This window comes from Phycicoccus sp. (assembly GCF_035325325.1).
Lineage (GTDB): Bacteria > Actinomycetota > Actinomycetes > Actinomycetales > Dermatophilaceae > Phycicoccus.
Genome location: NZ_DAOLAC010000030.1, coordinates 1 through 50812, shown reverse-complemented (window position 1 = coordinate 50812; position 50812 = coordinate 1). Strand labels below are relative to the sequence as shown.

Sequence of the window (50812 nt, the reverse complement as noted above, 5' to 3'; positions counted from 1 at the left end):
CGACGACGGGATCGCTCTACTCCGACCTGGTGATCGCCCTGCGCGACACCGATGGAGCGCCGATCCTCGAGAAGTACGTCGTTCCGGCCACCACCGAGACCGCCGAGAGCACCGAGTACTGCGTGCAACCGGTGTCGTACACAGCGGTCACCGGCGTCGCGGCGACGACCAACCCGGTCGACGGACGCACCGTCTGGCCGATCCCGCTGCAGGGGGCCTGGATCACGAGCGACCCCGGCAACGGCCGCGGCGGATGGCTGCCACGAGTGCGCGTCGGAACCGGCTGGAACGCCATGACCGCCCTCGCCGGACCGGGCGACCTCACCGGCGACGGCAAGGCCGACCTCCTGGCCCGCGACACCCTCGGCCAGCTCTGGCTCTACCCCGGCAACGGCCCCGGCGGATGGCTGCCACGAGTGCGCGTCGGAACCGGCTGGAACGCCATGACCGCCCTCGCCGGACCGGGCGACCTCACCGGCGACGGCAAGGCCGACCTCCTGGCCCGCGACACCCTCGGCCAGCTCTGGCTCTACCCCGGCAACGGCCGCGGCGGATGGCTGCCACGGGTGCGCGTCGGAACCGGCTGGAGCGCGATGACCGCACTGGTCTCCTGACCCGTCGCGACCGGCCAGGCCCTGCACCCCGTGGTGCAGGGCCTGGCCCCCGCCTGCTCACCCCACGAAGACGCGGGCGTTGCGGAACATCCGCAGCCAGGGGCTGTCGGCCTCGACCGGCCCACTGGTCCACGACATCTGGACGTTGCGGGAGACCCGCTCCGGGTGGGGCATCATCGCGGTGAACCGGCCGTCGGCCGTCGTCACCGCGGTCAGCCCTCCGGGCGACCCGTTCGGGTTGTGCGGGTGGGTGGTCGCCGGCCCGCCGCGGTGGTCGACGAAGCGCGCGACCTGGTGCACCGTGCCGAGGTCGCCCCGAGCCGAGAAGTTCGCGAAGCCCTCTCCGTGCGCCACCACGATGGGGATGCGGCTGCCGGCCATCCCGGCCATGAGCACCGACGGGGAGTCGAGCACCTCGACCTGGGTGAGTCGTGCCTCGTACTGCTCGGAGCGGTTACGGGTGAACCGCGGCCACGCCTCGGCGCCGGGGACGAGGTCGGCGAGGGCCGCGAACATCTGGCACCCGTTGCAGATGCCGAGCCCGAACGTGCCGTCGCGGTGGAAGAAGTCGTGGAACTGCTCGGTGAGGTCCTCGGAGAACAGGACCGAGCGGGCCCATCCCTCCCCGGCGCCGAGGGTGTCGCCGTACGAGAAGCCGCCGGCGGCCACCAGCCCGTGGAAGTCGGAGAGGTGCGCCCGGCCCGCCTGGAGGTCGGTCATGTGCACGTCGTAGGCGTCGAAGCCGGCCCGGTCGAGCATGAACGCCGTCTCGACGTGGCTGTTGACACCCTGCTCGCGCAGGACGGCGACCTTCGGCCGCACGCCGGTCGCGACGTACGGCGCGGCCACGTCGTCGGTGGGGTCGAAGGTGGGCGCGACGACGAGCCCACCGTCGTCGTCGGCGCCGACCGCGGCGTGCTCCTCGTCGGCGGCGCCGGGGTTGTCGCGCAGCACCGAGATGCGCCACGAGACCTCGTCCCAGGCCTGCGCGAGGTCGCGCACCGACTCGTCGACCAACACCCCGCCGGCCGCCCGCACCCGCACCCGTCGCTCGCTGACGGTGCGCCCGACGACCGAGGTGAGGTCCCCGAGGCCGTGGCCGGTGAGGACGTCGACGACCGTGTCGGCGTCGCCCTGGGCCACCCCCAGGACGACGCCCAGCTCCTCGGCGAACAGGGCTGCAACGGAACGGACCTCGAGGTCCAGGCCCATCCCGCCCGCGAACGCCATCTCGCAGGCCGCGGCCCAGAGGCCACCGTCGGAGCGGTCGTGGTAGGCCGTGACGAGGCCCTGCTCGCGCAGCTCACACAGAGCCGTCGCGAGCGCGACGACCCGCTGGGGGTCGTCGAGGTCGGGGACCTCGCGGCCGAAGGCGCCGGACACCTGGGCGAGCATCGAGCCGCCGAGCCGGTCGCGGCCGGCGCCGAGGTCGACCAGGACGAGGGCCGAGCCGTCGCGCAGCTGCGGGGTCCACGTGCCGCGGACGTCCGGGAGCGAGGCGAAGGCGGTGACGACGAGCGACACCGGCGAGGTGACCTGCTTCGCGTCCCCCATCGGGTCGGTCCACCGAGTGCGCATCGAGAGCGAGTCCTTGCCGACCGGCACGGAGATGCCGAGCGCCGGGCACAGCTCCATCCCGACGGCGCGGACGGTGTCGTAGAGCGCGGCGTCCTCACCCGGTTCGCCGCAGGCGGCCATCCAGTTGCAGGAGAGCTTGACCCGCCCGAGAGCGGCCACCGGCGCCGCGAGCAGGTTGGTCAGCGCCTCGCCCACCGCCATCCGGCCGGAGGCGGGCGCGTCGACCGCCGCCAGCGGCATCCGCTCCCCGCTCGCCATGGCCTCTCCCGCGAAGCCGACGTGGTCGGCAAGGGTCACCGCGACGTCGGCCACCGGCACCTGCCACGGCCCGACCATCTGGTCGCGGTGGGTCAGCCCGCCGACGGTGCGGTCCGCGATCGTCACGAGGAAGCGCTTGGACGCGACGGTCGGGTGCCGGAGGACCGCGTAGGCCGCCTCGCGGACGTCGAGGCCGGCCAGGTCGAGGTCGTCTCCGTGTCGCTCGACCCGGGTGACGTCGCGCGTCATCCGCGGCGGCTTGCCGAGGAGGGTCTCCATCGGCATGTCGATCGGCCGGTCCTCGCCGGGGACGTCCTCGGGACCGTCCGCGAGGACGAGCTGCCCGTCGTCTCGGGCCACCCCGACGACGGCGTGGGGGCACCGCTCGCGGTCGCAGAGCGCGGCGAACCGGGCGAGCGACTCCGGTGCGACGGCGACGACGTACCGCTCCTGGGACTCGTTGCACCACACCTCCTTCGGCGCGAGACCGGACTCCTCGAGCGGGACCGCGGAGAGGTCGAAGCGCGCACCGAGGAAGGCGCCGTCGACGAGCTCGGGGAAGGCGTTGGAGAGCCCACCGGCGCCCACGTCGTGGATCGCGAGGATCGGGTTCCCCTCGGGGCCGAGGCTCCAGCAGTGGTTGATGACCTCCTGGGCCCGCCGCTCCATCTCGGGGTTGCCGCGCTGGACGGAGTCGAAGTCGAGGTCTGCCGCGTTGGCCCCCGCGGCCATCGACGAGGCGGCGCCCCCGCCCATCCCGATGCGCATGCCGGGACCGCCGAGCTGCACGAGCAGCGTGCCCGCGGGGAAGGTGACCTTCTCGGTCAGGTCTGCGCTGATGGTGCCCAGGCCACCAGCGGACATGATCGGCTTGTGGTAGCCGCGGCGGACGCCGTCGACGGTCTGCTCGTAGACCCGGAAGAAGCCGCCGACGCCCGGCCGCCCGAACTCGTTGTTGAACGCCGCCGCGCCGATCGGGCCCTCGACCATGATGTCGAGGGGGCTGGCGATGTGGCTGGGGGCGCCGTACTCCGTTCCCTCCCAGGGCTCGTCGGTGCCGGGCAGATGCAGGTTGGAGACCGCGAAGCCGGTGAGCCCGGCCTTCGGCTGGGAGCCGCGGCCGGTCGCGCCCTCGTCGCGGATCTCACCGCCCGCGCCGGTGGCCGCTCCGGGAAAGGGACTGATGGCGGTCGGGTGGTTGTGCGTCTCGACCTTCATGAGGACGTGCACCTCGCCCTCGCGACCGCGGTACGGGCTCGGACCGTCGGTGGCCTCGGGCAGCCAGCGGGTGCGCGGCCCGCCCTCCATGACGGAGGCGTTGTCCTTGTACGCGACGACCGTGCCGGCGCCCGCGACCTCCTCGGTGTGGCGGATCATGCCGAACAGCGAACGAGCCTGCGGCTCACCGTCGATGACGAAGTCGGCGTTGAAGATCTTGTGCCGGCAGTGCTCCGAGTTCGCCTGGGCGAACATCATGAGCTCGACGTCGGTCGGGTTCCGGCGCAGGGCCGTGAACGCGTCGACGAGGTAGTCGACCTCGTCGTCGGAGAGGGCGAGCCCGAAGTCGCGGTCGGCCTCCTCGATCGCCGCGCGACCCCGGCCGAGCACGTCGACGTGCACCATCGGGTCGGCGTCCGCGATGTCGAACAGACCGGCCGCCGCGTCGCGCGACGGGAGGGCGGACTCGGTCATCCGGTCGTGGAGGACGTCGGCGCACCGGGCCCACTGCTCCTCGGTGAGCGGGGCGTCGCACCCGAGGTGGTACTCCGTCACCCGCTCGACCCGCCGGACCGCGACTCCGCAGCTGTGCGCGATGTCGGTGGCCTTCGAGGCCCACGGCGAGAGGGTGCCGAGGCGCGGAGCGACGACGACGAGGGCGGCGTGGGGTGCCTCCGGGACACCCCCGAACGGCTCGCCGTAGGTGAGCAGCCGCTCGACCGTCGACGTCGTGACCGGGTCGAGGGCCTCGTCGCTCGCGACCCAGTGGACGTACCGGGCGGCAACCGACGACACCTGCGGCGCGACGACGCGCAGCCGGGCGAGCACGCCGGTCGCGCGGAAGCTCGAGAGGGCGGCGCCCCCGGGGACGGTGGTCAGCACGAGGTCGTGCGACGAGGCCATGGCGGGTGTCTCCCGAGGGGGGTGCGGCGCGGGTGGCGATCTGCCGGTGCTCAGGCTACCGGCGGCGGCGCACCGCCCGGCCGCCGGACCAGGACCGGGCGAGCGCGGTGTACCATCTGGTACATGATCGACGTCTCGCGCCCCACCACCCTTCCTGCGCCGGCCCTCTGGCCGGTGATGTCCGGAGTCCGCGACTGGGCCTCGTGGCTGCCCACCGTCGAGTCCGTCACCCCCCTCGAGCCGGAGCGGCCGGACGAGGTCGGCGCCGCGTACGCCGTCGAGCAGCCCGGACTGCCGCGCGCGACGTGGACCATCACCGAGTGGGTCCCCGGGCGCTCGTTCACCTGGGAGTCGCGCGCAGTCGGGATCCGCACCACCGGGACGCACGAGCTCCAGGAGGGTCCCGACGGGACGACGATCCGGCTGGGGATCCGCTGGGAGGGTCCGCTCGCCGGGATCGTCCGGGCGTTCGTCGGGCGCAAGAGCCTCGACTACGTCACCCGCGAGGCGGCGGCCCTGGAGGCGACCGCCGCCGCCCGCACCACCGGCGCGTGACGCCGCCGCGGCCCGGCGGCCGGGACGAGCTGCTGGCGCGAGCCGTGGCCTGGTTCGCCGAGCACGGCGTCGGCGACACCAGCCTGCGCACGCTCGCCGCCGGCATCGGCACGAGCCACCGGATGCTCAACTACCACTTCGGCTCTCGCAGCGGCCTGCTCGGAGCGGTCGTCGAGGCGGTGGAGCGCTCCGAGCAGGAGGCGCTCCTCGGACTGTCGGCGACGACCGAGGACCCCTTCGAGGCCGGCGCCCTGTTCTGGGCCCGCGTCGCCGACCGGGCTGCCGTCTTCGCTCCGCTCTTCTTCGAGCTGTCCACCCACGCGATGCGCGGCGAGCCGCACGCCGAACCGCTGCGTCGCTGGTTCGGCGAGGGATGGCTGCCGGTGCTGGCGCGGGCCTACCGGGACCTCGGTGTCGGCGACGGCGCCGCCGAGACGCTCGCCCTGCAGTCCCTCGCGATGGCCCGCGGCCTGCTCTTCGAGGTGGCCGTCACCGGCGACCGTGCCGCGGCGGACCGGGCGATGGCAGGCTGGACCACGATGGTCCGGCGCGAGCTCGAGGAGGGGCGATGAGGGTCGTGGTGCTGGGGGGCAGCGGCGCGATGGGGGCCCGGGTGGCCGACCGGCTCGAGGCGCGCGGGCACGACGTCGTGCGCGCGTCCCGGGCGACGGGGGTCGACGTCACCGTGCCGGACCGCCTGCTCCGCACCTGTGAGGGCGCCGACTGCCTCGTCGACTGCCTCAACCTCACCACCCTCTCCCGCCGCCGGGCGGTGGCCTTCTTCGGCCGGGCCGCCCGGACGGTCGCGGAGACGACCGCCGCCGCGCGCGTCCCGCACGTCGTGGCGGTGTCCATCGTCAACGTCACCGAGCCGGCGGTCTCCCGGGCGACGGGGTACTACGCCGGCAAGGCGGCCCAGGAGGCGGGGTACGCCACCGCGCGGGTTCCCGTCACCGTCGTGCGGACCACCGCCTGGTTCACCCTCGCCGAGACCTTCCTCCACCAGATCCGGGTGGGCCGGTTCGCCCTCGTGCCGCGGATGGGCCTGCAGCCGGTGCACCCGGACGCCGTCGCCGACCTCGTCTCCGACGTCGTCGAGGCCGGTCCGACCTCGGGACCGGCCACCTCCGACGGGCCGGTCGTCCGGCAGCTGGCCGGACCCGAGCGCACGGACGCGACGACGATGGCCCGCGCCCTCGCCGCCCGCGAGGGAAGCGGGGTCCGGGTCGTCGGGCTGCCCGCGCCGACGGCCGGGCTGCGCACCGGCCTGCTGCCGGCCGCGGACGTGCCGCGCGACGGCCGCCGCTTCGAGGACTGGGTCAGAACCGGCGGCCGGTGAGCCGCTCGTAGGCCTCGACGTACTTCGCGCGGGTGCGCTCGAGCACGTCGAGCGGGAGCGGCGGCGGCGCCTCGCCGGACGCCTTGTCCCACCCGCTCGCCGGCGAGAGGAGCCACTCGCGGACGAACTCCTTGTCGAAGCTCGGCTGGGGGTGGCCGGGCTCCCACTGGTCGGCCGGCCAGAAGCGGGAGGAGTCGGGGGTCAGCACCTCGTCGGCGAGGACCAGCGCGCCGTCGTCGACGCCGAACTCGACCTTGGTGTCGGCGATGAGGATGCCGCGTTCGCCGGCGATCTCGTTGCCGCGGGCCAGGATCCGGGTCGTCAGGTCGCGGGCGCGGGCCGCGAGGTCGGGACCGACGGCCGCCTCGACCTCCGCGAACGACATCGGCTCGTCGTGCTGGCCGGACGGCGCCTTGGTCGAGGGGGTGAACAGGGGCTCGGGCAGGCGCGATCCGTCGGTCAGCCCCTCGGGGAGGGTCAGCCCGCTCACCGTGCCGTCGGCCCGGTACTCGCGCAGGCCCCCGCCGGTGAGGTAGGCCCGGGCGACGCACTCGACCGGGAGCATCTCGAGGCGGCGGACGAGGACGGCCCGGCCGCGGACGGCGTCCGGCACGTCGGTGGAGACGACGTGGTTCGGGACGAGGCCGGCGAGCTGCTCGAACCACCAGAGCGACATCCGGGTCAGCACCTCGCCCTTGCCGGGCACCGGGGTGTCGAGGACGAAGTCGAAGGCCGAGATGCGGTCGGACGCCACGAGGAGCAGGAGGTCCTCGCGGGGGGCGCCGGCGTCGTCGAGCGGCGCGTAGAGGTCACGCACCTTGCCCGAGTAGACGTGGGCGTACCCGTCGAGGACCGGCGCGGCGTCGGGCGTGGGCGTCGAGGCGTCGACCATGGGCCCATCCTTCCAGCCCCCCGAGCGCGCCGCGCCCTCCTCCGCCGCCCGAACCCCACGCGCTCCACGCGTATCGGGTCACCCGATACGGCCGCGCTTCACCCGAGGACCGTCCCGGGGCGAGGCGCACCGTTCCCGGGGGAGGCCGGCTCGCCAGACGCCCGGGCGTGACGGCCGACTTGATTTGAATAGGTTGCCTATGTAATCTGGGGAGGTGCAGACGGACGACCTCGCCAATGCGCTGCTGCGCTCGGCCGCCGGGCTCTCCCGGTGGGCCAGCCGGCACGCCGACCTCGAGATCCCGTGGGCCCAGGCCCGCGTGCTGTCGCTGCTCGAGGAGCTCGGGCCGGCCCGGGTCACCACCCTCGCCGCCGCCGACGACACGAGCCAGCCGACGATGACCACCCAGGTCCAGCGCCTCGAGGCCGAGGGCTGGGCCACCCGCACCACCGACCCGGTCGACGGCCGGGCGAGCCTCGTGTCCCTCACCGCCGCGGGGCACGAGGCGCTCGCCGGGGCCCGCCGCGCCCGTGCGGCGGCCCTGCGCCCGGTGCTCGAAGGCCTCGACCCCGAGCGGCTGCGGGCCGCTACGAGCCTGCTCAGCGAGCTCGTCGAGGCGACCCGCTCCGCCGCCGGGCACGAGCCCGCGCGCACGACCTCCTGACCACCACCACCCGAGAGGACCACCAGCCCATGTGGCGTCAACCGAAGACCGTCTGGAGCGTCGCGTTCGCCTGCGTCGTCGCCTTCATGGGGATCGGCCTCGTCGACCCCATCCTCAAGCCGATCGCCGACCAGCTCGGTGCGAGCCCGTCGCAGGTCTCCCTGCTCTTCACGAGCTACATGGCGGTCATGGGCGTCGCGATGCTCGTCACCGGATGGGTCTCGAGCCGGATCGGCGCCAAGCGCACCCTGCTCGTCGGGCTGGCCATCATCATCGTCGGCGCCGGCCTCGCCGGGATGCAGGACAGCGTGGGCGGCATCGTCGGCTTCCGGGCCGTCTGGGGCCTGGGCAACGCACTCTTCATCGCCACGGCGCTCGCGACGATCGTCAACGCCGCCCGCGGCTCGGTCGCGCAGGCGATCATCCTCTACGAGGCCGCCCTCGGCCTCGGCATCGCCGCCGGCCCGCTGGTGGGAGGCGTCCTGGGCGGGATCTCCTGGCGCGGACCGTTCTTCGGCGTCAGCGCCCTGATGTTCGTCGCGCTCGTCGCGACGTGGAGCACCCTCCCGGCCGGTGACCAGCGGCCGCAGCCCACCCCGCTGAGCGCGCCGCTCAAGGCGCTGCGCCACCGGGGGCTGCTCACCGTCGGGCTCACCGCGCTGCTCTACAACTTCGGCTTCTTCACGCTGCTGGCCTTCACGCCGTTCCCGCTCGACATGTCGGCGCACGGCACCGGCCTCGTGTTCTTCGGCTGGGGCCTGCTGCTCGCGCTGGCCAGCGTCGTCGTCGCCCCGTGGGTCCAGCGGCACGTCGGCACCTTCACCGGGATGGTGGCCGCGCTCCTGGGCTTCGCCGCCATTCTCGCCGTGATGGCCCTGTTCACCGACCAGAAGGCCGTCCTCGTCACGGGCGTCGTCCTGGCCGGCGGCTTCCTCGGCATCAACAACACGCTCATCACCGAGACGGTCATGAAGGTGGCCCCGATCGAGCGCGGCGTCGCGTCGGCGGCGTACAGCTTCGTCCGGTTCAGCGGCGGCGCCGTCGCCCCCTGGCTCGCCGGGAGGCTCGGTGAGCGCTCGGTGCACCTCCCGTTCTGGGTCGGCGCCGGAGCGGTGCTCCTCGCGGTCGCGGTCCTCTCGACCGGACACCGGTTCGTCCGGACCATCGACGACCAGCCGGGACACGGGGCCGAGCCGATCGAGTCCGAGGACGAGGCGGAGGCCGTGACGCTCGGGACCGCCTGAGCCGCACCGGCGGCCTGCGCCGCGGACCCGCGTGGGTCAGTCGCCCCGGGCCGCCGCCGGCCAGCGCCGGGCGCCCGGACCCTCGACGGCCAGCTCGTCGTCGTGGTTGTAGACCGGGCAGGAGCGCAGGGACAGGCAGCCGCAGCCGATGCACGACGACAAGCCGTCGCGCACCCGTTCCATCGCCTCGATGCGCGCGGTGAGGGCGTCGTGCCATGTGCGGGACAGGCGCTCCCAGTCGCGCTTGGTCGGCGGGTGGTCGACGGGCAGGCCGGCGAGCGCGTCACCGATCTCGGCGAGGCTGAGGCCGAACCGCTGGCCGGCCCGGACCACGGCGATGCGTCGCAGCACGTGCCGCTCGAACCGGCGCTGGTTGCCGCCGTTGCGCACCGAGCGGATGAGTCCCTTCTCCTCGTAGAAGCGCACGGTCGGCACGCTGACGCCGGAGCGTTCGGCGACCTCGCCGATGGCGAGCAGGTCGTGTCGGTCCATCCGTCAAGGATATTCCCTTTGACCTCAGGTGCGCTTGAGGTAGCAGGATCACTCCGTGACCGCGACCGACGACACCTCCACCGTGCCCGCCGCCGCCCACGAGCGGCTGCTCGACCGCCGCCACCTGCCGGTCGTCGTCGGCGTCGTCGCGCTCGTCACCCTCGCCGCCTTCGAGAACCGCGCCGTCCAGACCGTGCTGCCCGTCGTCGTCCGCGACCTCGACGGCTGGGCGCTGTTCGGCGCCTCGACGGGTGCCTCGCTCGTCACCTTCACGGTCGCGATGGCGCTCTCCGGCGGCTGGACCGACCGGCACGGCGCGCGCCGGGTCCTGCTCGCGGGCATCGGCCTCTTCGCCGTCGCCCAGGTCGTCTCGGCCCTCGCCCCGTCGATGACCGTGTTCGTGGCCGGCCGGGGCCTCTCCGGCGCGGCCGAGGCGGTCATCGACACGACACTCATGGTGCTCGTCGCGCAGGCCCTGCCGGAGTCGCTGCGCGCGAAGGTGTTCGCCTCCTTCGCCGCCGCCTGGATCCTCCCGTCCCTGCTCGGCCCGGGGTTCGCGGGCGCGGTCGAGGCGCTCGCCGGCTGGCGGTGGGTGTTCGCCGGGCCGCTCCTCGTCGTGGCCCCCGCGCTGTGGCTGCTGCGCCCGGCGCTCCGGCAGGGCGGGCCGACCGAGGGCGCGACACCCGCGCAGGACTCGGGGGCCCGCAGCCGGCTCGCCGCGTCCCTCGCGCTGGCCGCCGGCCTGGCGGTCACCACCTTCGCCGCGCCCCTGCTCGAGGCCCCGTCGACGCGGGCCACCGGGCTCGTCGTCGTGCTGGCCGGCGCGCTGCTCGTCCTCGCCGCCGCCAGCCGGGCGCTGCCCCGCGGCACCGCCCGGCTCGTCCCCGGCCTCCCGGCGGTGGTCGGCCTGCGCCTGCTCACGTCGGCCGCGTTCACCGGGGTCGGCGCGGTGCTGCCCCTGATGCTCGTGACGACCCACCACGTCTCGGCCGGCGTCGCCGGCGTCTCGCTGTCGGTGACCGGGGTGCTCTGGGCCTTCGGCTCGTGGCTCAACAGCACCGGGGCCGTGCAGGCACGGGTCGGCCCCGGCGCCCGCATCCGCGCCGGAGGCCTGCTCATCGCCCTCGGGGCGGTCGGCCCGGTCCTGCTCGCCCTCGACCTCGTCGGCCTGCCCCTCGGGATGGTCGGCTGGGCCGCCGCCGCGACCGGGATGGGCATCCTCTCCCCCACCCTCTCGACCGAGCTGCTCGAGCACGCACCCGCGGCCGAGCGCGGGCGGGCCAGCGCCGCACAGGGACTGGCCGTCTCGACCGGCGTGGCCCTCCAGACCGGGCTCGTCGGCGGGGTCGTCGCCTGGTTCGGGCCGGGGATGGACGGCCCGCGGTACGCCACCCTCATGGTGGTCGGCGCGGCGGTCGCGCTCGTCGTCGCCGCCGGCGGACCGCGGGTGCGCCGGGCCCGGGATGAGGTCGCCGCCCCCGCTGCGTAGCGTGGGGGGCATGGACCTCCGCATCTTCACCGAGCCGCAGCAGGGTGCCACCTACGACGACCTCCTCGCGGTCGCCCGGGCCGCGGAGGACCTCGGCTACGACGCGTTCTTCCGGTCCGACCACTACCTGCACATGTCCGGCGACGGCACACCCGGCCCGACCGACGCGTGGACGACGCTGGCCGGGCTGGCCCGCGAGACGACCCGCATCCGGCTCGGCACGCTCGTGACCTCGGCGACCTTCCGCCTGCCCGGCCCGCTCGCCGTGGCCGTCGCCGGGGTCGACCAGATGAGCGGTGGCCGGGTGGAGCTCGGCCTCGGCGCCGGATGGTTCGAGAAGGAGCACCACGCCTACGGCATCCCGTTCCCGCCGTTGCGCGAGCGGTTCGACCGCCTCGAGGAGCAGCTGGCGGTCATCACCGGGCTGTGGTCGGCGCCGGCCGGCTCGACGTACGAGCACGACGGCTCGCACTACCCGGTGAGCGACTCGCCTGCGCTCGCGAAGCCCGTCCAGCCGGGCGGGGTGCCGATCATCGTCGGCGGGGCGGGGAAGCGACGCACGCCGTCGCTCGCCGCGCGGTACGCGGCCGAGTTCAACGTGCCGTTCTCGTCGGTGGAGGAGACCCGCGAGCTCTTCGCCCGGGTCGACCGGGTGTGCGACGAGCACGGCCGCGACCCCTTGAGCCTGGTGCACAGCGCCGCCCAGGTGCTCTGCGTCGGTCGCGACGACGCCACCGTGCGCCGCCGCGCCGCCGCCATCGGCCGGGACGCCGCCGAGCTGCGCGCGAACGGGCTCGCCGGCACCCCGGAGGAGGTCCGCGACCGGGCCGGGCGGCTCGCCGAGGCCGGGGCGGCGCGCCTCTACCTCCAGGTGCTCGACCTGCACGACCTCGACCACCTCGCCGACGCGCACGCCGCCCTGACCGGCTGACGCCGCCGGAGGCCGGTCAGGCCGGGACCGTGACCTCGCCGCGCTCGGCCCGCTCGGCGATGTCGCGTCGATGGTGCGACCCGTCGAGCCCGACGGCGTCGACCGCGGCGTAGGCGCGCGCGCGGGCCAGGCCGAGGGTCGCGCCCCGCCCGACGACCGAGAGCACCCGGCCACCGGACGACACCAGCACGCCGTCGGCGTCGCGCGCCGTGCCCGCGTGGAGGACGTACGCGTCCGGCTCGCCGGGCAGGGTGTCGAGCCCCGTGACGGGGTCACCGGTGTGTGGGGTCGCCGGGTAGTCCCGGGCCGCCACGACGACCGTCACGGCGTGCTCGTCGGACCAGCGCAGCGGCTCCGCCTCGGCGAGGCGCCCCTCGGCCGCCGCGAGGAGCAGCTGCCCGAGCGGGGTGCGCAGCCGGTCGAGGACCACCTGGGTCTCCGGGTCGCCGAAGCGCACGTTGAACTCGATGACGCGCGGCCCGCGGACGGTCAGCGCGAGCCCGACGTAGAGGACCCCGGCGAAGGGCGTGCCCCGCTTGGCCATCTCGTCGACGACCGGCTGCGCGATGCGCGCGACGACGTCGTCGGCGAGGCCGGCGGGCGCCCAGTCGAGCGGGCTGTAGGCGCCCATCCCCCCGGTGTTCGGGCCGGCATCGCCGTCGCCGACCCGCTTGAAGTCCTGGGCCGGCGCGAGCGGCCGCACCGTCTGCCCGTCGCAGACGCAGAAGAGGGACACCTCGGGGCCGTCGAGGAACTCCTCGACGACGACCCGGCCGTCCGGCTTCGCCAGGCAGGCCCGGGCGTGCTCGAGCGCGGCGGCGCGGTCGTCGGTGACGACCACCCCCTTGCCCGCGGCCAGCCCGTCGTCCTTGACGACGTGCGGCGCACCGAGGGCGTCGAGGGCCTCCGCGACCTCGTCCTCGTTCGTGCAGACGTGCGCCATCGCGGTCGGCACGTCGGCGGCCGACATCACCTCCTTGGCGAAGGCCTTGCTGCCCTCGAGCCGCGCCGCCTCGGCCGAGGGCCCGAAGCACGCGAAGCCGGCCGCCCGCACCGCGTCGGCGACACCGGCCACGAGCGGCGCCTCCGGACCGACGACGACCAGCCCGACGTCGTGCCGGCGGGCGAGGTCGACGACGGCATCCGCGTCGGTGACCCCGCCGGGCAGCGGCTCGCACAGCGCGACCGCCTCGATGCCGGGGTTGCCCGGGGCGGCGACCACCGCGTCGACGGCGGAGTCGAGGGCCAGGGCCCGGACGACGGCGTGCTCGCGGGCACCGGAACCGATGACGAGGACCTTCACGACAGCAGCCTAGGGCCCGCTCCTCGTCCCGTGCGTCGGACGCCGAGTCCCGGGATGTGGACGCCTGTCGGGGTACGGGGTCACGGTTGGGTCACGACCTGCCGAGGAATTGGCATCGGCCGCACCCCAGCACCGAGGGTGGGGAGGCCGTCGCCCTCGGGCCCCGTCACGACCGGCGCACCTCGACGTGCGCCCGCCCCCGGTGCTCGACCGGTCGCGGCACGACACGAAACCGAACACACACGCAACGCACGACTCGCGAACGACACGAACGGTGGTACGCACACATGCGACTTCGCAGGAACTCTCTCGCCCTGACGGCGGTGGGCCTCACGGCAGGCCTGGCGCTGACGGCCTGCGGGAGCGACGGCGGTGGCTCCGGCGGCGACGACAAGGCCCTCGACGGCGTCTCGGTCACCGTCGGGTCCAAGGACTTCACCGAGAACATCCTCCTCGGCAAGATCCTCGTCAAGGCCCTCGAGGCCAAGGGCGCCGACGTCACGGACCAGACCAACCTCGGCGGGTCGGCGGTCAACCGCAAGGCCCTCACCTCGGGTGAGATCACGGTCTCCCCCGAGTACAACGGCACGGGGTGGACGGTCTACCTCGGCCACGACGACCCGGGCAAGGACCCGAAGGCGCTCTACGAGAAGGTCGCCGAGGAGGACCTCTCGAAGAACCAGCTCAAGTGGGTCGGCAGCTCGCCCTTCAACGACACCTACGGGTTCGCCGCCAACGGCGACCTGGCGAAGAAGGAGGGCGGCTTCGACCTCCAGAAGATGGCCGACTACCTGAAGGCCCACCAGGACGCCACGCTCTGCCTCGAGACCGAGTTCCCCGACCGTCCCGACGGCTTGGTGCTCTTCGAGGACGCGACGGGCTACCAGGTGCCGCAGAGCCAGATCAAGATCCTCGACACCGGGCTGGTCTACACCGAGACGGCCAAGGGCGCCTGCCAGTTCGGCGAGGTGTTCACGACCGACGGCCGGATCACGGCCCTCAACCTCGACCTCGTCGAGGACCCGGGCGTCTTCATCCTCTACAACGTGTCCTACGTCTTCCGGGACGAGACCTACTCGAAGAACGCGCAGACCTACGACGCGCTGGCCGAGAAGATCCTCGCGCCGCTCGACAACAAGAAGATGGCGGAGCTGAACGCCAAGGTCGACGTCGAGGGCGACTCGGCGGACAAGGTCGCCGAGGACTACGTCGACGAGCTCGGCATCACCTGAGCCCGATCCCTCTCCGACACCGACGGAGGCGCCCACCCCGCGGGGTGGGCGCCTCCGTCGTCGCGCGGCGGGCCGCGCCTCAGAGGCCCTTCGGCCGCAGGTAGGTCTCGGCCAGCGCACCGACCCAGTCGAAGGTGAGCGCGACGATGGCCACGAGCGCGGCCCCGATGATGAGCACCGGGTCCTGCTGCAGCTTGAGGCCGACGGCGATCGTCACGCCCAGCCCGCCGCCCCCGATGAGGTAGGCGAGCGTGGCCATCCCGATGTTGAGGATCATCGCGACCCGCACGCCGGCGAGGATGACCGGCACGGCGAGCGGCAGCTCGATGCGGGTGAGCACCCGCCACCGGGTCATCCCCATCCCGCGGCCCGCCTCGATGACGCTGCGGTCGACGCCGTCGAGCCCGACCATCGTGTTGCGCAGCACCGGGAGCAGCGCGTAGAGGACGAGGGCGACGACGACGGTCCGCAGCCCCTGCCCGAGCATCGCCAGGAAGATGATGAGCAGGCCGTAAGCGGGCAGCGCCTGGCCGGAGTTCGCGACCGTGACGATCGCCGGTCCGAAGCGACGCAGCGGTGGTCGGGTCAGGGCGATGCCGAGAGGAACCGCCACGACGACGACGAGGACCGTCGACCACAGCGCGATGGTGAGGTGCTGGACGAGCTGCGGCCACAGCTTCGTGCTCCACTGCAGCGACGAGGACTGCTGGATGACGGAGTCCCCGAGGCCGAGGCTGCGGTAGTAGAGGAAGAGCGCGAGGGCGAGCAGCGCGATGCCGACCGGCGCGAGCTTGAGCCCCAGGTGCTTGCTACGGGCCCGGGCCAGCCAGGACGGCTCGGCCGGCGCCGCGGAGCCGGACCCGGGATCCGGGTCGCGCCCGTCCGTCGTCGTGCCGGCATCGCCGGTCCGCGCCCGGACGGACGTCAGCCCGCTCACGACGCCACCCCGATCCGCTCGTAGTGCTCGCGGGCCTCGACGCGGGCCTGCCGGATGACCCGGTTGAGGTGGGTCAGCCGCACGACCCCGTAGAGCGAGCCGTCGTCGCGGACCACGCAGGCCACCGCGGCCGCGCTGATGAGCATCTGCTCGAGCGCCTCGAAGAGCGTGGCCCCGAGCTCGACCTTGGCGAGCACCTCGGTCCCCGACTCCGCGGTGACGCGCTCGGCGGACTCGAGGTCCTCGACCGAGAGCCACCGGGTCGGGCGGCCGGTCTCGTCGAGGAGCAGGACGTACGCGGCGTTCGCGTCCTGGGCCGCCCGCAGTGCCCGCGCGGGGTCGTCGTCGACGCCCATCGTCGGGTACGGGTCGAGCTCGACGGCGTCGTCGACCACCTCGAACTGCAGGCCCTTGAGGGTCGAGCCGCTGCCGATGAAGTCGCGCACGAAGTCGTCGACCGGGAAGGCGAGGATGCGCTCGGGGGTGTCGATCTGGCGGATGTGGCTGCGCTCGCCGAGGATCGCGATGCGGTCGCCCATCCGGATCGCCTCGTCGATGTCGTGCGTGACGAAGACGATCGTCTTGCGCAGCTCGGCCTGGAGGCGGAGGAACTCGTTCTGGAGCCGCTCGCGGGTGATCGGGTCGATGGCCCCGAACGGCTCGTCCATGAGCATGATCTCGGGGTCGGCGCCGAGCGCCCGGGCCACGCCGACCCGCTGCGCCTGGCCCCCGGACAGCTCGCGCGGGTAGCGGTCGCGGTAGGTCTCCGGGTCGAGCCCCACCATCGTCAACAGCTCGTCGACCCGCTCGCTGACGCGGGCGCGGTCCCAGCCGAGCATGCTCGGCACGGTCGCGATGTTCTGGGCGATGCTCTGGTGCGGGAAGAGGCCGACCTGCTGGATGACGTACCCCATCCGGCGGCGCAGGCGGTCGGCGTTGACCGACGTGACGTCCTCGTCGTCGAGGTGGATGGTGCCGCCGGTGGGTTCGATCATCCGGTTGACCAGCCGCAGCGTCGTGCTCTTGCCGCAGCCGGAGGGGCCGACGAGGACGAGGATCTCGCCCTCCTCGACCTCGAGGCTGAGGTCCTCGACCGCCGGGGTGCGGCTGCCGGGGTACTTCTTCTCGACGTGCTCGAGTCTGATCTTGGGGGCGTGGCTCATGGTCGTCTCTCGTCTGGTCTCGTGCGGGGGCTTCGGTGTCGTCGCGAGTCGTCGGTCGGGGTCGTCCGCTGGGTGGGCGCCGCTCGGCGCCGGGGGCTACGCCCGCAGCCCCTTGGAGGTGGTGGCGCGCTGGACCCCGGCGAAGGTGAGGTCGAGCAGGAGGCCGAGCAGGACGGTGAAGACCGTTCCGGTCCACACCGACTCGAGGCTGTTGGGCAGGCCGAGGCGGGTCAGCCCGCCCTGGATGTACTCGCCGAGGCCGTCGCCGCCGACGAGCACCGCGATCGCCGCGATGCCCACGGTGATGAGGCTGGAGACGCGGACGCCGGCCATGACGACCGGCCAGGCGAGCGGCAGCCGGATCCGCAGCAGCTGGCGCACCGGACCCATCCCCATGCCGCGGGCCGACTCGACGACGGCAGCCGGGACCGAGTCGAGGCCGGTAACCGTGTTCCGCAGGATCGGGAGGATGGCGTAGAGGAACAGCGCGAGCATCGCCGGCGTGTTGCCGATGCCGACGAGCGGGATGAAGATCGCGAAGAGCGCGAGCGAGGGGATCGTGAGGAAGATGCCGCTGATGGCCAGCGCGAGGGCGCGCGCGGTCGGGTGGCGGTGCACGACGACGCCCAGGACGACCGAGAAGAGGGTCGCGCCGAGGACGACGACCAGCACGATCCGGGCGTGGTCCCAGGTCGTCGCGAGGATCTCGTCGGGGCGTCCGGAGACATAGGTGATCCAGCTGGTGATTCCGTCCACGGGGTCTGTCCTCCGGACATTCGGGGAGCGACCACACCGGGCTCGGGAGCGTGGCCGGGCTCTCAGTCCTACCAGACGGCCGGGGGTGGCGTCAGGGGCCCGGGGGCAGGTCGTGTCCGTGCTGTGACCTTTCGGCGGCGCGTTCGCCGGAGTCGCGCTCGGCCCGTGGCGGGCCCCGACTAGACTGGCGTGTTCCGTGTCCGGCCGACCACTGCGAGGAGAACGGCGTCCCGTGACGACCCACCACCCGGGCCAGCCCGAGGCCTCCGCCGACGTCGAGCGCGAGGTCGCCGTCGAGCAGGCGCACGTCGACCGTGTGTACGCCGAGCTCGAGAAGGCCGCCCTGCGCGCCCGCGACGTGGAGGCCGACGGTCTCGCCCGGGGGCGCACCGACCGCACCGGCGACGTCCGCGACGAGGAGCTGACCGGGCTCTTCGAGCGCGACGCCCTCGTCTTCGCCGCCGCCCGGCGCCGGGCGATGATCGACACCCAGTACGAGGGCCTCGTCTTCGGGCGCCTCGACCTCGGCGCGGAGGACTCGACCGCCGCCGAGCGCGAGGTCCGGCACATCGGCCGCCTCGGCGTGCGGGACGACGACTACGAGCCGCTCGTCGTCGACTGGCGGGCGCCGGCGGCCGCGGCGTTCTACCGTGCGACGCCCGTCGACCCGATGGGGGTGGTCCGGCGCCGGGTACTGCGCTGCCGCGGCGCCCGCGTCGTCGGCGTCGAGGACGACCTCATGGTCCCCGAGGCGCCGGAGGACATCGTCGTCGTCGGCGACGGCGCGCTCATGGCGGCCCTCACCCGCAGCCGCGGCCGGCAGATGCGCGACATCGTCGCCACCATCCAGCGCCACCAGGACGAGGCGATCCGCGCACCCTCCCGCGGCGTCACCGAGATCACCGGCGGCCCCGGCACCGGCAAGACCGTCGTCGCCCTGCACCGCGCGGCCTACCTGCTCTACGCCGAGCGCCGGCGGTTCGAGCACGGCGGCATCCTCGTCATCGGCCCGTCGGCCGCGTACACCGCCTACATCGAGCGTGTGCTGCCTTCTCTCGGTGAGGAGTCCGTGGCGCTGCGGGCCCTCGGCGACGTCGTCGACGGGATGACCGCGGTGCGCCCGGACACCCCGGAGGTCGCGGCCGTCAAGGGGTCGCTGCGCATCCGCCGGCTGCTGTCGCGGCTCGCGTCCCGGGCTCCGGTCGGGGCGCCGACCACGCTGCGCGCGTTCGTCGCCGGCCACGCCGTCCGGCTCGACGAGGGCGCGCTGCGCCGGGTGCGCGCGGAGGTGCTGCGTGACCACCAGCACAACCTCGGGGCGGACGCCGCGCGGGCAGCCCTCGCCGAGGCCGCGTGGCGCAGCGTGCGCCAGGGCGAGCGGTCCGACTTCCTCGACGCCTTCGACGCCTCGCGCGACGTCGACGAGTTCATGGCCGCGTGGTGGCGCCAGCTCGACCCCCGCGAGCTGCTCCTCACCCTCGCCGACACCGAGCACGCCTACGCCGTCTCCCGCGGGGTCCTCGACCAGGAGGAGGCCGCGGCGCTCGCCGCCTCCGTCCGCGAGTCGCTCGCGACCGGCGAGTGGTCGGTGTCCGACGTCCCGCTCGTCGACGACCTGCTGGCGCGGCTCGGCGCGGTCCAGGAGGCCGAGCGCGAGGACAGCGGGTTCTACGACATCGAGGAGCTCGACGACCTCGCCTCCTACGGCGTCCAGGACGTGCGGGCCGGGCTCGGGCGCGGCGGGCCGGTCGAGACCCGAGCCGTCGTCACCCCGGCCGACGCGCACGAGCGCCTGCTCGCCGGTCGCATCGAGCGGGCCGCGGCGTACGCCCACGTGCTCGTGGACGAGGCCCAGGACCTCTCCCCGATGCAGTGGCGGATGGTCGCCCGCCGCGGCCGGACGGCGTCGTGGACCGTCGTCGGCGACGCGGCGCAGGCGTCGTGGGCGGACCTGCCGGAGGCGACGCGCGCCCGGGAGGAGGCGTTCGCCGGGCTCGAGCGGCGTGGCTTCCACATGGACACGAACTACCGCAACGCCCGCGAGATCTTCGACCACGCCCGGGACGTCATCCTCCCCCTCGTGCCGGACGCCGACATCCCGGAGGCGGTGCGCGAGACCGGCGTCGAGCCGGTCGACCGCGTCGTCACCGGTGGCCTGGTGGAGGCGGCGGCGGACGCGGTCGACTCGCTGCTCGAGCAGGTCGACGGCTCGGTCGCCGTCGTCACCCCGCGACGCTGGGCGGAGCGGCTCGCGGCCCTCGACGGCGCGGGCGACGGACGCGTGCAGGTCATCGACCCGCTCTCGACCAAGGGCCTGGAGTGGGACGCCACGGTCGTCGTCGACCCCGACGCCATCACCGAGGAGTCCCCCGGAGGCGTGCGCGTCCTCTACGTCGTGCTGACCCGTGCGGCGCACCGGATGCACGTCCTGCGCCCCGTCTGACCGTCCGTCCGGCAGGGCGCCGATACCCGCCCCGCGACCCACCCCCACCCGTCGCGCGCGTATCGGGTCACCCGATACGGCCGCGCTTCACCCCGGAACCGTTCTCGGGTGAAGCGCCGCGTTATCGGGTCACCCGATACTCGCGGGACGCCGGAGCGGGGGTCAGGCGTCGAGCAGGGCGTGCCGCTGGATGATCTCGTGCCGCCCCGGGCCGACACCGATGGCCGACACGCGCGCCCCGATGAGCTCCTCGACCCGCAGCACGTAGCGCTGCGCGGCGGCCGGCAGCTCCTCGAAGGTGCGGCACCCCGAGATGTCCTCCCACCAGCCGTCGAGCATCTCGTACACCGGCTTGGCGTGGTGGAAGTCGCTCTGCGACACCGGCATCTCGTCGTGCCGCACACCGTCGACCTCGTAGGCGACGCAGACCGGCACCTTCTCGAACCCGGTGAGGACGTCGAGCTTGGTGATGACGAAGTCGGTGACTCCGTTGATGCGCGTCGCGTACCGGCCGATGACGGTGTCGACCCAACCGCAGCGGCGCGGGCGCCCGGTCGTCGTGCCGTACTCGGCGCCGGTCTTGCGCAGTGTCTCGCCGTCGTCGTCGAACAGCTCGGTGGGGAACGGGCCCTCGCCGACGCGGGTCGTGTACGCCTTGAGGATGGCGATGACCCGCGACACCCGGGTGGGCGGGATGCCGGAGCCGGTGCAGGCGCCGCCGGCGGTCGCCGACGAGGACGTGACGAACGGGTAGGTGCCGTGGTCGACGTCGAGCAGCGTCGCCTGGCCGGCCTCGAGCAGCACGTTCGCGCCGGCGTCGAGCGCCTGCTCGAGGACGAGCGCGGTGTCGGCGACCATCGGCCGCAGCCGCTCGGCGTACCCGAGCAGCTCCTCGACGACGAGGTCGACGTCGACGGCGCGCGTGTTGTAGATCTTCACGAGCACCTGGTTCTTGAACCCGAGCGCCGCCTCGACCTTCTGCCGGAGGATGCCCTCGTCGAAGAGGTCCTGGATGCGGATGCCGACGCGGTTCATCTTGTCGGCGTACGTCGGCCCGATGCCCCGCCCGGTCGTGCCGATCCGGCGCTTGCCGAGGAACCGCTCGGTGACCTTGTCGAGCGTGCGGTTGTACGGCGCGATGACGTGCGCGTTCGAGGAGACGACGAGCCTGGAGGTGTCGACGCCGCGGGCCTCGAGGCCGTCCAGCTCCTGGAAGAGCACCTCGAGGTCGACGACGACGCCGTTGCCGATGACCGGGGTCACCGACGGCGTGAGGATCCCCGAGGGCAGCAGGTGCAGCGCGTACTTCTCGCGCGTGCCGTCCTCCCCCTCGACGACGACGGTGTGCCCCGCGTTGTTGCCCCCGTTGAACTTGACGACGTAGTCGACGTCGGTGCCCATGAGGTCGGTGGCCTTGCCCTTGCCCTCGTCGCCCCACTGGGCTCCGACCAGCACGATCGCCGGCATGCCCGGCTCCTTCCCGACGGCTGCGCCGGGACGGCCTGCCCCGGCGTGGCGAAGGCCCCTCGCGGATCGCGCCGGGGCCTCGTCCGCCCCACCCTACCGCGACGCGACCGGGCCCCGGCGAGCCCGTCCGTTCGCTCAGTGCCGACGGCTCGCGAGGACCCACCCGAGCTGGAAGCGGGTGTCGACGCCGTTGACCGACATGAGCCGGGCGACGCGGCGACGCACGGTGCGCAGGCTCACCCCGAGGTGCCGCGCGATGGCCTCGTCCTTGACGCCGAGCTCGAGCAGCTCGACGAGGCGGGGGTCGCCGTCACCGTCCCCCTCGTCCGACGGCACCGGCACCGCGTGCCGCCAGGCGAGGTCGAAGTACGCGGTGTAGAGCCGGATGACCAGCGGGTCGCGCAGCAGCACGTACCCGGCCTCGACGTCGTCCCACTCCCCGAGCGCGACGACCGCCGTCTCGCCGAAGACCGCGAACTCGGTCGACGTCGTCGGGAGCACCCGCTGGTCCTCCCCGGCCTCCGCCCAGATGCCGAGCCACCGCTGCCCGCCGGGCGTCGTAAGCACCTCGGCCGGGTAGACCGCACGCTGCGGGTCGCCGCGCTCGATCCGGTCGCGGTTGACCCGGACGGTGGCCTCGTCGAGCGCCGGCCCCTGGTCGACGGTGAGGACGAAGTTGCGGACCATCCCGCGGCTCTCGGTGAGCAGCCGGTTGACCACCGTCGGGGTGACGGCCGGCGCCAGGGGCTCGGCTCCGGTCTCGCGGGCGCCGAGGCTGCGGCTCGTCGCCGAGGTGAGCAGCCGGGCCGCCTCGTCGAGCTCGCGGCGGCGGGTCTCGACGCGCTCCTGCTCGAGGCGCAGGTGCTGCTCGAGGAGGAGCAGGATGCCGCCGTCGGAGTCGCCGCGGTGCTCCGCCAATGCCCGGTCCTCCCCCTCGCCCACGCGGCGGAGACCCGCTCTGACGTGGCCATTTGCTGCCAGTGGCAGCCAAGTGTCGCACGATCGAGGGCTGCGCAGGCACGATTGGCGGGCGCAGCCGAGGACGCAGGGGACCATCGGGGTGCGCGTTCCGTGGCGAGAGCGGAGCGAGGACGATGTCCCGGTGGTTGTTCCACGGCTGACCGGGGCCCGGGCGCCTGAGCGCCCGGGCCCTCGTCGTGGCCTCGAGGACCGGCGTCCGGCCGGCCGCCCGGTCTAGAGACCGAGCTCGCGCGCTCCCGTCGCGCTCGAGGCCCGGAGGAACTCCGCGCAGCGGTGCCGCTCCTCCTCCTCGCCGATCACCCCGGCCGCTCGCGACAGGGCCGCCAGCGCGCGGAGGAACCCCCGGTTCGGGGCGTGCTCCCACGGCACCGGGCCCTGACCCCGCCAGCCGCTGCGGCGCAGGGCGTCGAGGCCACGGTGGTAGCCGGTGCGCGCGTAGGCGTACGCCTCGACCGGCCGGTCGTCGGCGAGGGCGTCCTCGGCGAGCACGGCCCAGGCCAGCGAGGACGCCGGGTGCGCGGCGGCCACCTGGTCGGGCGCGACGCCGTCCTCGAGCGGGCGGGCGGCGGGGTCGTCGGGCAGGTGGGTCGGCGGGATGCCGAGCAGGTCGCTGGTGCTCATGGCGCCACGCTAGCCGCCGGTCCGGCCGGGCGTGACACGGGAAACCCCGGGGTCGCACGGGAAGCGTTCCGGTGCGACCCCGGGGTTTCCGGCACCAGGCGGGAAACCTGGGGTCAGGCGGGGTGGGTGCCGGCCGAGCGCAGGTTCTGGCAGGCCTCGACGACCCGCTGGGCCATCGCGGCCTCGGCCTCCTTGCCCCAGGCGCGGGGGTCGTACTGCTTCTTGTTGCCGACCTCGCCGTCGATCTTCAGGACACCGTCGTAGTGCTTGAGCATCCAGTCGGCGACCGGACGGGTGAAGGCGTACTGGGTGTCGGTGTCGACGTTCATCTTGACGACGCCGTAGTCGACCGCCGCCGAGATCTCCTCGGGCAGCGAGCCGGAGCCGCCGTGGAAGACGAGGTGGAACGGCTTCTCGTCCGGGGTGCCGAACTCCTGGTGCACGGCGTCCTGGGCGGCCTTGAGGACCTCGGGGCGCAGCTTGACGTTGCCCGGCTTGTAGACGCCGTGCACGTTGCCGAAGGTCAGCGCCGTCATGTAGTAGCCGTTCTCACCGGTGCCGAGGGCCTTCGCCGTGGCGATGGCGTCGGCCGGCGTCGAGTACAGCTTGTCGTTGATCTCGTGCGCGACGCCGTCCTCCTCGCCGCCGACGACGCCGACCTCGATCTCGAGGATGACGTTCGCCGCCCGGCAGAGCGCGAGCAGCTCCTCGGCGATGACGAGGTTCTCCTCGAGCGGCACGGCCGAGCCGTCCCACATGTGGCTCTGGAAGATCGGGAGCCCCCCGGCCTTGACGCGCTCGGTCGACGCGGCGAGCAGCGGACGGACGAAGCCGTCGAGCTTGTCCTTGGGGCAGTGGTCGGTGTGCAGCGCGATGTTGACCGGGTAGTTCTTCGCGACCTGCTCGGCGTACGCGGCGAGCGCGAGCGAGCCGGTGACCATGTCCTTGACCGTCGAGCCCGACGCGTACTCCGCGCCGCCGGTGGAGACCTGGATGATGCCGTCGGAGCCGGCCTCGGCGAAGCCGCGGATGGCGGCGGTGACGGTCTGGCTCGACGTGATGTTGATGGCGGGGTACGCGAACGAGCCGTTCTTGGCCCGGTCGAGCATGTCCGCGTAGACCTCGGGCGTTGCGATGGGCACGATGCCCTCCTCGATGACGTGGGGTGCCGTACGTCACCGATCTTTCCACCATCGCCACGCCCCCGCCGAGGGTGTCCGCCGTCTCACACGATCGCGCCCTGCCGGGCGCTGGCCGGTGGACGCGGCAGGGCGGGGCGGCGCCTGCACGCCGCCCCGCCCGGGGGCCGTCCCCCGGGCCCTGCTTCCCGGGATCCGACCGGCCGAGTGGTCCGACGGACCCTCTGCCGACAGGGACGGACCGGATGCGGTTTCGGTCTCTGTGTGGAAGTCATCCTGCGACGTTCAGTGTGCCTGTGTCCCCGGAACGGAGGAACTCGACAGGTTCGACGACGGAATCCGTGGGGCCGGTGTGACGGCCGTGGCCCCCGGTGCGGATGCGTCGGCGTCCGACCCGAGGTGGCTGCGGTCCGGGTGGGTAGGCGTGCTCAGGCGTCCTCCGGCGCGTCCGCGGGACCATCGGCGCATGGAGACCCTCGACGCCCGCGCCGTCGCGGCGGCCACCCCCGCCTCAGGCAACCGCGTCGTCGACCTGCTGCGGGTCGCGGCGCTCGCCGTCGTCGTCCTCGGGCACTGGCTCCTCGCCGCCGTGACCGTGCGCGACGGGCAGCTGCGCACCGGAGCGGTCCTCGACCTCGCCCCGTGGACGCACCCGCTCACCTGGGTGTTCCAGGTGATGCCGGTCTTCTTCCTCGTCGGCGGCTACGCGAACGCGGTGTCCTGGCGGCGGGCCCGGGAGCGGGGAGCGGCCTGGCCCGAGTGGCTGCGGGCCCGGCTGCGGCGGCTCCTCGTCCCCGTCGTCCCGCTCCTGCTCACCTGGGTCGTCCTGCTGACGGTGGCCGTCGCCGCCGGCGTCGACCGCGGCTCGCTGCGCACCGCCTCGCAGGTCGCCCTCGTCCCGACGTGGTTCCTCGCCGCCTACGTCGTCGTCTGCGCGGTCGCCCCGCTGACCCTCCTCCTCTGGGAGCGCCTCGGGTGGGCGTCGGTCGTCGGCGCGCTCGTCGTCGGCGGCCTCGTCGACCTCGTCAGCCTGACCAGCGGACCGTGGTGGGTGGGCTTCGCGAACTACGTCGTCGTGTGGGGTGCGGTCCACCAGCTGGGGTACGCGTGGCTCGACGGCCGGCTCGACGGCACCGCCCGGCGTCTCGGCCTGGCCACCGTCGGCGCCGTCGGCCTCGTGGCGCTGGTGTGGGCCGGGCCGTACCCCGTCTCGATGATCGGCCTCGACACCGCCGTCGTGAACAACAGCTATCCGACGCGGGTGACGCTCGGGTTCCTCGGCCTGCTCCAGGCCGGGGTGGTCCTGGCCCTCGAGCCGGCGCTGCGGCGCTGGATGGCCCGTGACCGGCCGTGGGCGGTCACCGTCGCCCTCGGCACGCGGATGATGAGCGTCTACCTCTGGCACCTGACGGTCATGGTCCTCGTCATCGGCGCCTCGCTGCTGCTCGGGGGGCTCGGGCTCGGGGTCGAGCCGCTCTCGCCCGGGTGGTGGGCCTCCCGGCCGCTCTGGTGGGCACTCCTCGCGCTGGGGACGGCGGGCCTCGTGGCGGTCGTCGGCCGCGTCGAGCAGGTGCGCCCGACCCGTGGCCCGGTGGCCCCGTGGCGCCCGGTGGCGGCGGCCGTGCTCGGCTGCGGCGGCCTCGGCGTGATGGCGGGCCAGGGGCTCGTCGCCTCGTCCGGGCTGCGCTGGTGGTGGGCGCTGCTGCCCGTCCTCGGCGTGGCCCTCATCCGCTCGCGGCGCGCAGACCGTCCCGGCGAGCGGTGAGATGGGCCAGCTCGACCTCGTTGCGGCACAGCTGGATCGCCCGGTCGAGCTGGGCGACGGCTGCGTCGTCGTCGCCGGTGCGAGCGAGCAGCTCCCCGCGGACGGCCGGCAGCCGGTGGCTCCCGGCGAGGGCCGCGTCGAGGCCGTCGAGGGCGGCCAGTCCCGCCGCCGGCCCGTCCCGCTCCGCGACGGCCACGGCCGCGGCGAGCCGGGCGCTGGGTGACGGGTTGACCTGCAGCAGCGCCTCGTACGCGTCGCAGATGCGGTCCCACCGGGTGTCCTCCGGGGTCGGGGCGAGCGCGTGCTCCGCGGCCACCGCCGCCTGCAGCCGGTAGGACTCGACGAGCGGGTCCGGGCTCGGCCCGACGCCGGCGAGCACGCCCACCGCCTCGGCCACCTCGTCGTGGTGCCAGCGGGCGCGGTCCTGGTCGGGGAGCAGGACGAGCTCGCCGTCGGGTCCGACCCGGGCGTGGCGGCGGGAGTGCTGGAGGAGGACGAGGGCGAGCAGCGCCCGCAGCACCGGCTCGTCGGGGCGCAGCGCCGGGGGGACGCGGACCAGCCGCACCGCCTCGCCGGCCAGGTCGGCCCGCAGCAGGTCGGGCCCGGACCCCGGGGCGTAGCCGGCGGTGAACGCGAGGTAGGCGGTCTGGGCGACGACGCGCATCCTCGACGGCAGGTCGGCGGCGCCGGGCACGCCGTACGGGATACCGGCCGCGACGATCTTCTTCTTCCCGCGGGTGATGCGGGCCGCCATCGTCGCCTCGGGAACGAGGAAGAGCCGGGCGATGTCGGCCGTCGTCACGCCGACGACGAGGCGCAGGGCGAGGGCGCTGGCCACCTCGGGCGCGAGCGCCGGGTGGCAGCACATGAGGACCAGCCGCAGCCGGTCGTCCTCGACGAGGTCACCGGGGTCGGCCATCGCCCCTCCTCCGGGTCGGGTGGCGTCGACGACGAGCAGGGGCTCCTTGCGGGCCGCCATCGCCTCGGCCCGCAGCCGGTCGACGACGCGGCGCCGCGCCGCGGTGAGCAGCCAGGCGGCCGGGCGCTCGGGGACGCCGTCCGCCGGCCAGTGCCGGGCCGCCGCCTCGACCGCGTCGCCGAGCGCGTCCTCGACGAGGTCGAGGCGGCGGAACTGCCCGAGGAGGAGCGCGACGAGCCGCCCCCACTCGTCGCGGACCGCCGCGGCCAGCGCCTCCTCGGGCGTCACGCCGACTCGTACCCCTCGACGCCGACGACCGGCCGGATCTCGACGGTGTACGAGGCGGGCAGCAGCCGGGCGGCGGCGATGGCGTGGTCGAGGTCCGGGAGCCGGACGTCGTAGTAGCCGCCGACCTGCTCGGTGAGCTCGGCGAACGGGCCGTCGGTCACGGTGCGCTCCGGGCCGCGCAGGGTCGTCGCGGTGTCGGCGTCCCCGAGGGCCGCGCTCGAGACGCGCTCCCCGTGGGCGTCGACGAAGCGCTCGAAGGCGTGGTGGGCGTCGAAGTACCCCTGCCGGACCTCCGTGCTCGCGTCGGCCCAGATCCCCGGCTCGTAGGCGATGAGGACGAGGTAGCGCATCACGACGGCGCCGGCCCGTCGTCCTGCTGGCCGGTGCCGGCCACCATGTCGCGCAGCTCGATGAGCTCGCCCCGCGCGGCGAACTCGGTGCAGATCCGCACGAGGTCGGCCCGGTCGTCGGTGTCGAGGAGGTAGAAGCCGACCACCTGCTCGACCGACTCGGTGAACGGGCCGTCGGTGACGAGCGCCCCGCCCTCGCCGTCGGGGCGCATCGAGGTGGCCTCGGCCGACGGCGTGAGCGGGCCGGCGACGACGATGCGGTGTCCGCCGGCGGCCAGGTCACGGTGGAACTGCTGGTGGCTGCGCATCCCCTTCTCGTGCTCCTCGGGCGGCAGCTGCGCCCACTCGGCCTCGGGGGCGGGCAGCAGGACGAGGTGGCGGCTCACGCGGTCCGGTCCTCGGGCGTGACGGTGCGCCGGACCTCGACGGTGTCGCCGAGCGCCGCGATGATGCGGCAGCAGTCGAGCAGGTCGTCGAGGTCGTCGGACTCCACCTGGTAGAAGCCGCCCACCTGCTCGGCGGTCTCGGTGAACGGGCCGTCGGTGACGTCACCGCCGCCACCGGGGATCCGCTTGCCCTCGCTGGTGGCGTGCAGCTCGGCACCGCCGGTGATCCGGTGACCGCGCCGGGACAGCTCCTCGGAGAAGCGGGTGTACTCGGCGTACCCCGCGGCCCGCTGCTCGGGGTCCATCGTGGTCCACCAGCGGTCGGCGTCACCGACGATGAGGACGACGTACTCGGTCATGGCCTGCTCCTTCGCTCACGGCCACCCGGACGGCGACCTCACCCCGGTGACGAACGGGCCCGGCGGCATTCGACAGGTCTACCGAACTTTCTCCCCGGATGCGTCGACGCGGGCTCGGCCGGTCATCCGGCGAGCGCGGCGGCGAGGAGGCGCAGGGTCTCCTCGCGAGCCGGCGCGCGGTCGGCGGGCGTGCCACGGGTCGCTCCGGCGACGGGGTGGACCATCACCTCGTCGACGCCGAAGGTCGCGGCGAGCTCGCGGACCTGCGCCGCGGCGTCGTCCGGGGTGCCGACCACCCAGCGCCGGAGCATCTCCGACCCCAGCTCCTCGTGCGCGGCCGGCACCGCCACGGCCTCGGCCTCCTCGACGAGCAGCTGGGCGGCCAGCGGCTGGCCGGTGCGCAGGGCCACCATCGAGCGGACGTTGGGCAGCGCGAGTCGCCGAGCCTCCTCGGCGGTCGGCGCGACGACGGCGTTGACGGTGAGGAAGGTGCGCGGCTCCGGGTGCGCCTCGGACGGCTGGTACTGCGAGCGGTAGAGGGCGAGCGCCTCGGCGGTCCCCCGGCCCGAGAAGTGGTGCGCGAAGACGTACGGCAGCCCGCGGGAGGCGGCGAGCCGGGCCGAGAAGTCGGAGGATCCGAGCAGCCAGACCGTCGGGACCGACGCGGCGCGCGGGGTGGCCCGCAGGACGTGGTCGCCGGTGGCGAGGCGCAGTCCGACGCCCTCCGGCGACATCATCGCGAGGACGGCGTCGACGTGGTCGGGGAAGCGCTCGGCGGCGTCCGCGTCGACCCCGCCGCCCCCGCTGCGCAGCGCCCACGCCGTGACCGGATCGGTGCCGGGGGCGCGACCGAGGCCGAGGTCCACCCGGCCGGGAAAGGCCGCCTCGAGGAGCGCGAACTGCTCGGCGACGACGAGCGGCGCGTGGTTGGGCAGCATGACCCCGCCCGAACCGACCCGGATGCGCTCGGTCGCGGCGGCCACCATCGCGGCGAGCACGGGCGGGTTGGTGGCGGCGACGGCGGGCATGTTGTGGTGCTCGGCCAACCAGTAGCGGCGGTACCCCTGCTCGTCGGCGACCCCGGCCAGCGCGCGGGTCGCGGCGAGCGCGTCGGCCGTCGTCTGGTCGGAGCGGACGGGGGCGAGGTCGAGGACGGAGAGCGCGGGGGTGGTCACCCGAGGTGCAGCGGCGTGGGCACCGGTGCTATTCCGGTGCCTCTCGACCGGACCGTTCGGGGCGCTGGCCGAAGACGTGCCGGCGCACCCAGGCGTGCATCGCCACCGCCGCCGCGGCGCCGGCGTTGACCGAGCGGGTCGACCCGAACTGGGCGATGTGCAGCATGACGTCGCAGGCCTGCTGCATCTGCGGGGTGAGGCCCGCCCCCTCCTGACCGAACACGAGGACGCAGGCGTGGGGCAGGTCGTGGGTCTCGAGCGGGACCGACCCCGGCACGTTGTCGACCCCGACGAGCGGCAGCCGGCCACCGTCCGGCCCGGCGGTCGCCGCCCAGGCGGCGAGCGCCGCGGCGTCGGGATGGTGCACCTCGTGCTGGTAGCGGTCGGTGACCATCGCGCCGCGGCGGTTCCAGCGGCGCTTCCCCACGACGTGGAAGGCGGCCACGTTCGTCGCGTTCGCGGTGCGCACGACCGAGCCGATGTTGAGGTCGTGCCGCCAGTTCTCGATCGCGACGTGCAGCGGGTGCCGACGGGTGTCGAGGTCGGCCACGACCGCCTCCATCCGCCAGTACCGGTACCGGTCGACGACGTTGCGCCGGTCCCCGTCCCGCAGCAGGTCGGGGTCCCAGTGCTCGCCGTCCGGCCAGGGCCCCTCCCAGGGCCCGACACCGACCTCGCGCTCCTCCACGGCAGGGAGCGTACGACCCGACGCACAGGCGACCCACAGCGCGCTGCGTCCCGGCCTCCCGGCCGCAGCACCTACCCTGAACCCGTGATGCACGCGCTCGGGCCGAACTGGATGGACCCCCAGTACCTCTTCGACACGTACGGGACGGCCTTCTTCTGGCTGTCGCTCGCGATCGTCTTCGTCGAGTGCGGGCTGTTCTTCCCGATCCTGCCCGGGGACACCCTCCTGTTCTCGGTCGGCATCTTCATCGCCACCGGCCAGTTGCACGACAACCTGCTCGTCGCGCTCGTCGCGCTCTTCGCCGCGGCGTTCGCCGGGAACGTCGTCGGCTACGAGATCGGCCGCGCGGTCGGCGCGCCGCTGCGCCATCACGACGGCCGGATCGTCAAACGGGTGTACTTCGACAAGACGGAGGACTTCTTCGCGAAGTACGGCGCCCGGGCGCTCGTCCTCGGCCGCTTCGTCCCCATCGTGCGGACCTACATCACCGTGGTCGCCGGCATCGGGCGCATGGAGCGACGGCACTTCTTCACCTGGTCGGCCGTCGGCGCCTTCCTGTGGGTCGTCGTCGTCACCCTCGCCGGGTACTTCCTCGGCAACGTCGGCTTCGTCAAGGACCACCTCGAGCTGGTCATCCTGCTCATCGTCGTGCTCTCGGTGATCCCGATGGGCGTCGAGTACCTGCGCCACCGCCGTCAGCGGGGGATGTCGCGCGAGGAGACCGCCGAGGAGTCGGCCGACGTCGTCGAGGCCGTCGAGGACGCCGACCGCTCCTGACCCGGCCGGTGTGACGCAGCAGACGGCGGCGCCCGCCGGACGCGGCTCCACACGGGAGGGGGACGCCCTCCGTCCGCGTCCCCACGTCGGAAGGAGCGGCGATGGACAGGTTGGAGCAGCGGGTGGCCCTGGTGACCGGGGCGGCGAGCGGCATCGGGCGGGCCACCGCCCTGCGGCTGGCGCAGGAGGGAGCCCGGGTGGTCGTCACCGACATCGACGACGACGGGGGTCGGCAGACCGTCGAGCAGGTCGCGGCGGCAGGCGGTGAGGCCGTCTTCGTCCACCACGACGTCGCGAGCGAGGCCGACTGGGCCGCGGCCTGCGACGTCGCGCGGGAGCGCTTCGGCCGGCTCGACGTGCTCGTGAACAACGCCGGGATGGGTGACCTCGCCCCGATCGAGGACACCACCCTCGAGGCGTGGGAGCGCACCGTGGCGATCGACCAGACGGGCGTCTTCCTCGGGATGCGCACCGCGGCGCCGCTGCTCAAGGCGTCCGGCCACGGGTCCGTCGTCAACATCAGCTCGATCTTCGGCACGAGCGGCGGCTTCGGCGGCTCGCCGGCCTACCACGCGGCCAAGGGCGCCGTGCGCACCCTGACCAAGAACGTCGCGCTGCACTGGGCGACGGAGGGCGTGCGCGTCAACTCCATCCACCCCGGCTTCATCGACACCCCGATCCTCGACCAGGCGCGGGGGACGGCGTTCGAGGAGGCGATGGTCGCGATGACCCCGATGGGTCGCCTCGGTCGCCCGGAGGAGGTCGCGGCGGCCGTGGCGTACCTCGCGAGCGACGACGCCTCGTTCGTCACGGGACTCGAGCTGTACGTCGACGGCGGCTACCTCGCCCGCTGACCCGGGCCGGCCGGCGGCTCGGCCGGGCGTCAGCCGAGGTCGATGAGCCCGCGGCGGTGCGCCTCGGTGACCGCGGCGGTGCGGTCCTGCACCCCGAGCTTCGCGAAGGCCCGCAGCAGGTGCGTCTTGACCGTCGCCTCGCCGATGAACAGCTCGCGCCCGACCTCCGCGTTCGACAGGCCGCGCGCGACGAGGCCGAGCACCTGCACCTCGCGCGTCGTGAGGTCGGGCCCGACGGGGGCGCGGAGCCGGTCGGCGAGCCGTGCGGCGACGGGTGGCGCGAGGACCGTCTCACCGCGGGCGGCCCGCCGGATGGCGTCCGTGAGGACCGACGTCGGGGCGTCCTTGAGCAGGTAGCCGCGGGCCCCCGCCTCGACGGCCCGGACGATGTCGGCGTCGGTGTCGTACGTCGTGAGGACGAGCACCTGCGGTGCTGACGGCATCGAGCGGAGCCGGGCCGTCGCCTCGGCGCCGTCCATGACCGGCATCCGCAGGTCCATGAGGACGACGTCGGGCTCGAGGCGCGGCACGAGGGCGAGCGCCTCCGCGCCGTTGCCGGCCTCCCCGACGACGTCGAGGTCCTCCTCCTCGCCGAGGACGGCGACCATCCCGGCGCGGACGACGGGGTGGTCGTCGACGACGAGCAGCCGGATCACCGGGGCACCTCCAGGCGCAGGGTGGTGCCGGAGCCCGGCGCGCTCGTCAGCGCGACCTCGCCGCCCACCTCGGCGGCACGCGCCCGGACGCCGTCGAGGCCGAAGCCGCCGGGGTCGGCGGTGGGGTCGAAGCCGCGCCCGTCGTCGCACACGGTGAGGACGACCCGCTCCGGCTCGTAGGCGAGCCCGACCGCGACCCGGCCGGCCGCCGCGTGACGTCGGACGTTGGAGAGCGCCTCCTGCGCCGTGCGGAGCAGCACGACCTCGGCCACGCCGCCCAGCGGTGCGGGCTCGCCGTCGACCGAGACCTCGGTGCGCAGCCCGGTCTCGCTGCTCACGGCGTCGCCGAGCCGCTGCATCGCCTCGACGAGGGTGCGCGACTGGAGGTGGCCGGGGGTCAGCTCGGCGACGATGAGCCGGGCCTCGGCGAGGTTGTCGACCGCGGTGCGCTCGACGAGCGAGAGCCGCTCGCGGGCGGTCTCGACGTCGCCGCGGGCCAGCGCCGCGTCGGCCGCCCGGGTCAGGGTGACCACGCTCGTGAAGCCTTGGGCGAGGGTGTCGTGGATCTCGCGGCTGATCCGCTCGCGCTCGACCTGCACCCCGCGGTCGCGCTCGACCGCGGCGAGCCGGGCCTGGGTGGAACGCAGCTCGTCGATGGTCTCGGCGCGCGACTGCGCCTCCTGGACGATGCGGTTGATGAAGATGCCGAGGGCCATCGAGACCCCGAGCGAGATGAGCGAGGTGATGAGGATCGGACCGAGGGTCGTGCGGTCGAACCCGCTCTGGACGAAGCGGAGCGTGCCGAAGGCGGCGAGGGTGAGGAGCGTCCCGGACGCCGCGAGCCGCACCCGGAGCATGGCCCACATCTGCGGGTAGAGGACGAAGAAGAGCATCCACGACTCGGTGCCCGGGTCGACCCACTGCACGGCGAGGAGGGCCGACCACGCCACGAGCTGGTAGGTCAGGCCCGAGCCGTCGTCCTGGCGCAGCCCGCGCACGCCCACCGCGACGTAGGCCACCGCGATGACCCCGAGGAGCAGGAGCGTCGGCCAGCGGCCGAACGTGCCGGGGTCGTCGAGGAGGGACACGACGACCGCGGCCCCCCAGACGACGGCGAAGACGGCGTGCCAGAACGGTTCCTGGCGGCGCCACATCTCGACGAACTCGGCGCTGGACGTGCCGGGGTCCGTGGCACAGTCGGCGACCTCGCTCATGGGGTCATCCTGCCGTGCCCGGACCCCGCCCGGTCCCACGACCGCCTCAGACCGTCCCGCGCTTGAACCACTTGAACGTGGTGACGCAGAGGAGGAGGCCGCCGACCGCCCACGCGGCGAGGACGAGGAGGGTGCGACCGGTCTCCCACGAGTGCGCCATCTCGACCGAGGCCATCGAGTCCGGGTAGAAGACCGAGCGCATGCCCTGGGCGATCCACTTGAGCGGGAAGAGGCTCGCGACCTGCCGCAGCCACTCGGGCACCGAGTCCCAGCCGATGTAGACGCCGGAGATGAACTGCAGGACGAGCATCGGGCCGATGACGACCGCGCCGATCGAGCGCGCCGACGACAGCGACGAGTAGGCGATGCCGAGCACCGTGCCCGCGAAGACGCCGAGGGCGAAGACGGCGGCCAGCAGCAGCCAGCGGTCGGCCGTGGCGGGCAGGTCGACACCGAAGCCGAACCTCGCCACGACGAGGAGGACGGCGAGCTGCAGGACCGAGCTCACCGCGACGAGGCCGACCTTGCCGAGGAAGTAGGCGACCGGCGGCATCGGCGTCGAGCGCAGCCGCTTGAGCGAGCCGTCGTCGCGCTCGGAGGCGACGGACATCGCCATCGTCTGGAAGCTCGTGAGGAGGACGCCGGCGGCGACCATGCCGGGGAGGAAGTAGTGGGCGGCGCTCATCCCCGCGCCGTTCTGGTCGAACTGGCTCGAGAAGATCACCGAGAAGAGGGACAGCAGGAGGATCGGGAAGAGGAACGAGAAGAAGACCGCCTCCTTCTCGCGGGAGTACATCTTCAGCTCGAGCGCGGTGCGGTCGAGACCGAGGGCGATGGCGTTCACGCGGGGACCTCCGTGCGCTCGTCGGTGACGTGGGGGGCGATGAGCCCGAGGTAGGTGTCCTCGAGCGAGGGGCGGGTGACGGTCAGCTCGGGGACCTCGCCCGGGAACCGGGCCGCGAGGGTGGCGACCTCGGCCGTCGGCGTCGCCGTGCGGACGCTGCGGCGGGTGCCGTCCTCCTCCCAGGAGACGGTGGCCTCCTGGGACTGCCGGCCGCCGAGGGCGGCGGGGGTGTCGAGCGCGAGCAGGCGTCCCGCGGCGATCACCCCGACCCGGTCGGCGAGCTGCTCGGCCTCGTCGAGGTAGTGCGTCGTGAGGAGGATGGTCGTCCCGTCGTGGGCGAGGGTGCGGATGAGCCCCCAGAAGTCGCGGCGGGCCTGCGGGTCGAAGCCGGTCGTCGGCTCGTCGAGGAAGAGCAGCTCGGGCCGGCCGACGATGCCGAGGGCGACGTCGAGCCGGCGACGCTGGCCGCCCGAGAGTCCGGCGATGCGGTCGTCGGCCTTCTCGGTGAGGCCCGTGGCCTCGAGGACCTCCTCGACGTCGCGTGGTGACGCGTAGCTCCGGGCGGTGCTGCGCAGGACCTCGCGCGGCGTCAGGAGGTCGAGGCCGCCGGCCGTCTGCAGGACGATGCCGATGCGGTCGCGCCAGGCTCGCGGCGAGCCGTGCGGGTCGGTGCCGAGGACCGCGACCTCGCCGCTGTCGCGGTCGCGGAAGCCCTCGAGGATCTCGACGGTCGTCGTCTTGCCGGCGCCGTTCGGGCCGAGGAGGGCGAACACCTCCCCGGTGCGGACGTCGAGGTCGAGGCCGTCGACGGCCCGTCGGTCCCCGTAGGTCTTGGTCAGCTCGCGGATGCGGATGGCGGTGTCGCTCATACCTCCAGCGTGCTCGGGTCGGGGGTGCCGCGGGACGCCCGAGCGGTTGACGTCACGTCCACCGACCGGTGGACGACCCAGGCGGCGACCGCCGCCACGAGCAGGGTGCCGACGCCCGCGACGAGGTACGCCGTGCGCGGTCCGGCCAGCGTCCCGATCGTGCCCCCCAGGACCAGCGCGAGCGCCCCGGCACCTCGGGAGAGCCCGCTGACGAGGGCGACGACGGCGCCGCGGTGGGTGGCGTCCAGCTCGTCGAGCAGGAGCCCGAAGACGAGGGAGTTGACGACGCCGAGGAGCAGCCCGAGGCCCAGCCCGAGCACGAGGTAGGTGAGGTAGCCGGGCGCCATCGACTGGCCGGCCTGACCCAGCCCGATGAGGGCCATGGCCCCGAGGACCGCCCGCACCCGGGAGGTCCGCGTGGTCGCGGCCCCGGAGAGCACGGCGCCGACCACGGCCGCCCCGCCGTGGACGGTCTCGGCGAGGCCGAACTGGGCGGCTGAGGCGCCGAGGACGTCCCGGAGGAGGAACACCTCGACGGCGTTGACGGACTCCACGGTGACCACGAGCGGGAGGAGCGCCAGGACGAGGACGCCGAGCGCGGGGTCGTCCCGCAGCGCGGCCACCCCGTCCCGCGGGAGGAGGGTCGCGGTCCACCGGCGCGGGGGTGCGGAGGCGTCGGCGGCGGGGCGCTCACGGACGGCCCGGCGGAGAGTGGCCGCGGCGCCCGCGAGGACGAGGAAGGAGAGGGCGTCGAGCGCGAGCGCCGCCGACGGGCCGTGCCACTGGACGAGGACGCCGCCCAGTCCGGCGCCCGCCGGACCGGCGACCCCGCGCAGGGCCTGCTGCAGGGCGACGACCCGGCCGGCCGCCCCCGACGGCACGAGGGTCGGGACGACGGCGGACCAGGCCGGGTTCCCGAGGGCGAACCCCGTCTGCAGGACGAGGACGAGGACGAGGGTCGCGGCCAGCCCGTCGACGACGGCCAGCCCGGCTGCGGCCCCGGCCTGCACGAGCGCGGTCACGACGAGCACCCGCCTCGGGTCGGCGCGGTCGGCGAGGGCACCGGCCGGACCCATCGTCGCGACGACGGGCAGCGCGAAGGTCCCGAGGAGGAGGGCCACCGCCCACGGTCCCACCCCACCGGCGTGGACGCGGAGCAGGAGGGCGACCATCGCGGCCGAGTCGCCGGCCACGCTGACGGCGGCCGCGAGGAGGACCACCCGGACCGAGGGGACCCCCATCACATCGCGGTAGTTCTGAAGCATCTGTTTCATAGTTGTGAAGGTAGTGCTTCACAACTGCCGCCGTCAACTACCATCCGGAGGCATGGCGACACCCAGGCCGAGCGAGCTGCGGATCACCGACCCCCGCGCGCTGCGCGCCCTGGCCCATCCAGCCCGGCAGCGGCTCATCACCGAGCTGTTCTCGGGTGAGGTGCTCACCGCCACCGAGGCGGCCCGGCTGTGCGGCCTCACGCCGTCGGCGATGAGCTACCACCTGCGGGCGCTGGAGAAGTGGGGCATCGTCGAGCGCGACGAGAGCGCGGACGGTCGGGAGCGCCCGTGGCGGGCGACGGCCGACGGCATCACGATCACCCCTGAGGCGCACCGAGGGGCCGGCACCGCGACCAGCCGGCTCTCCATCCACACGTGGTTCAGCGACCTCGAGGGCGACCTGGAGCGGCTGGCCGAGGCCGTCGGGGACGGCGAGGACCACGGCATGACCTCCCGGGGACGGGTGTGGCTCACCGACGCCGAGGAGCGGGAGATGCGTGACCGGATCATCGAGGTCGTGCGCGAGTACCGGGGTCGGACGCGCCACGAGCACCCCGAGGGCGCACGCGCCTGGAACGTCTACGCGCTCGTGCTCCCCGCGGAGCCGGCCGACGGCTGAGCGCCGGCGGTGTGGCAACGTCGTGGCCGGGGTAGGACCCGCTCGACGCCCCCGTCCCGACCGTAGGGAGGACCCGTGCCCGGACACCCACCACCGGAGCCCGCCCTCGCCACGCTCTGCCACGACCCGTTCTTCGAGGACGGATGGCTCTACGAGCGCAAGCTCGACGGCATGCGGGTGCTCGCCGAGCGGCGCGGCGGTACGACCACCCTGTGGTCGCGGAGCGGCCGCGACGTCACCGAGAGCTTCCCGGAGGTCGCGGAGGCGGTGACCGCCGGGACCGACGGGGACGTCGTGCTCGACGGTGAGGTGGTCGCCTTCGACGGTCCGCGGACCAGCTTCGAGCGCCTCCAGCCGCGCATCCACGCCCGCGGAGCGGCGGCGGCCCGGGCGAGCGCCACCCCGGTCTTCTACTACGTCTTCGACGTCCTCTCGGTGGCGGGGGACGACCTCCGGCGCCGGCCGCTCACCGAGCGCAAGCGCCGGTTGCGGGCGGCGGTCCGTCCCGGTGGCGCCCTGCGGATGACGCCCCACCGGGTGCGCGCGGACGCGGCGGTGCTCGGCGACGCCTGCGCGCGCGGCTGGGAGGGGCTCATCGCCAAGCGCGCCGACTCGCGCTACGAGACCGGGCGGACCAAGGCCTGGCTGAAGTTCAAGTGCGAGGCCGGTCAGGAGCTGGTGATCGTCGGGTGGACCGACCCCGAGGGCTCACGGTCCGGGCTCGGCGCACTGCTGCTCGGGTACCACGACCGGCCCGGTGGCGACGCGCTGGTGTACGCCGGCAAGGTCGGGACCGGGTTCTCGGAGACCGTGTTGCGCGACCTGCGCGAGCGGCTCGACGCGTTGGCGGTGGCGTCGTCGCCGTGCACCCGCGGGAAGCTGCCGACGGCCGGGGTGCACTGGGTGCGTCCCGAGCTCGTCGCCCAGCTGGCCTTCACGGAGTGGACCTCGGCCGGGCAGCTGCGCCATCCGCGCTTCCTCGGGCTGCGCACCGACAAGGACCCCGCCGACGTGGTCCGGGAGGCGTGAGGATGGCCGACACCGTCAGCGTGCACGGCGTGGAGATCAGCCACCCCGACAAGGCGCTGTGGCCCGACGTCACGAAGGCGGACCTCGCGCGGTACTACGCCGAGGTCGCCGAGGCGATGCTTCCGCACCTGCGCGACCGGCCGATCAGCATGCAGCGCTTCCCCGACGGCATCGGGCGTCAAGGGTTCTACGAGAAGAAGCTGCCCGCGCACTTCCCGGAGTGGGTCGACCACGTCACCGTGCCGACGTCGGACGGCGAGCAGGAGCAGGTCGTCGTCTCGGACGCTCGCACGTTGGTGTACCTGGCCCAGCAGGCCTGTGTCACACCGCACCCGTGGCTCAGCCGGCGTCCGGCGCTCGACGAGCCGGATCTGCTCGTCGTCGACCTCGACCCGCAGACCGACGACCTCGCGGCGCTGCGCCGTGGGGCGAGGGTCGTCGGGGAGCTGTTCGACGACATCGGGCTCGTACCGTTCGTGCGCACGACGGGCTCCCGGGGGTACCACGTGACGTCGCCGCTGCGCCCGGAGGAGGGGTTCGACGACGTCCGGGCGTTCGCCACCGAGCTGGCCGACCTGCTCGCCGTGCGCGAGCCCGGCCTGTTCACGCGGGCCGCGCGGACCGCCGACCGGGGTGATCTGGTCTACCTGGACGTGCTGCGCAACGGGTACGGGCAGACGGTCGTCGCGCCGTGGGCGCCACGGGCCCGGCCGGGGGCTCCGGTCTCCGCGCCGATCGAGTGGGACGAGCTCTCCCGGGTGCGCCCCGACGGCATCGACCTCGCCGGAGCCCGCCGCCGGGTCGCCGACGGGCGCGACCCGTGGGCGGGGATGCGCCGCCGCGCCCGCGGTCTGGCCCGCCCGCGCGAACGCCTCGCCCGGCTCCGCGGCTGACCGGTGGGCCGGTCGGCCGGTGCGCCTCAGGCGGCCGCGTCGAGGAGTGCCTCGAGGTGGCGTTCGAGGGGTGAGTCGGGTGCGTCCTGCTGGTGGTCGGGTTCGGGGTCGGGTGGGTCGGTGCCCCAGCCGAGCAGGGGCGGGGCGGTGGCGCGGTAGGTGTGTCCGGTGGGGTGGGTGGTGCGCCAGGTCGGTGGCGAACCACGGACGATGCTCACCTGCCAGCCGGGGGTTTCCTTGACGCCGTTGCAGCGGGCGCACTTGCCGCCGCCGTTGCCGAAGCTCGTCGCGCCGCCGGCGTGGACCGGGTGGGTGTGGTCGGCGTGCACGACCGGTGCGTCGCACCACGGCGTGGTGCACACGTCGTCGCGCAGCACCAGCATCCGCCGCAGCAGCCCGGTGAACCGGCGCCGTCGGGAGTCCATCGCGACCAGGTCCCGCCCGCCCGGGCTGGTGTACAGGCGGCGCAGCCACACCGAGGCCTCGGCCGCGTCCCGCACCCAGGCGCGGGCGACCGGTGCCGGGACCGACCCGTGCCCGGGGATGCGGGCCGGCTCGAACACCGACCGGTCGGGGTCGCCGGTGCCGAGCAGGGCCCGGTCGGTCATCACCAGGTGCACCTCGACCGGCTGCACCTGCCCCGGCGCGAGCCCGGCCATGACCCGCAGCGCGGTGTCCGCCGCGACCGGGCCGGCCGCGCGCCCGTCCGCGGGCTCGTCCTCGCACTGCCCACCGACCACGGCCTTCGCGCGGGCGGTGAGGGCGGCGTACGCGCCGACGACCTCCCGCAACGGACCCAGCACGCTCAAGTAGGCCATCCCGTCCGGCGCCGGCCGCACACTGACCCGGCGGGAGGCCACCGCGGCCTCCATCCGCCGGATGACGCTCGCGGCGTCGAGCTCGGCCGCGACCCGCCGCGCCGCCCGCCCCAGCGCCCGCGCCGACAACGACCCCATCACCGGCCCCAACCGGGCATCGACCACGGCCCGGTCCTCCCGGGACAGGGTCGCGGTCTCCCGCGCCACCTGCACCGCGTGCCACTCCCCGACCTCGCCCGCGGACAGGCGGGCCATGGTCTCGGGCAGCTCCTCGACCAGCGCCCGCGACAACCCCACGAACCGGTCCCCCAGACTCGGCGACTCCCGCCGCGCGAACGCCACCTCAGAGCCCCAGCGAACGCACCGCCTCCCGCGCCGGACCCGCCGCCTCCCGCCCGATCCGGACCGCGTGCACCGCCCGCGCCTGCGCCGCCGACACCGCCCCCTTCAACCGCTCCAGCTCCGCCACCAGGGCCAGCCGCTCACGATCCGTCAAGGCGTCGATGTCGAACTGCGCGAGGGCATCTCGCACGGCGACGATCGCCTCGACCGGTCCCCGGTCGAGGACCACACCCCTGCGGTTCCCCTCCATGAACCCAACCTAGACGCGACCACCGACACCCCTCCCCGACGTCGCCGGGCACCCCACCACCGGCATGCGCTCACACCGATGAGAGGACGGTTTCGCTGGCGCCCTGCGAGACTGCTGCGGTGGCTGACGACTGGTTCCGCTCTCCTGACTGGTCGCCAACGGCGCAGGCCGACTTCGAGGCACGGCTCAGGCGTTCACGTGACTGGAACCATGCTCAGTACCTCCGGATCAAGGGACTGGCGCTGAGGGAGGCGGGCTTGCTCCACGCTGCCCGCAGTTTGTGGGAGCGCATCATCGAGCAAGACCTTGGCTATGACTTCGAGAAGGCGGGGACGCTCGAACACCTCGGAGATTCGTACCGCGACACCGAGCCTGAGCGAGCGACGCAGTACTACAGGCGACTCCTTGCCGAGCACCCAACCCTGAGTGGGACAACCGCCACGGTCGAGATCGCCTTGGCAGAGGTGGAGATGGCCAAGGGGCGACGGGCCGACACCGACGAGGCTCTCGCGCTCCTGAACTCGTTCCTCGAACGCGGCCGGTCGCAGTTCCCCAGCGTGCTCTTCCGCTGGCACCTGGTGCTCATCGACATCGCTCAAGCGACAGGCGAAGCGCAGACGGTGCAGCGTGCTGCTCGCGTCGCGCTGGACTTGGCCGCGCGCGGTCCAGTGTTCTCTCGTCACAGGGACGTTGGCGTAGTCCACGCGGACCGTCAGACCATGAGACGGCTGCGGAGACTGGCGACGTAGTGCGTTCGTTCCATCGCACGCTCCTGCCGCCCTCGATGTGTCGATGGATGACGCCGCGGTTGCCGGCCCCCAGGTACGACCCGGCCGTCGGTGGGTCGGCGTAGCCTGCGCCGATGGCCGCCGCGCCCGTCCGCCGCCTCACCGACGACGTCCCCGCGGACGTCGAGCGGCGCCTTCGCCGGCTGTGCCTCGCCCTGCCGGATGCGTACGAGGAGCATGCCTGGGTCGGCACCCGGTGGCGGGTGCGCACGCGGACCTTCGTGCACGTCCTCGGGGTCGACGACCCGCTCGACGGAGCCCAGGTGGTCATGACCTTCCGCGCCGCCGGCGAGGAGCTCGAGGCGCTGCGGCGCGCGGGTCCGCCCTTCCACGTCCTCGGTTGGGGCCGGGACGCGATGGGTCTCACGCTCGACGCCGCGACCGACTGGGAGGAGGTCGCCGAGCTCGTCGTCGAGTCGTACTGCGTCCTGGCCCCGAGGAAGCTGGTCGCGCTCGTCGACCGCCCGGATCCCACCTAGAGGCCTCGACCGGGCCCCATGTCGTCGTCCTCAGGGCAACCACCGCGACGACGGGTTCGCCTCCATGGACCTGTCCGACAGCGCCCGCGGTCGCGGGCCACCGAGGCCTGGGGTCACGGCGAAGGACTGCCACCCCATCGTCCGCGAGTACCTCGTCCGGCTCCGCGTCCGGGACGAGCCCCTCTCAGCTCCGCTCCTCGTGCCGGTCCTCGGCCGCGACCTCCTCGTTCGTGCGTCCGGTCAGGACCGACTCCGGCTGCGTGGTCGCGGGCTTCCGACGGCGGTCGGCTCCCTCGTCGTCGACCTTGACGAGCAACCAGTTCGCCTCGTCCCCACCGACCTTCGTGTGCGTGAACGCGAACGCACCGGTGAGCTTCCGCCCGTGCAGCACCACCTTGACGTGCCCGCGCTCGACGGCGTCGGCGAGCTCGACCGGCGCCCCGTCGCGCTCGGTGACGTTCTCGAACGGCCCGGTGTCCCAGACGACGACGCTGCCGGCGCCGTACTGACCCTTGCCGATGACGCCCTCGAAGTCGGCGTAGTCGAGCGGGTGGTCCTCGGTGCGGTGCGCCAGCCGCTTGTCGCGGGGGTCGAGCGAGGGCCCCTTCGGCACCGCCCACGAGACGAGCACGTCCCCCACTTGGATCCGCACGTCGAAGTGCAGCGAGGACGCGTCGTGCCGCTGGACGACGAACACCGGCTCCTTCCGCCGCCGGCCACGTGACCCCGACGGTTCACCGGTCCGACGGAAGTCCCGCTTGTCGCGGTACTCCCCGAGGGTCTCGTCACTGCGTCGCCGGCCGCTCACGACCCGTCCCTACCCGGAACGAGGGGCTCGAACCCTCCGCACTCAGGGCGCGGGCGTCCCACCCGCGGGCGGAGCGGACGCACCACCCTCGGGCGCAGCGGAACCCGTGCCCGGCGCCGGCTGCTGGTACCCGCTCGGCGGCGGGATGGTCGCGTCGCGCTGGCCGAAGTCGACCCGCGGCGCCTCGCGCTGCTCGCCGACCGCCTCGAAGTACTCGGCCCGCTCGATGCGGAAGAGGTTGGCGACGATGTTCGTCGGCACCGTCTCGACCTTCGTGTTGAGGTCGCGAACGGTCGCGTTGTAGTAGCGCCGGGCCGAGGCGATGCGGTCCTCGGTGGAGCTCAGCTCGATCTGCAGGGCCATGAAGTTCTCGTTGGCCTTGAGGTCGGGGTAGGCCTCGGCCACCGCGATGAGCCGGCCGAGCGCCTGGCTGAGGACGTTCTCGCTCTCGGCCTGCTGGGCGGGCGACTGCCCGGGAGACATCGCCCGGCCGCGCGCCGAGATGACGTCCTCGAGCGTGCCCCGCTCGTGCGCCGCGTACCCCTTGACCGTCTCGACGAGGTTGCCGATGAGGTCGTGCCGCCGGGTCAGCTCGACGTCGATCTGCCGCCACGCCTCCTGGACGAGGTTGCGCAGCTTGATCAGCCCGTTGTAGGCGGAGACCGCCCACAGCACGAGCGCGAGCACGATGACGACGATGACGATGGTGGGGATCACGGGACGGTCCTCCGGGTCGTGGCGGCTGGGTCGATCGTAGGGCCTGGCGTCAGGCGAGGCCGAGGTCCTCGAGCCCGAAGACGTGCCGGTACTCGAGCCCGGCGGCCGCGAACTTCTCGGCCGCACCGGTCGCGCGGTCGGCGATCGTCGCGACCGCGACCACCGTGCCGCCGGCCTCCTGGACCGCCTGCGCCGCGTCGAGCGGAGACGCCCCGGTGGTCGAGGTGTCCTCGACGACGAGCACGCGGCGCCCCGCGACCGACGGCCCCTCGATGCGCTGCTGGAGGCCGTGCGCCTTGCCGGCCTTGCGGACGACGAACGCGTCGAGCCGCCCGCCCTCGGCCGCGCGCGCGTGGAGCATCGAGGTGGCGACCGGGTCGGCGCCCAGGGTGAGCCCGCCGACGGCGTCGAACTCGAGGTCGGCGACGAGGTCGAGCATCACGCGGCCGACGAGCGGCGACGCCTCGCCGTCGAGGGTGACGCGGCGCAGGTCGACGTAGTAGTCGGCCTCGCGCCCCGAGCTGAGGGTGACCCGGCCGTGGACGACCGCCTTGTCGCGGATGATCGTCAGGAGGCGGGCGCGGTCGGCGGCGATGTCGGTCACGGCCCCCACCGTAAGGGGTGCACCGTGCGGGCCGCTCGCAGCGCTCAGCCGCGGCGCCGCCGGTACCCCGGGTCGCGGCGCGCGTAGGGGTCGGGCGCGGCGACGAGGTCCATCCAGCGCTGGTGGTGGTCGACCTCGAGCGGCGGGTCGGGCGGCAGCGGCGGGTCCTCGCCGTCCCAGACGTCGTACCCGGCCCGCAGCATCCGGCCGGCCGGGCTCTCGACGACCGCGGTCGCGAGCCGGCGGAGGAGGTCGGGGCGCATGCCGTCGAGGAGGACCCGCGGCCGCCGGCGCTCGGCGAGCACGAGGATCCGGGCGATGTCGTGGGTGTCGTGGGCGCCGAGCCGGGTGCCGGCGAGGAGCAGGCGCTGCACCTCGCCGAGGATGGCGGCCCGCGCGCTCGTGCCGAGGGTGGTCAGGGCGTGCCGGTGCGCCGTCTCCTGCCAGTCCGTCGCCGCGGTGCGCAGGATGTGACGGTACCTGCGCATCACCTCCGGCTCACCCCGGGTGGTCACCCCGTGCACGGTACTCCGCGGGTCCGACGACGTCATCGGCCTTTCCCGCGGAACCGGGCGCCGACCAGCGACGTCGCAGGATGACCGGCCGCCCACGACCACCCGAGGAGACCCGATGAGCCAGCCGTCCTCCCCCGCCCTGCGCTGTCCGCTGTGCGGCGGTACGGAGTTCCAGCGGGAGGAGTCGCGCCAGGACTCCCGCTGGGGCATGACCTCGCACCGGATGACGCTCATGGTGTGCCGGCAGTGCCGCTACGTCCTCCACTTCTACGACCGCCACTCGATCTTCGACATCGACTGAGGGGCAGGGTGCCCGGGTCGGCCGCGGAGGGGCGGCCGGCCCGCGCCGTGCTCAGCGCCGGCCGCGGGTGCGCTCGACGAGCCGGGCGACGCCGCCGCGCAGCAGCGGCCGCGGCAGGGCGCGGACGACGAGGCTGACCACCTTCCACTGCGGACCCGGCACGGAGACGACCTTCCCGGCCGCCGCGTCGGCGAGGCCCTGGCGCGCGACCTCGTCGGCGTCCAGCCACATCCCGCGCGGGACGCCGGGCAGGGTCGTCCTGGCCCGCTCGTGGAACTCGCTGCGGGTCAGGCCCGGACAGACCGCCGTGGCCGTGACGCCGGTGCCGGCGAGCTGCCCGGCGAGGCCTTCGGTGAACACCGTGACGAAGGACTTCTCGGCCGAGTACGTGCCGCTGACGGTGAACGACGCCACCGAGCTGACGTTGACGATGCGACCGCTCCCGCGCTCACGCATGGCCCGGCCGGCCGCGTGGCTGAGCAGCAGGACGGCGCGGACCATCACGTCGAGTGCCTGTTCCTCCTGCCTCACGTCGTTGTCGAGGAAGGGCCGCTGCAGGCCGAATCCCGCGTTGTTGACGAGCACCTCGACCGGGCGGTCGGGGTCGGCCAGCCGCCGGCAGACCTCCTCGGTCTGCGCGCGGTCGGCGAGGTCGGCGACGAGCACCTCGGCGGCCACCCCGTGGCGGGCGCGCAGGTCGGCGGCCAGCCGTTCGAGGCGGGTTCGGTCGCGGGCGACGAGGACGACGTCGGACCCGTCGTGGGCCAGCCGCTCGGCGAACGCGCGGCCGATGCCGGCCGAGGCACCGGTGACCAGGGCGGTCCGCCCGGGGTCGCCGGCCATCAGCCGAGAAGGGTGAAGCCGGGAGCGAGGACAGCGCGACCGCCCAGCGCCTCGACGAGGTCGGTGGCGAGGCCGCGCTCCCCGGCGACCTCGGCGAGGAGGACGAGCGCGGGGACGGTGCACGCCTCGAGGTCTGCCGGCACCGGCAGGCCGGTGGCCCGGCACACGTCGAGGCCGTGGAGGGTCAGCTCGAGGGCCCGGGTGCGCAGGTAGTCGTCGAGGCGCATCGGGCCGATCCGGGTCGGCAGCAGCCGGTCTCCCGCCTCGGCGTCGACCACCGCTCGGGCGGCACCGGCGACGGCACGGACGGCGGCCGCGGGGTCGGCCCCGAGCGACCCGACCTCGGCCCGCGCCCGGTCCGCGACACCCTCGTGGATGCCGGGCAGGAGGAGCCCCTGCGCGAGGTACGCGGCGGCGGTGAGCAGCGGGGTCCCGTCGGCCGGGCGCGGCTCGCCGAGGTAGTCGCGGACCGTCGTCCACGCGCGCAGCAGGTGGGCGACGAGCTCGCGCACCGTCCACTCCCCGAGGCCGGGCCGCTCCCACGCGTCGTCCGGCACCCGAGCCACGAGCGAGACGGCGGCGTCCGAGGCGGCGCCGAACCAGCGACGCGCATCGATCTGGGGGTCCACGGGCCGACTCTCCCACGCTCGCGCCTGCCCCGACAGGGCGGACCGGCCGTCGGCGGCCGTCGTTAGGGTGGGCTGGTGCGCATCGCCACGTGGAACGTCAACTCCATCCGCTCCCGCATCGACCGCGTCGAGGCGTGGCTGCAGCGGGCCGACGTCGACGTCCTCGCGATGCAGGAGACCAAGGCCAAGGACGAGCAGTTCCCGTACGACCGGTTCCGGGCGCTCGGGTACGAGGTCGCCCACCACGGCGTCAACCAGTGGAACGGCGTCGCCGTCCTCTCGCGGGTCGGGCTCGACGACGTGCAGGTCGGCTTCGACGGCGACCCCGGGTGGGGCGAGCCGCTGGCCGCCGAGGCGCGGTCCATCGGCGCGACGTGCGGCGGCGTGCGATTCTGGTCGGTGTACGTGCCGAACGGCCGGGCCCTCGGCGACCCGCACATGGGCTACAAGCTCGAGTGGCTGGCCCGGCTGCGCGACCGGGCCGTCGAGTGGGCCGCCGACGGCACCCCGGTCGCCCTGTGCGGCGACTGGAACATCGCCCCGCGCGACGAGGACGTCTGGTCGATGGAGTACTACCTCGACAAGTCGCACGTCAGCCCGCCCGAGCGCGCCGCCTTCCACGCGTTCCTCGACGCCGGCTTCGTCGACGTCGTCCGCCCGCACGCGCCGGGTCCGGGGACGTACACGTACTGGGACTACCAGCGCCTCGCGTTCCCGAAGAAGCGCGGGATGCGCATCGACTTCGTCCTCGGCTCGCCGTCGTTCGCGGCCCGCGTGGCGGGGGCGGTCATCGACCGCGAGGAGCGCAAGGGCGCCGGGGCCAGCGACCACGCTCCGGTCGTCGTCCAGCTCGAGGACTGAACGGTCCGGGCCCCGGGGGCTGACGCGCGTCGGTGGCTCGGGTTACCGTGCCGGGATGACCCGCCGACCGCACGAGCTCGTCGCGACGGTCCTCGTCGACCCCGCGGCCCTCGGCCCGCTCGAGGTGGCCCTCATGCACCGCGACCTGCGGGTGTGGCCGATGTCGACCGCGCCGAACTGCGCCGACGGTCCCCGCCAGGCCGAGCAGTACCGGCGGCGCACCCTGACGGCCCGCCGAGGCGCCTGGGACGACGCCGCCGACTGGGTTCCGGTGTGGGTGTCGTTCGGGTCCTCGTGGCGCGAGGGCGCGGAGCCGCTGCCGTGGTCCGCGCACGCCGCCCTCTGGGACGAGCTCGAGCACTGGCGCGGTCACGTGCGCTACCGCAAGTGGCTCACCGGCGTCGCGCCGCTGCCCGTGCCGGTCGGCATCGACGGCGAGGGCGCGAGCCCCGGGCCCTCGCGCCGCTCCTGAGCCGTCTCGTCGCGGGCCACCGCGCAGTAAGTGTCGTCATCGCAGCACGTACTGCGCGGTAGCCCGCCACACAGCACGACAGACGTCGTCGACGTCGACGACCGTGCGGTGCAACGCCGGCCGCTCGAGGACGGCACGGGCGGACTCGACCTCGGGCAGCTCGGGCACGTGCGGCTCAGGCCCGGGCGAGCATCCCCGCGGCGTACGACGCCTGGCCGACGTGCTGGGTGGCGTCGTTGAGCGCGCTGACCAGCCGGACCGCGAGGGTCACCGGCGGGTCCCAGCTGTCGTCGACGACGCGGTCGAGGTCGGCAGCGTCGAGCTCCCGGAGCGCGCCGGCGACCATCTCGTAGGTCGCGTCGAAGTAGCCGCGCAGGTCGTCGGCGGCCGGACGCACCTCGAGGACCTCGGCCCACGACATCCCGTAGCCGTGGGCGCTGGCCGGAAAGGGCAGCCCGAACCGCTCGTACCATCCGCCGCTCGTCCACACGACGTCGCGGTCGACGGCGTCGGCGACGTGGGTGTCGAGGACGCGGGTCAGGTGCCAGACGAGCCACGCCACGGTGTTCGCGCCGTCGGCGGGCGGCTGGGCGAGGCGGTCGGCGGGGACGTCGTCGAGGAGGCCGTGCAGGGTCTCGCGCACGCGGCCGAGGGCGTCGAGGAGGATGTCGTTGACGGAGGCCATGCGCTCGACGCTACGCCTGCCCGCCGACCTCGGGGCGGTGTGGTCGCCGGCCGAGCGACAGCGCGACGAGGAGGCCGAGCCCGGCGGCCACGGCGGCGCCCCGGAAGACCGCGGACACCTGGAGGACGGCGGCGGCCCGGAGGGCGTCGGTGTCGGTGGGGTCGGGCAGCGCCGCGACCGCCCCGTAGTAGCGGTGCAGCCCGATCGCCGTGAGCAGGGCCAGCCCGACGACCATCCCGACCATCCGGGCCACGACGACGAGCGCCGACGCAGTGCCGTGCGAGTCCTCCGAGGACTCGGCGAGGGCGGCGTCGTTGACCGGGGCGAGGACGAGCCCGATGCCGAGCCCGGTCGTGGCGAGGACGGCCGTGGAGCCCCACCGCTCGAGGGAGCCGGCGTCCCACCCCGACATCACGACGAGGCCGACGGCGGTGACGAGCAGGCCCGCCGCGGCGACGACCCCGGCGCCGAGCCGGCGCAGCGCCCAGCCACCGGCCAGCGCCCCGACCGGCACCGCCACGAGGAACCGGACGAGGACGAGGGCGGCCTCGGTCTCGTCACCGCTGAGGACGACGCGCGCGAGCAACGGCACGTCGACGACGACGGCGACGAGCGCGACCCCGGTGAGCAGCGAGACGAGCAGCGCCCGGACCAGCCGGCCGCGGACGAGGCCGCGCGGCACGAGCGGGGCGACCGCGCGGCGGTGGTGGACGAGGTAGGCGGCGACGAGGACGGCAGCGACCGGGAGGAGGGCGTAGCCGAGCGGGCCGACCACCTCGCGCTCCGGCTGCGCCGCGGCGAAGGTGAGGACGACGCAGCCGAGGGCGCCTCCGACGAGCAGGGCCCCGAGCAGGTCGACCCTGCGCACCGCCGCCCACCGACCGCGCAGCATCGCGCCGAGCGCGGCCACCGTGAGCACGAGCGCGACGACCCCGACGGGCGTCGCCAGCCGCGCGGTGGCGGTCCCGAAGGGGACGAACGGCACCCCGAGGGTCACGCTCGTCGCGAGCGGGGCCGGCGCCGCGAGCGCCAGCCAACCGGTCGCCGCCGCGAGGACCCCGAGGACGGCGGGGAGCGGCCGTGGTCGTGGCACCCCTCCGCCGCCGGTGACGACGACCGCCGCCGCGAGCACCACCCCGGCCACCGCGCCGAGCCAGAAGATGGCCCGCCAGCCGGACAGGGCCAGGACGACGGCACCGAGGACCGGGCCGAGGACCGAGCCGAGCTCCTGGACCGCACCGACCACGCCGAGCGGCACCCCGCGGCGGCCGGCCGGCCACAGGTCGGCGACGAGGGCGAGGGTCGCCGGCACGAGGCCCCCGCCGCCGGCGCCCTGGACCACCCGTCCGGTGACGAGCACCGGCAGCTCGACGGCCAGCGCGGTGACGGCGGACCCGACGACGAAGACGGCGAGGCAGGCGAGCAGCACGCGCCGCCGGTCGACGAGGTCGGCGACCCGGCCGACGAGGGGCAGCACGGCGACGTAGCCGAGGAGGAACCCCGAGACGATGAGGGTCGCCCGCTGCAGGGAGTCGATGCCGACCCCGACGCCACGCATCATGTCGGTCAGCGCGAGGACGACGACGTAGGTGTCGGCCGCCGCGAGCGCGACCGCGACGGACGCCGCCGCGAGCAGCGCCCTAGGGGCGGGCGATCTCAACGGCGCCGCCGTACTCGGTGAGGGTCAGCGTGTACGTGGAGTCGGCGCTGCCGAAGAACGGCCCGACGAGGGTCGCGGTGCGCAGCTGGTCGGCGGCAGTGAGTCCGTAGGTGACCCGGTAGGTGCCCGAGCCCTCGCCGAGGTGGAACAGGTCGGAGACCTGCTGTGCCGGAAGCGTTCCCGTGACCTCGGTGAGGACGTCGCGGCCGGCGCGGACCTGGCCGCCGACGGTCGGCGACGCGGTCTGCGGGAGCAGCGCGGCGATGCCCTTCGCCGGGTCGAAGAGGGTCGCGGGGTTGGGCGCGTTGAGGGTCGAGAGGTCGAACGGCTCGAAGTCGGGCGTGAAGAGCTTGAGCCAGGCCTGCTCGCCGATGGCGACCACCTCGACCGTCGCGCCGACCCCCTTGACGGTGCCCGTGATCGTGCCCTTGAACTTCGGCTCGGTGGCGCTGACGACGCCGCGCCCGGTGGCCGCGGTGACGCCGTTCTCGATCTTCGGCACGTCGGTGCTCGTCAGCGCGAGGGCGACGGAGCCGGTCCTCGCGAGGGCGTCGTGGGCCGCCTGGAGCCGCTGGGCCGCGGTGCGCGTGGGGGCCTCGGTGCCGCCGGAGCACCCGGCGAGGACGAGGGCAGCGACGGCCGCGGCGACCGCGACGATGAGGGGGCGGCGGCGCATGCGTGCACGATAGCCGCCGGGCGACAGCCGTCGACGGTGGCCGCGACGACGGAACGCACGTGTCGGCGCCGTCGGGCCGTGGGCCCGACGGCGCCTCCACGTGCGTCACCCGTGGTGCGCGGGTGCTGGGATCAGACGGTATGGCGTGACGCCCTCGCGGTGAGGGGTTGCGGGCCGGGGCCTCGC

Annotated in this window: 55 protein-coding genes; 21 read left to right on the top strand and 34 right to left on the bottom strand. The window is 74.3% G+C overall.

The window, feature by feature from the left end; all coding sequences use genetic code 11:
* On the top strand, nt 1-614 hold a 614-nt coding region (locus tag PKA89_RS15620), incomplete at its 5' end, for a VCBS repeat-containing protein (protein WP_324421076.1).
* A gap of 57 nt (nt 615-671) precedes the next feature.
* Here the strand turns inward: PKA89_RS15620 and purL are convergent.
* Entirely contained in the window at nt 672-4571 is a 3900-nt protein-coding gene (purL, locus tag PKA89_RS15615; protein WP_324421074.1) for a phosphoribosylformylglycinamidine synthase, read from the bottom strand.
* A 123-nt stretch (nt 4572-4694) separates the two neighbouring features.
* Here purL and PKA89_RS15610 point away from each other — a divergent pair, with 123 nt between their 5' ends.
* The 3 genes from PKA89_RS15610 to PKA89_RS15600 are packed head-to-tail and all read left to right on the top strand — an operon-like array spanning nt 4695 to nt 6465.
* A complete protein-coding gene (locus PKA89_RS15610) occupies nt 4695-5126 on the top strand; it encodes an SRPBCC family protein (RefSeq protein WP_324421072.1) in 432 nt (143 codons plus the stop codon).
* A complete protein-coding gene (locus PKA89_RS15605) occupies nt 5123-5698 on the top strand; it encodes a TetR/AcrR family transcriptional regulator (RefSeq protein WP_324421070.1) in 576 nt (191 codons plus the stop codon). Before PKA89_RS15610 ends, PKA89_RS15605 begins: the two co-directional genes overlap by 4 nt.
* Nucleotides 5695-6465, top strand: a complete 771-nt coding sequence (locus PKA89_RS15600; protein WP_324421068.1) for an SDR family oxidoreductase — start codon at nt 5695-5697, stop codon at nt 6463-6465. Before PKA89_RS15605 ends, PKA89_RS15600 begins: the two co-directional genes overlap by 4 nt.
* On the opposite strand, the gene PKA89_RS15595 is transcribed toward PKA89_RS15600, so the two are convergent.
* Nucleotides 6446-7357 (bottom strand): phosphoribosylaminoimidazolesuccinocarboxamide synthase, encoded by a 912-nt coding sequence (locus PKA89_RS15595; protein ID WP_324421066.1) that lies wholly within the window; start codon nt 7355-7357, stop codon nt 6446-6448. The two genes, PKA89_RS15600 and PKA89_RS15595, sit on opposite strands and share 20 nt — an antisense overlap.
* A gap of 214 nt (nt 7358-7571) precedes the next feature.
* On the opposite strand from PKA89_RS15595, the gene PKA89_RS15590 reads away from it, so the two are divergent.
* Both PKA89_RS15590 and PKA89_RS15585 read left to right on the top strand, forming a co-directional pair.
* Entirely contained in the window at nt 7572-8021 is a 450-nt protein-coding gene (locus PKA89_RS15590; protein WP_324421064.1) for a MarR family winged helix-turn-helix transcriptional regulator, read from the top strand.
* 29 nt (nt 8022-8050) lie between these two features.
* A complete protein-coding gene (locus tag PKA89_RS15585) occupies nt 8051-9265 on the top strand; it encodes an MFS transporter (protein ID WP_324421063.1) in 1215 nt (404 codons plus the stop codon).
* Between the two features lie 36 nt (nt 9266-9301).
* Here the strand turns inward: PKA89_RS15585 and soxR are convergent, their stop codons facing one another.
* Nucleotides 9302-9757 (bottom strand): redox-sensitive transcriptional activator SoxR, encoded by a 456-nt coding sequence (gene soxR / locus PKA89_RS15580; protein ID WP_324421061.1) that lies wholly within the window; start codon nt 9755-9757, stop codon nt 9302-9304.
* Between the two features lie 55 nt (nt 9758-9812).
* On the opposite strand from soxR, the gene PKA89_RS15575 reads away from it, so the two are divergent.
* Together PKA89_RS15575 and PKA89_RS15570 are read left to right on the top strand one after the other, a co-directional pair.
* On the top strand, nt 9813-11246 hold the full coding sequence (locus PKA89_RS15575; protein ID WP_324421059.1) for an MFS transporter: 1434 nt from the start codon (nt 9813-9815) through the stop codon (nt 11244-11246).
* Nucleotides 11247-11256: 10 nt separating this feature from the next.
* Entirely contained in the window at nt 11257-12177 is a 921-nt protein-coding gene (locus PKA89_RS15570; protein WP_324421057.1) for an LLM class F420-dependent oxidoreductase, read from the top strand.
* Between the two features lie 16 nt (nt 12178-12193).
* Here the strand turns inward: PKA89_RS15570 and purD are convergent, their stop codons facing one another.
* Entirely contained in the window at nt 12194-13480 is a 1287-nt protein-coding gene (gene purD / locus PKA89_RS15565; protein ID WP_324421055.1) for a phosphoribosylamine--glycine ligase, read from the bottom strand.
* A 287-nt stretch (nt 13481-13767) separates the two neighbouring features.
* Here purD and PKA89_RS15560 point away from each other — a divergent pair, with 287 nt between their 5' ends.
* A complete protein-coding gene (locus PKA89_RS15560; RefSeq protein ID WP_324421054.1) occupies nt 13768-14712 on the top strand; it encodes a glycine betaine ABC transporter substrate-binding protein in 945 nt (314 codons plus the stop codon).
* Between the two features lie 79 nt (nt 14713-14791).
* On the opposite strand, the gene PKA89_RS15555 is transcribed toward PKA89_RS15560, so the two are convergent.
* The 3 genes from PKA89_RS15555 to PKA89_RS15545 form a co-directional block, all read right to left on the bottom strand.
* Nucleotides 14792-15649, bottom strand: coding sequence for an ABC transporter permease (locus tag PKA89_RS15555; RefSeq protein WP_324421052.1), 858 nt, complete (start codon nt 15647-15649; stop codon nt 14792-14794).
* The gene (locus tag PKA89_RS15550) at nt 15646-16812 is read right to left on the bottom strand and encodes a betaine/proline/choline family ABC transporter ATP-binding protein (protein WP_324421050.1); all 1167 of its coding nucleotides are present in this window, start codon (nt 16810-16812) and stop codon (nt 15646-15648) included. Before PKA89_RS15550 ends, PKA89_RS15555 begins: the two co-directional genes overlap by 4 nt.
* Before the next feature lie 96 nt (nt 16813-16908).
* Complete coding sequence (locus PKA89_RS15545; protein ID WP_324421048.1) at nt 16909-17568, bottom strand: ABC transporter permease; 660 nt, start codon at nt 17566-17568, stop codon at nt 16909-16911.
* Nucleotides 17569-17800: 232 nt separating this feature from the next.
* Between PKA89_RS15545 and PKA89_RS15540 the strand changes: the two genes are divergently transcribed.
* A complete protein-coding gene (locus tag PKA89_RS15540; RefSeq protein ID WP_324421047.1) occupies nt 17801-20011 on the top strand; it encodes a UvrD-helicase domain-containing protein in 2211 nt (736 codons plus the stop codon).
* 162 nt (nt 20012-20173) lie between these two features.
* Here PKA89_RS15540 and PKA89_RS15535 read toward each other — a convergent pair whose 3' ends face one another.
* The 4 genes from PKA89_RS15535 to fbaA form a co-directional block, all read right to left on the bottom strand.
* Nucleotides 20174-21478: an adenylosuccinate synthase gene (locus PKA89_RS15535; protein WP_324421045.1), complete on the bottom strand. Its 1305-nt coding sequence runs from the start codon at nt 21476-21478 to the stop codon at nt 20174-20176.
* Between the two features lie 135 nt (nt 21479-21613).
* Nucleotides 21614-22396, bottom strand: a complete 783-nt coding sequence (locus tag PKA89_RS15530) for a DUF6879 family protein (RefSeq protein ID WP_324421043.1) — start codon at nt 22394-22396, stop codon at nt 21614-21616.
* A gap of 276 nt (nt 22397-22672) precedes the next feature.
* The gene (locus tag PKA89_RS15525; RefSeq protein WP_324421041.1) at nt 22673-23080 is read right to left on the bottom strand and encodes a DUF3151 domain-containing protein; all 408 of its coding nucleotides are present in this window, start codon (nt 23078-23080) and stop codon (nt 22673-22675) included.
* 113 nt (nt 23081-23193) lie between these two features.
* A complete protein-coding gene (gene fbaA / locus PKA89_RS15520; protein ID WP_324421039.1) occupies nt 23194-24222 on the bottom strand; it encodes a class II fructose-bisphosphate aldolase in 1029 nt (342 codons plus the stop codon).
* A 463-nt stretch (nt 24223-24685) separates the two neighbouring features.
* Here fbaA and PKA89_RS15515 point away from each other — a divergent pair, with 463 nt between their 5' ends.
* Nucleotides 24686-25984, top strand: coding sequence for an acyltransferase family protein (locus PKA89_RS15515; protein WP_324421037.1), 1299 nt, complete (start codon nt 24686-24688; stop codon nt 25982-25984).
* Here PKA89_RS15515 and PKA89_RS15510 read toward each other — a convergent pair.
* The 6 genes from PKA89_RS15510 to PKA89_RS15485 all read right to left on the bottom strand — a co-directional run bounded on the left by PKA89_RS15510 (nt 25944) and on the right by PKA89_RS15485 (nt 30149).
* On the bottom strand, nt 25944-27191 hold the full coding sequence (locus PKA89_RS15510) for a DUF6596 domain-containing protein (protein WP_324421035.1): 1248 nt from the start codon (nt 27189-27191) through the stop codon (nt 25944-25946). The two genes, PKA89_RS15515 and PKA89_RS15510, sit on opposite strands and share 41 nt — an antisense overlap.
* Nucleotides 27188-27541, bottom strand: a complete 354-nt coding sequence (locus PKA89_RS15505) for a YciI family protein (protein ID WP_324421079.1) — start codon at nt 27539-27541, stop codon at nt 27188-27190. Before PKA89_RS15505 ends, PKA89_RS15510 begins: the two co-directional genes overlap by 4 nt.
* Nucleotides 27541-27927: a YciI family protein gene (locus PKA89_RS15500; protein WP_324421033.1), complete on the bottom strand. Its 387-nt coding sequence runs from the start codon at nt 27925-27927 to the stop codon at nt 27541-27543. The genes PKA89_RS15505 and PKA89_RS15500 overlap by 1 nt, the downstream gene beginning before the upstream one ends.
* Complete coding sequence (locus PKA89_RS15495) at nt 27924-28286, bottom strand: YciI family protein (RefSeq protein WP_324421031.1); 363 nt, start codon at nt 28284-28286, stop codon at nt 27924-27926. The genes PKA89_RS15500 and PKA89_RS15495 overlap by 4 nt, the downstream gene beginning before the upstream one ends.
* A gap of 122 nt (nt 28287-28408) precedes the next feature.
* A complete protein-coding gene (locus tag PKA89_RS15490; RefSeq protein WP_324421029.1) occupies nt 28409-29461 on the bottom strand; it encodes an LLM class flavin-dependent oxidoreductase in 1053 nt (350 codons plus the stop codon).
* Between the two features lie 28 nt (nt 29462-29489).
* Complete coding sequence (locus PKA89_RS15485) at nt 29490-30149, bottom strand: TrmH family RNA methyltransferase (protein ID WP_324421027.1); 660 nt, start codon at nt 30147-30149, stop codon at nt 29490-29492.
* Between the two features lie 87 nt (nt 30150-30236).
* On the opposite strand from PKA89_RS15485, the gene PKA89_RS15480 reads away from it, so the two are divergent.
* Both PKA89_RS15480 and PKA89_RS15475 read left to right on the top strand, forming a co-directional pair.
* Nucleotides 30237-30926, top strand: coding sequence for a VTT domain-containing protein (locus tag PKA89_RS15480; protein WP_324421077.1), 690 nt, complete (start codon nt 30237-30239; stop codon nt 30924-30926).
* A 101-nt stretch (nt 30927-31027) separates the two neighbouring features.
* Nucleotides 31028-31780, top strand: coding sequence for an SDR family oxidoreductase (locus PKA89_RS15475; RefSeq protein ID WP_324421026.1), 753 nt, complete (start codon nt 31028-31030; stop codon nt 31778-31780).
* Nucleotides 31781-31809: 29 nt separating this feature from the next.
* Here PKA89_RS15475 and PKA89_RS15470 read toward each other — a convergent pair whose 3' ends face one another.
* The 5 genes from PKA89_RS15470 to PKA89_RS15450 are packed head-to-tail and all read right to left on the bottom strand — an operon-like array spanning nt 31810 to nt 36637.
* Complete coding sequence (locus PKA89_RS15470) at nt 31810-32436, bottom strand: response regulator transcription factor (RefSeq protein WP_324421024.1); 627 nt, start codon at nt 32434-32436, stop codon at nt 31810-31812.
* Nucleotides 32433-33650 (bottom strand): sensor histidine kinase, encoded by a 1218-nt coding sequence (locus tag PKA89_RS15465; RefSeq protein ID WP_324421022.1) that lies wholly within the window; start codon nt 33648-33650, stop codon nt 32433-32435. Before PKA89_RS15465 ends, PKA89_RS15470 begins: the two co-directional genes overlap by 4 nt.
* Before the next feature lie 46 nt (nt 33651-33696).
* Entirely contained in the window at nt 33697-34494 is a 798-nt protein-coding gene (locus tag PKA89_RS15460) for an ABC transporter permease (protein ID WP_324421020.1), read from the bottom strand.
* Nucleotides 34491-35363 carry an ABC transporter ATP-binding protein gene (locus tag PKA89_RS15455; RefSeq protein ID WP_324421018.1) on the bottom strand — a complete coding sequence of 291 codons (873 nt, stop codon included), beginning with the start codon at nt 35361-35363 and terminating at the stop codon, nt 34491-34493. The genes PKA89_RS15460 and PKA89_RS15455 overlap by 4 nt, the downstream gene beginning before the upstream one ends.
* Entirely contained in the window at nt 35360-36637 is a 1278-nt protein-coding gene (locus PKA89_RS15450; RefSeq protein ID WP_324421016.1) for an MFS transporter, read from the bottom strand. The genes PKA89_RS15455 and PKA89_RS15450 overlap by 4 nt, the downstream gene beginning before the upstream one ends.
* A 52-nt stretch (nt 36638-36689) precedes the next feature.
* On the opposite strand from PKA89_RS15450, the gene PKA89_RS15445 reads away from it, so the two are divergent.
* The 3 genes from PKA89_RS15445 (at nt 36690) to ligD (PKA89_RS15435) (ending at nt 39178) form a co-directional block, all read left to right on the top strand.
* A complete protein-coding gene (locus PKA89_RS15445; protein WP_324421014.1) occupies nt 36690-37256 on the top strand; it encodes a helix-turn-helix domain-containing protein in 567 nt (188 codons plus the stop codon).
* A 75-nt stretch (nt 37257-37331) separates the two neighbouring features.
* Complete coding sequence (gene ligD, locus PKA89_RS15440; RefSeq protein WP_324421012.1) at nt 37332-38285, top strand: non-homologous end-joining DNA ligase; 954 nt, start codon at nt 37332-37334, stop codon at nt 38283-38285.
* A gap of 2 nt (nt 38286-38287) precedes the next feature.
* On the top strand, nt 38288-39178 hold the full coding sequence (ligD, locus tag PKA89_RS15435; RefSeq protein WP_324421010.1) for a non-homologous end-joining DNA ligase: 891 nt from the start codon (nt 38288-38290) through the stop codon (nt 39176-39178).
* 26 nt (nt 39179-39204) lie between these two features.
* On the opposite strand, the gene PKA89_RS15430 is transcribed toward ligD (PKA89_RS15435), so the two are convergent.
* Together PKA89_RS15430 and PKA89_RS15425 are read right to left on the bottom strand one after the other, a co-directional pair.
* Nucleotides 39205-40293, bottom strand: a complete 1089-nt coding sequence (locus PKA89_RS15430; RefSeq protein WP_324421008.1) for an HNH endonuclease — start codon at nt 40291-40293, stop codon at nt 39205-39207.
* Nucleotides 40294-40339: 46 nt separating this feature from the next.
* Entirely contained in the window at nt 40340-40588 is a 249-nt protein-coding gene (locus PKA89_RS15425) for a hypothetical protein (RefSeq protein ID WP_324421006.1), read from the bottom strand.
* A gap of 119 nt (nt 40589-40707) precedes the next feature.
* On the opposite strand from PKA89_RS15425, the gene PKA89_RS15420 reads away from it, so the two are divergent.
* Nucleotides 40708-41337 carry a tetratricopeptide repeat protein gene (locus PKA89_RS15420; protein WP_324421004.1) on the top strand — a complete coding sequence of 210 codons (630 nt, stop codon included), beginning with the start codon at nt 40708-40710 and terminating at the stop codon, nt 41335-41337.
* A 113-nt stretch (nt 41338-41450) separates the two neighbouring features.
* Nucleotides 41451-41855, top strand: coding sequence for an MmcQ/YjbR family DNA-binding protein (locus tag PKA89_RS15415; protein WP_324421002.1), 405 nt, complete (start codon nt 41451-41453; stop codon nt 41853-41855).
* Nucleotides 41856-42039: 184 nt separating this feature from the next.
* Here PKA89_RS15415 and PKA89_RS15410 read toward each other — a convergent pair whose 3' ends face one another.
* The 4 genes from PKA89_RS15410 to PKA89_RS15395 are packed head-to-tail and all read right to left on the bottom strand — an operon-like array spanning nt 42040 to nt 44499.
* On the bottom strand, nt 42040-42663 hold the full coding sequence (locus tag PKA89_RS15410) for a DNA polymerase ligase N-terminal domain-containing protein (RefSeq protein ID WP_324421000.1): 624 nt from the start codon (nt 42661-42663) through the stop codon (nt 42040-42042).
* Between the two features lie 42 nt (nt 42664-42705).
* On the bottom strand, nt 42706-43380 hold the full coding sequence (locus PKA89_RS15405; RefSeq protein WP_324420997.1) for a LemA family protein: 675 nt from the start codon (nt 43378-43380) through the stop codon (nt 42706-42708).
* A gap of 49 nt (nt 43381-43429) precedes the next feature.
* Entirely contained in the window at nt 43430-43984 is a 555-nt protein-coding gene (gene pyrE / locus PKA89_RS15400; RefSeq protein WP_324420995.1) for an orotate phosphoribosyltransferase, read from the bottom strand.
* Between the two features lie 44 nt (nt 43985-44028).
* Nucleotides 44029-44499: a hypothetical protein gene (locus PKA89_RS15395; RefSeq protein ID WP_324420993.1), complete on the bottom strand. Its 471-nt coding sequence runs from the start codon at nt 44497-44499 to the stop codon at nt 44029-44031.
* Nucleotides 44500-44614: 115 nt separating this feature from the next.
* Between PKA89_RS15395 and PKA89_RS15390 the strand changes: the two genes are divergently transcribed.
* Nucleotides 44615-44800, top strand: coding sequence for a hypothetical protein (locus tag PKA89_RS15390; RefSeq protein ID WP_324420991.1), 186 nt, complete (start codon nt 44615-44617; stop codon nt 44798-44800).
* Between the two features lie 51 nt (nt 44801-44851).
* Here the strand turns inward: PKA89_RS15390 and PKA89_RS15385 are convergent, their stop codons facing one another.
* Both PKA89_RS15385 and PKA89_RS15380 read right to left on the bottom strand, forming a co-directional pair.
* A complete protein-coding gene (locus PKA89_RS15385) occupies nt 44852-45643 on the bottom strand; it encodes an SDR family oxidoreductase (RefSeq protein WP_324420990.1) in 792 nt (263 codons plus the stop codon).
* Entirely contained in the window at nt 45643-46272 is a 630-nt protein-coding gene (locus PKA89_RS15380; RefSeq protein ID WP_324420988.1) for a maleylpyruvate isomerase N-terminal domain-containing protein, read from the bottom strand. Before PKA89_RS15380 ends, PKA89_RS15385 begins: the two co-directional genes overlap by 1 nt.
* A gap of 75 nt (nt 46273-46347) precedes the next feature.
* Between PKA89_RS15380 and PKA89_RS15375 the strand changes: the two genes are divergently transcribed.
* The gene (locus PKA89_RS15375; protein WP_324420986.1) at nt 46348-47133 is read left to right on the top strand and encodes an exodeoxyribonuclease III; all 786 of its coding nucleotides are present in this window, start codon (nt 46348-46350) and stop codon (nt 47131-47133) included.
* 55 nt (nt 47134-47188) lie between these two features.
* Nucleotides 47189-47605 carry a hypothetical protein gene (locus PKA89_RS15370; protein ID WP_324420984.1) on the top strand — a complete coding sequence of 139 codons (417 nt, stop codon included), beginning with the start codon at nt 47189-47191 and terminating at the stop codon, nt 47603-47605.
* 36 nt (nt 47606-47641) lie between these two features.
* Here the strand turns inward: PKA89_RS15370 and PKA89_RS15365 are convergent, their stop codons facing one another.
* From PKA89_RS15365 to PKA89_RS15350, 4 genes are read right to left on the bottom strand one after another with little or no spacing between them, the layout of a single operon-like run.
* The gene (locus tag PKA89_RS15365) at nt 47642-47773 is read right to left on the bottom strand and encodes a hypothetical protein (protein ID WP_324420982.1); all 132 of its coding nucleotides are present in this window, start codon (nt 47771-47773) and stop codon (nt 47642-47644) included.
* A 7-nt stretch (nt 47774-47780) separates the two neighbouring features.
* Entirely contained in the window at nt 47781-48290 is a 510-nt protein-coding gene (locus PKA89_RS15360) for a DinB family protein (RefSeq protein ID WP_324420980.1), read from the bottom strand.
* A gap of 10 nt (nt 48291-48300) precedes the next feature.
* Nucleotides 48301-49950: an MFS transporter gene (locus PKA89_RS15355; protein WP_324420979.1), complete on the bottom strand. Its 1650-nt coding sequence runs from the start codon at nt 49948-49950 to the stop codon at nt 48301-48303.
* Nucleotides 49931-50626, bottom strand: coding sequence for an LppX_LprAFG lipoprotein (locus PKA89_RS15350; RefSeq protein WP_324420978.1), 696 nt, complete (start codon nt 50624-50626; stop codon nt 49931-49933). The genes PKA89_RS15355 and PKA89_RS15350 overlap by 20 nt, the downstream gene beginning before the upstream one ends.
* Nucleotides 50627-50812: the final 186 nt, after the last annotated feature.

Excerpts from the sequence above, each read along its gene's own strand:
- PKA89_RS15385 (WP_324420990.1), bottom strand. The coding sequence starts at position 45,643 with ATGGCCGGCGACCCCGGGCGGACCGCCCTGGTCACCGGTGCCTCGGCC.
- PKA89_RS15390 (WP_324420991.1), top strand. The coding sequence starts at position 44,615 with ATGAGCCAGCCGTCCTCCCCCGCCCTGCGCTGTCCGCTGTGCGGCGGT.
- PKA89_RS15525 (WP_324421041.1), bottom strand. The coding sequence starts at position 23,080 with ATGAGCACCAGCGACCTGCTCGGCATCCCGCCGACCCACCTGCCCGAC.
- PKA89_RS15370 (WP_324420984.1), top strand. The coding sequence starts at position 47,189 with ATGACCCGCCGACCGCACGAGCTCGTCGCGACGGTCCTCGTCGACCCC.
- PKA89_RS15480 (WP_324421077.1), top strand. The coding sequence starts at position 30,237 with ATGCACGCGCTCGGGCCGAACTGGATGGACCCCCAGTACCTCTTCGAC.
- PKA89_RS15360 (WP_324420980.1), bottom strand. The coding sequence starts at position 48,290 with ATGGCCTCCGTCAACGACATCCTCCTCGACGCCCTCGGCCGCGTGCGC.
- PKA89_RS15515 (WP_324421037.1), top strand. The coding sequence starts at position 24,686 with ATGGAGACCCTCGACGCCCGCGCCGTCGCGGCGGCCACCCCCGCCTCA.
- PKA89_RS15475 (WP_324421026.1), top strand. The coding sequence starts at position 31,028 with ATGGACAGGTTGGAGCAGCGGGTGGCCCTGGTGACCGGGGCGGCGAGC.
- ligD (WP_324421010.1), top strand. The coding sequence starts at position 38,288 with ATGGCCGACACCGTCAGCGTGCACGGCGTGGAGATCAGCCACCCCGAC.
- PKA89_RS15570 (WP_324421057.1), top strand. The coding sequence starts at position 11,257 with ATGGACCTCCGCATCTTCACCGAGCCGCAGCAGGGTGCCACCTACGAC.
- PKA89_RS15495 (WP_324421031.1), bottom strand. The coding sequence starts at position 28,286 with ATGACCGAGTACGTCGTCCTCATCGTCGGTGACGCCGACCGCTGGTGG.
- PKA89_RS15455 (WP_324421018.1), bottom strand. The coding sequence starts at position 35,363 with ATGAGCGACACCGCCATCCGCATCCGCGAGCTGACCAAGACCTACGGG.
- PKA89_RS15550 (WP_324421050.1), bottom strand. The coding sequence starts at position 16,812 with ATGAGCCACGCCCCCAAGATCAGACTCGAGCACGTCGAGAAGAAGTAC.
- PKA89_RS15445 (WP_324421014.1), top strand. The coding sequence starts at position 36,690 with ATGGCGACACCCAGGCCGAGCGAGCTGCGGATCACCGACCCCCGCGCG.
- PKA89_RS15595 (WP_324421066.1), bottom strand. The coding sequence starts at position 7,357 with ATGGTCGACGCCTCGACGCCCACGCCCGACGCCGCGCCGGTCCTCGAC.
- PKA89_RS15450 (WP_324421016.1), bottom strand. The coding sequence starts at position 36,637 with ATGAAACAGATGCTTCAGAACTACCGCGATGTGATGGGGGTCCCCTCG.
- PKA89_RS15600 (WP_324421068.1), top strand. The coding sequence starts at position 5,695 with ATGAGGGTCGTGGTGCTGGGGGGCAGCGGCGCGATGGGGGCCCGGGTG.
- PKA89_RS15535 (WP_324421045.1), bottom strand. The coding sequence starts at position 21,478 with ATGCCGGCGATCGTGCTGGTCGGAGCCCAGTGGGGCGACGAGGGCAAG.
- soxR (WP_324421061.1), bottom strand. The coding sequence starts at position 9,757 with ATGGACCGACACGACCTGCTCGCCATCGGCGAGGTCGCCGAACGCTCC.
- PKA89_RS15425 (WP_324421006.1), bottom strand. The coding sequence starts at position 40,588 with ATGGAGGGGAACCGCAGGGGTGTGGTCCTCGACCGGGGACCGGTCGAG.
- PKA89_RS15610 (WP_324421072.1), top strand. The coding sequence starts at position 4,695 with ATGATCGACGTCTCGCGCCCCACCACCCTTCCTGCGCCGGCCCTCTGG.
- PKA89_RS15415 (WP_324421002.1), top strand. The coding sequence starts at position 41,451 with ATGGCCGCCGCGCCCGTCCGCCGCCTCACCGACGACGTCCCCGCGGAC.
- PKA89_RS15350 (WP_324420978.1), bottom strand. The coding sequence starts at position 50,626 with ATGCGCCGCCGCCCCCTCATCGTCGCGGTCGCCGCGGCCGTCGCTGCC.
- PKA89_RS15560 (WP_324421054.1), top strand. The coding sequence starts at position 13,768 with ATGCGACTTCGCAGGAACTCTCTCGCCCTGACGGCGGTGGGCCTCACG.
- PKA89_RS15585 (WP_324421063.1), top strand. The coding sequence starts at position 8,051 with ATGTGGCGTCAACCGAAGACCGTCTGGAGCGTCGCGTTCGCCTGCGTC.
- purL (WP_324421074.1), bottom strand. The coding sequence starts at position 4,571 with ATGGCCTCGTCGCACGACCTCGTGCTGACCACCGTCCCCGGGGGCGCC.
- PKA89_RS15465 (WP_324421022.1), bottom strand. The coding sequence starts at position 33,650 with ATGAGCGAGGTCGCCGACTGTGCCACGGACCCCGGCACGTCCAGCGCC.
- PKA89_RS15505 (WP_324421079.1), bottom strand. The coding sequence starts at position 27,541 with ATGCGCTACCTCGTCCTCATCGCCTACGAGCCGGGGATCTGGGCCGAC.